The sequence below is a fragment of the Variovorax sp. 01T432 genome, assembly GCF_056398605.1.
Genome location: NZ_JBFTPS010000031.1, coordinates 1 through 54873, shown reverse-complemented (window position 1 = coordinate 54873; position 54873 = coordinate 1). Strand labels below are relative to the sequence as shown.

55 protein-coding genes (1 of these 55 only partly in view) are annotated in these 54873 nt (G+C 69.3%); 20 read left to right on the top strand and 35 right to left on the bottom strand.

From position 1 onward, the window contains the following. The 6 genes from AC1DNF_RS22180 to AC1DNF_RS22155 all read right to left on the bottom strand — a co-directional run. Nucleotides 1–2078, bottom strand: partial view of an ABC transporter permease gene (locus AC1DNF_RS22180; RefSeq protein ID WP_478150786.1) — the 5' portion only. 91 nt of this gene lie to the left of the window's left edge; 2078 of the gene's 2169 nt are visible here — the first part of the coding sequence; its start codon is at nucleotides 2076–2078; its stop codon lies beyond the left edge, outside the window. Further along, nucleotides 2075–3394: an efflux RND transporter periplasmic adaptor subunit gene (locus tag AC1DNF_RS22175; RefSeq protein ID WP_478150785.1), complete on the bottom strand. Its 1320-nt coding sequence runs from the start codon at nucleotides 3392–3394 to the stop codon at nucleotides 2075–2077. Before AC1DNF_RS22175 ends, AC1DNF_RS22180 begins: the two co-directional genes overlap by 4 nt. Before the next feature lie 183 nt (nucleotides 3395–3577). After that, a complete protein-coding gene (locus AC1DNF_RS22170) occupies nucleotides 3578–4186 on the bottom strand; it encodes a PqiC family protein (protein WP_478150784.1) in 609 nt (202 codons plus the stop codon). Then, nucleotides 4183–5169: an MlaD family protein gene (locus AC1DNF_RS22165; protein ID WP_478150783.1), complete on the bottom strand. Its 987-nt coding sequence runs from the start codon at nucleotides 5167–5169 to the stop codon at nucleotides 4183–4185. Before AC1DNF_RS22165 ends, AC1DNF_RS22170 begins: the two co-directional genes overlap by 4 nt. After that, nucleotides 5166–5948 (bottom strand): ABC transporter ATP-binding protein, encoded by a 783-nt coding sequence (locus AC1DNF_RS22160; protein WP_478150782.1) that lies wholly within the window; start codon nucleotides 5946–5948, stop codon nucleotides 5166–5168. The genes AC1DNF_RS22165 and AC1DNF_RS22160 overlap by 4 nt, the downstream gene beginning before the upstream one ends. Next, on the bottom strand, nucleotides 5949–6719 hold the full coding sequence (locus tag AC1DNF_RS22155; RefSeq protein WP_478150781.1) for an MlaE family ABC transporter permease: 771 nt from the start codon (nucleotides 6717–6719) through the stop codon (nucleotides 5949–5951). It lies immediately after the preceding gene. Between the two features lie 198 nt (nucleotides 6720–6917). Between AC1DNF_RS22155 and AC1DNF_RS22150 the strand changes: the two genes are divergently transcribed. Both AC1DNF_RS22150 and AC1DNF_RS22145 read left to right on the top strand, forming a co-directional pair. Further along, nucleotides 6918–8198 carry a DUF4010 domain-containing protein gene (locus AC1DNF_RS22150; protein ID WP_478150780.1) on the top strand — a complete coding sequence of 427 codons (1281 nt, stop codon included), beginning with the start codon at nucleotides 6918–6920 and terminating at the stop codon, nucleotides 8196–8198. A gap of 104 nt (nucleotides 8199–8302) precedes the next feature. After that, entirely contained in the window at nucleotides 8303–8593 is a 291-nt protein-coding gene (locus tag AC1DNF_RS22145; RefSeq protein WP_478150779.1) for a hypothetical protein, read from the top strand. Nucleotides 8594–8625: 32 nt separating this feature from the next. Here the strand turns inward: AC1DNF_RS22145 and AC1DNF_RS22140 are convergent, their stop codons facing one another. Continuing rightward, entirely contained in the window at nucleotides 8626–8751 is a 126-nt protein-coding gene (locus AC1DNF_RS22140) for a hypothetical protein (RefSeq protein ID WP_478150778.1), read from the bottom strand. A 24-nt stretch (nucleotides 8752–8775) separates the two neighbouring features. Then, nucleotides 8776–9513 (bottom strand): SDR family oxidoreductase, encoded by a 738-nt coding sequence (locus AC1DNF_RS22135; protein WP_478150777.1) that lies wholly within the window; start codon nucleotides 9511–9513, stop codon nucleotides 8776–8778. A gap of 127 nt (nucleotides 9514–9640) precedes the next feature. On the opposite strand from AC1DNF_RS22135, the gene AC1DNF_RS22130 reads away from it, so the two are divergent. Beyond that, nucleotides 9641–10546 carry a LysR family transcriptional regulator gene (locus tag AC1DNF_RS22130; protein WP_478150776.1) on the top strand — a complete coding sequence of 302 codons (906 nt, stop codon included), beginning with the start codon at nucleotides 9641–9643 and terminating at the stop codon, nucleotides 10544–10546. A gap of 34 nt (nucleotides 10547–10580) precedes the next feature. Here the strand turns inward: AC1DNF_RS22130 and AC1DNF_RS22125 are convergent, their stop codons facing one another. The 12 genes from AC1DNF_RS22125 to nac (AC1DNF_RS22070) all read right to left on the bottom strand — a co-directional run bounded on the left by AC1DNF_RS22125 (nucleotide 10581) and on the right by nac (AC1DNF_RS22070) (nucleotide 20465). Then, nucleotides 10581–11423 (bottom strand): ABC transporter substrate-binding protein, encoded by an 843-nt coding sequence (locus tag AC1DNF_RS22125; protein ID WP_478150775.1) that lies wholly within the window; start codon nucleotides 11421–11423, stop codon nucleotides 10581–10583. Between the two features lie 136 nt (nucleotides 11424–11559). Continuing rightward, nucleotides 11560–12291: an amino acid ABC transporter ATP-binding protein gene (locus tag AC1DNF_RS22120; RefSeq protein ID WP_478150816.1), complete on the bottom strand. Its 732-nt coding sequence runs from the start codon at nucleotides 12289–12291 to the stop codon at nucleotides 11560–11562. A gap of 68 nt (nucleotides 12292–12359) precedes the next feature. Continuing rightward, nucleotides 12360–13118, bottom strand: coding sequence for an amino acid ABC transporter permease (locus tag AC1DNF_RS22115; RefSeq protein ID WP_478150774.1), 759 nt, complete (start codon nucleotides 13116–13118; stop codon nucleotides 12360–12362). Nucleotides 13119–13121: 3 nt separating this feature from the next. Then, on the bottom strand, nucleotides 13122–13823 hold the full coding sequence (locus AC1DNF_RS22110; RefSeq protein WP_478150773.1) for an amino acid ABC transporter permease: 702 nt from the start codon (nucleotides 13821–13823) through the stop codon (nucleotides 13122–13124). Nucleotides 13824–13852: 29 nt separating this feature from the next. Continuing rightward, nucleotides 13853–14605 carry an SDR family oxidoreductase gene (locus AC1DNF_RS22105; RefSeq protein WP_478150772.1) on the bottom strand — a complete coding sequence of 251 codons (753 nt, stop codon included), beginning with the start codon at nucleotides 14603–14605 and terminating at the stop codon, nucleotides 13853–13855. A 148-nt stretch (nucleotides 14606–14753) separates the two neighbouring features. Then, nucleotides 14754–15518, bottom strand: a complete 765-nt coding sequence (locus AC1DNF_RS22100) for a LamB/YcsF family protein (RefSeq protein WP_478150771.1) — start codon at nucleotides 15516–15518, stop codon at nucleotides 14754–14756. A gap of 14 nt (nucleotides 15519–15532) precedes the next feature. Next, a complete protein-coding gene (locus AC1DNF_RS22095; RefSeq protein WP_478150770.1) occupies nucleotides 15533–15943 on the bottom strand; it encodes an acetyl-CoA carboxylase biotin carboxyl carrier protein in 411 nt (136 codons plus the stop codon). Nucleotide 15944: 1 nt separating this feature from the next. Beyond that, nucleotides 15945–16931 carry a 5-oxoprolinase subunit C family protein gene (locus AC1DNF_RS22090; RefSeq protein WP_478150769.1) on the bottom strand — a complete coding sequence of 329 codons (987 nt, stop codon included), beginning with the start codon at nucleotides 16929–16931 and terminating at the stop codon, nucleotides 15945–15947. Next, a complete protein-coding gene (pxpB, locus tag AC1DNF_RS22085) occupies nucleotides 16928–17587 on the bottom strand; it encodes a 5-oxoprolinase subunit PxpB (protein WP_478150768.1) in 660 nt (219 codons plus the stop codon). The genes AC1DNF_RS22090 and pxpB overlap by 4 nt, the downstream gene beginning before the upstream one ends. Beyond that, a complete protein-coding gene (gene accC / locus AC1DNF_RS22080; RefSeq protein ID WP_478150767.1) occupies nucleotides 17584–18936 on the bottom strand; it encodes an acetyl-CoA carboxylase biotin carboxylase subunit in 1353 nt (450 codons plus the stop codon). The genes pxpB and accC overlap by 4 nt, the downstream gene beginning before the upstream one ends. A 12-nt stretch (nucleotides 18937–18948) precedes the next feature. Then, a complete protein-coding gene (locus AC1DNF_RS22075) occupies nucleotides 18949–19392 on the bottom strand; it encodes an acetyl-CoA carboxylase biotin carboxyl carrier protein (RefSeq protein WP_478150766.1) in 444 nt (147 codons plus the stop codon). Between the two features lie 134 nt (nucleotides 19393–19526). Continuing rightward, nucleotides 19527–20465: a nitrogen assimilation transcriptional regulator NAC gene (gene nac, locus AC1DNF_RS22070; RefSeq protein WP_478150765.1), complete on the bottom strand. Its 939-nt coding sequence runs from the start codon at nucleotides 20463–20465 to the stop codon at nucleotides 19527–19529. A 161-nt stretch (nucleotides 20466–20626) separates the two neighbouring features. On the opposite strand from nac (AC1DNF_RS22070), the gene AC1DNF_RS22065 reads away from it, so the two are divergent. Next, on the top strand, nucleotides 20627–21835 hold the full coding sequence (locus AC1DNF_RS22065) for an aspartate transaminase (RefSeq protein ID WP_478150764.1): 1209 nt from the start codon (nucleotides 20627–20629) through the stop codon (nucleotides 21833–21835). Between the two features lie 31 nt (nucleotides 21836–21866). Beyond that, entirely contained in the window at nucleotides 21867–22538 is a 672-nt protein-coding gene (locus tag AC1DNF_RS22060; RefSeq protein ID WP_478150763.1) for an RraA family protein, read from the top strand. 18 nt (nucleotides 22539–22556) lie between these two features. Here the strand turns inward: AC1DNF_RS22060 and nac (AC1DNF_RS22055) are convergent, their stop codons facing one another. Next, nucleotides 22557–23480 (bottom strand): nitrogen assimilation transcriptional regulator NAC, encoded by a 924-nt coding sequence (nac, locus tag AC1DNF_RS22055; RefSeq protein WP_478150762.1) that lies wholly within the window; start codon nucleotides 23478–23480, stop codon nucleotides 22557–22559. A gap of 89 nt (nucleotides 23481–23569) precedes the next feature. On the opposite strand from nac (AC1DNF_RS22055), the gene AC1DNF_RS22050 reads away from it, so the two are divergent. Continuing rightward, on the top strand, nucleotides 23570–24523 hold the full coding sequence (locus AC1DNF_RS22050) for a LysR substrate-binding domain-containing protein (protein ID WP_478150761.1): 954 nt from the start codon (nucleotides 23570–23572) through the stop codon (nucleotides 24521–24523). A gap of 50 nt (nucleotides 24524–24573) precedes the next feature. Here the strand turns inward: AC1DNF_RS22050 and AC1DNF_RS22045 are convergent, their stop codons facing one another. The 10 genes from AC1DNF_RS22045 to AC1DNF_RS22000 all read right to left on the bottom strand — a co-directional run bounded on the left by AC1DNF_RS22045 (nucleotide 24574) and on the right by AC1DNF_RS22000 (nucleotide 35961). Further along, nucleotides 24574–25302, bottom strand: coding sequence for an HpcH/HpaI aldolase family protein (locus AC1DNF_RS22045; protein WP_478150760.1), 729 nt, complete (start codon nucleotides 25300–25302; stop codon nucleotides 24574–24576). Between the two features lie 14 nt (nucleotides 25303–25316). Next, a complete protein-coding gene (locus tag AC1DNF_RS22040) occupies nucleotides 25317–26123 on the bottom strand; it encodes an SDR family oxidoreductase (RefSeq protein ID WP_478150759.1) in 807 nt (268 codons plus the stop codon). Further along, entirely contained in the window at nucleotides 26120–27808 is a 1689-nt protein-coding gene (locus AC1DNF_RS22035) for a hydantoinase B/oxoprolinase family protein (RefSeq protein WP_478150758.1), read from the bottom strand. The genes AC1DNF_RS22040 and AC1DNF_RS22035 overlap by 4 nt, the downstream gene beginning before the upstream one ends. 9 nt (nucleotides 27809–27817) lie before the next feature. Then, nucleotides 27818–29908: a hydantoinase/oxoprolinase family protein gene (locus AC1DNF_RS22030; protein WP_478150757.1), complete on the bottom strand. Its 2091-nt coding sequence runs from the start codon at nucleotides 29906–29908 to the stop codon at nucleotides 27818–27820. Between the two features lie 41 nt (nucleotides 29909–29949). Continuing rightward, on the bottom strand, nucleotides 29950–30678 hold the full coding sequence (locus tag AC1DNF_RS22025) for a branched-chain amino acid ABC transporter ATP-binding protein (protein ID WP_478150756.1): 729 nt from the start codon (nucleotides 30676–30678) through the stop codon (nucleotides 29950–29952). Nucleotides 30679–30695: 17 nt separating this feature from the next. Then, on the bottom strand, nucleotides 30696–31469 hold the full coding sequence (locus AC1DNF_RS22020; RefSeq protein WP_478150755.1) for an ABC transporter ATP-binding protein: 774 nt from the start codon (nucleotides 31467–31469) through the stop codon (nucleotides 30696–30698). Continuing rightward, on the bottom strand, nucleotides 31459–32511 hold the full coding sequence (locus AC1DNF_RS22015; RefSeq protein ID WP_478150754.1) for a branched-chain amino acid ABC transporter permease: 1053 nt from the start codon (nucleotides 32509–32511) through the stop codon (nucleotides 31459–31461). The genes AC1DNF_RS22020 and AC1DNF_RS22015 overlap by 11 nt, the downstream gene beginning before the upstream one ends. 13 nt (nucleotides 32512–32524) lie before the next feature. Further along, nucleotides 32525–33397 carry a branched-chain amino acid ABC transporter permease gene (locus tag AC1DNF_RS22010; protein ID WP_478150753.1) on the bottom strand — a complete coding sequence of 291 codons (873 nt, stop codon included), beginning with the start codon at nucleotides 33395–33397 and terminating at the stop codon, nucleotides 32525–32527. Between the two features lie 33 nt (nucleotides 33398–33430). After that, on the bottom strand, nucleotides 33431–34639 hold the full coding sequence (locus AC1DNF_RS22005) for an ABC transporter substrate-binding protein (RefSeq protein WP_478150752.1): 1209 nt from the start codon (nucleotides 34637–34639) through the stop codon (nucleotides 33431–33433). 113 nt (nucleotides 34640–34752) lie between these two features. Continuing rightward, entirely contained in the window at nucleotides 34753–35961 is a 1209-nt protein-coding gene (locus AC1DNF_RS22000; RefSeq protein WP_478150751.1) for an aspartate transaminase, read from the bottom strand. Nucleotides 35962–36181: 220 nt separating this feature from the next. On the opposite strand from AC1DNF_RS22000, the gene AC1DNF_RS21995 reads away from it, so the two are divergent. From AC1DNF_RS21995 to AC1DNF_RS21980, 4 genes are all read left to right on the top strand, one after another. After that, nucleotides 36182–37177: a 2-hydroxyacid dehydrogenase gene (locus tag AC1DNF_RS21995; RefSeq protein ID WP_478150750.1), complete on the top strand. Its 996-nt coding sequence runs from the start codon at nucleotides 36182–36184 to the stop codon at nucleotides 37175–37177. Between the two features lie 3 nt (nucleotides 37178–37180). Then, nucleotides 37181–37690: a gluconokinase gene (locus AC1DNF_RS21990; protein WP_478150749.1), complete on the top strand. Its 510-nt coding sequence runs from the start codon at nucleotides 37181–37183 to the stop codon at nucleotides 37688–37690. 10 nt (nucleotides 37691–37700) lie between these two features. Further along, the gene (locus tag AC1DNF_RS21985) at nucleotides 37701–38474 is read left to right on the top strand and encodes a glucose 1-dehydrogenase (RefSeq protein WP_478150748.1); all 774 of its coding nucleotides are present in this window, start codon (nucleotides 37701–37703) and stop codon (nucleotides 38472–38474) included. A 222-nt stretch (nucleotides 38475–38696) separates the two neighbouring features. After that, complete coding sequence (locus AC1DNF_RS21980) at nucleotides 38697–39731, top strand: L-idonate 5-dehydrogenase (RefSeq protein ID WP_478150747.1); 1035 nt, start codon at nucleotides 38697–38699, stop codon at nucleotides 39729–39731. 37 nt (nucleotides 39732–39768) lie between these two features. On the opposite strand, the gene AC1DNF_RS21975 is transcribed toward AC1DNF_RS21980, so the two are convergent. The 3 genes from AC1DNF_RS21975 to AC1DNF_RS21965 all read right to left on the bottom strand — a co-directional run bounded on the left by AC1DNF_RS21975 (nucleotide 39769) and on the right by AC1DNF_RS21965 (nucleotide 42956). Then, nucleotides 39769–40632, bottom strand: coding sequence for a methylglyoxal synthase (locus tag AC1DNF_RS21975; RefSeq protein WP_478150746.1), 864 nt, complete (start codon nucleotides 40630–40632; stop codon nucleotides 39769–39771). Beyond that, on the bottom strand, nucleotides 40629–41657 hold the full coding sequence (locus AC1DNF_RS21970; RefSeq protein ID WP_478150745.1) for an AraC family transcriptional regulator: 1029 nt from the start codon (nucleotides 41655–41657) through the stop codon (nucleotides 40629–40631). The genes AC1DNF_RS21975 and AC1DNF_RS21970 overlap by 4 nt, the downstream gene beginning before the upstream one ends. Nucleotides 41658–41771: 114 nt before the next feature. Then, nucleotides 41772–42956, bottom strand: a complete 1185-nt coding sequence (locus AC1DNF_RS21965) for an ABC transporter substrate-binding protein (protein WP_478150744.1) — start codon at nucleotides 42954–42956, stop codon at nucleotides 41772–41774. A gap of 159 nt (nucleotides 42957–43115) precedes the next feature. Here AC1DNF_RS21965 and AC1DNF_RS21960 point away from each other — a divergent pair, with 159 nt between their 5' ends. From AC1DNF_RS21960 to AC1DNF_RS21945, 4 genes are read left to right on the top strand one after another with little or no spacing between them, the layout of a single operon-like run. Beyond that, on the top strand, nucleotides 43116–44423 hold the full coding sequence (locus AC1DNF_RS21960; protein ID WP_478150743.1) for an aromatic ring-hydroxylating dioxygenase subunit alpha: 1308 nt from the start codon (nucleotides 43116–43118) through the stop codon (nucleotides 44421–44423). Beyond that, nucleotides 44420–44914: an aromatic-ring-hydroxylating dioxygenase subunit beta gene (locus AC1DNF_RS21955; RefSeq protein ID WP_478150742.1), complete on the top strand. Its 495-nt coding sequence runs from the start codon at nucleotides 44420–44422 to the stop codon at nucleotides 44912–44914. Before AC1DNF_RS21960 ends, AC1DNF_RS21955 begins: the two co-directional genes overlap by 4 nt. Nucleotides 44915–44931: 17 nt before the next feature. After that, entirely contained in the window at nucleotides 44932–45504 is a 573-nt protein-coding gene (locus tag AC1DNF_RS21950) for a cysteine hydrolase family protein (RefSeq protein ID WP_478150741.1), read from the top strand. Continuing rightward, a complete protein-coding gene (locus AC1DNF_RS21945) occupies nucleotides 45501–46283 on the top strand; it encodes an SDR family oxidoreductase (RefSeq protein WP_478150740.1) in 783 nt (260 codons plus the stop codon). The genes AC1DNF_RS21950 and AC1DNF_RS21945 overlap by 4 nt, the downstream gene beginning before the upstream one ends. Nucleotides 46284–47002: 719 nt before the next feature. Here the strand turns inward: AC1DNF_RS21945 and AC1DNF_RS21940 are convergent. After that, entirely contained in the window at nucleotides 47003–48235 is a 1233-nt protein-coding gene (locus tag AC1DNF_RS21940) for a dienelactone hydrolase family protein (protein ID WP_478150739.1), read from the bottom strand. 177 nt (nucleotides 48236–48412) lie between these two features. Between AC1DNF_RS21940 and AC1DNF_RS21935 the strand changes: the two genes are divergently transcribed. Genes AC1DNF_RS21935 through AC1DNF_RS21910 form a run of 6 tightly spaced genes read left to right on the top strand, consistent with a single transcriptional unit; the run spans nucleotide 48413 to nucleotide 54308 of the window. Beyond that, on the top strand, nucleotides 48413–49966 hold the full coding sequence (locus AC1DNF_RS21935) for an ABC transporter substrate-binding protein (RefSeq protein ID WP_478150738.1): 1554 nt from the start codon (nucleotides 48413–48415) through the stop codon (nucleotides 49964–49966). 16 nt (nucleotides 49967–49982) lie between these two features. Next, nucleotides 49983–50975, top strand: a complete 993-nt coding sequence (locus AC1DNF_RS21930; RefSeq protein WP_478150737.1) for an ABC transporter permease — start codon at nucleotides 49983–49985, stop codon at nucleotides 50973–50975. After that, complete coding sequence (locus AC1DNF_RS21925) at nucleotides 50972–51808, top strand: ABC transporter permease (protein WP_478150736.1); 837 nt, start codon at nucleotides 50972–50974, stop codon at nucleotides 51806–51808. The genes AC1DNF_RS21930 and AC1DNF_RS21925 overlap by 4 nt, the downstream gene beginning before the upstream one ends. Further along, nucleotides 51805–52719 (top strand): ABC transporter ATP-binding protein, encoded by a 915-nt coding sequence (locus AC1DNF_RS21920; RefSeq protein ID WP_478150735.1) that lies wholly within the window; start codon nucleotides 51805–51807, stop codon nucleotides 52717–52719. Before AC1DNF_RS21925 ends, AC1DNF_RS21920 begins: the two co-directional genes overlap by 4 nt. After that, nucleotides 52712–53566: an ATP-binding cassette domain-containing protein gene (locus tag AC1DNF_RS21915; protein WP_478150734.1), complete on the top strand. Its 855-nt coding sequence runs from the start codon at nucleotides 52712–52714 to the stop codon at nucleotides 53564–53566. Before AC1DNF_RS21920 ends, AC1DNF_RS21915 begins: the two co-directional genes overlap by 8 nt. 10 nt (nucleotides 53567–53576) lie before the next feature. Further along, nucleotides 53577–54308 (top strand): SDR family oxidoreductase, encoded by a 732-nt coding sequence (locus AC1DNF_RS21910; protein ID WP_478150733.1) that lies wholly within the window; start codon nucleotides 53577–53579, stop codon nucleotides 54306–54308. Nucleotides 54309–54873 lie beyond the last annotated feature (565 nt).

Sequence of the window (54873 nt, the reverse complement as noted above, 5' to 3'; positions counted from 1 at the left end):
ACGAAGCCGCCGACGATGGCCGATGGCGCGATGACGGTCGGCCACCTGGCCACCAGCGAGATCACCTCGGTCACGATCGCGCCCGCCGCGATGCCCGCCACGCCGCCGACCACGCTCAGGAACACGGCTTCGGCCAGGAACTGCAGCAGCACATGCAGGCGCTGCGCGCCGATCGCCATGCGCAGGCCGATCTCGCGCGTGCGCTCGGTGACGGAGACGAGCAGGATGTTCATGATCCCGATGCCGCCTACCAGCAGCGAGATCGAGGCCACCACCGCCAGCAGGGCCGCCATCACCTGGCTGCTGCCCTCCGCGGCGTCGGCGATCTGGCTCAGGTTGCGCACGTTGAAGTCCGCCTTGTCGTCCGGCCTGATGCGATGCCGCCGGTTCAGCACGGCGGTGACCTCGTCGATCGCGGCCCGGATCTGCGCCGGCGACTGCGCCTGCACGTAGATCTGGTTGACGTAGCCGGTCAGCCTCGGCTGCACGCCGAAGGGATTGGGCGGCGCCGGATACTGGGAAGTGCCCGCGGCCTGCTGGCTGGGCGCGGCCACGCCGAGCACCTTGCGCTCGGCGGTGCCGAAAGGAATCATCACCAGGTCATCCTGGTCCTGCCCCCAGGCCGTCTGGCCCTTGGCCTCGAAGACGCCCACCACGCGCAGCGGAATGCCGCGCACCATGATGGCGCTTCCCAGGGGACTCTCGTAGTCGCTGAACAGCTGCCTGCGGACCGTCTCGCCGATCACCGCCACCAGCGCCGTGCCGCGGTCGTCCTCCTCGGTCAGTTCGCGCCCCAGGCCGACGCGCCAGTTCGTGATGGGCGGATAGCTGGCCGTCACGCCCTGCACGCTGGTGGTCCAGTTCTGGTCGGCGTACTGCACCTGTCCCGACTGGCGGATGAGATAGCTCACCTGGGCCACCGAGGGGGCCTCGCGCCGGATGGCCTCGGCGTCGGCCTGCGTCAGCGTCGAGGCACTGCCGAAGCCCGAGCGCACGCCGCCCGAGGTGGTGGCGCCGGGCACGACCACGAACAGGTTGGTGCCCAGGCTCTCGATCTGCTTGCGAACCGCCTCGTTCGCGCCCTGGCCGACGGCCACCATGGCGATCAGCGCGGCGACGCCGATGAACACGCCCAGCATCGTGAGGGCGGAGCGCATCTTGTTGCGCAGCAGCGCATGCAGCGCGGCCGAGAGGATCATGGCGCCGAAGGCCCAGGCCGTGCCGCCGCGACGGCCGATCGAGGCGCCGACCGGCGAACGCGGGTGGAACAGCGACATGCCGTCGGGCGCCGCGGCGGACGCGGCGGCGGGCGCCTGGGGCGGCTGCGCGGGGTTGCGCTCGTCGGACAGGATGCGGCCGTCGCGCATCGTCACGACGCGCTGCGTATAGGCGGCGATGTCGCGCTCGTGCGTGACGACGACGATGGTCACGCCCTGCTCGCGGTTGAGCCGCAGCAGCGTCTCCATGATCTCGTGCGAGGTGCGGGTGTCGAGGTTGCCGGTGGGCTCGTCGGCCAGGACGAGGCTGGGTGCGTTGATCAGCGCCCGGGCAATGGCCACCCGCTGCTGCTGGCCGCCCGAGAGCTGGGCCGGCGTGTTGGCTTCGCGCGAGCCGAGCCCGAGCAATGCGAGCGCGGCGCGCGCGCGCTCCAGCCGTTCGGCGCCACGCGCCGACGCGCCTTCGGCGTAGAACAGGGGCAGCGCCACGTTCTCGATCGCGCTGGTGCGCGCGAGCAGGTTGAAGCTCTGGAACACGAAGCCGATGCGCTCGCTGCGGATGCGCGCCAGGGCCGACTCCGACAGTTGCGCCACGTCCGTACCCTCGAAGAAGTAGCTCCCGCCGCTCGGCCGGTCGAGGCAGCCGAGCACGGCCATCAGCGTCGACTTTCCCGAGCCGGAGGAGCCCATGATCGCCACGAACTCGCCGCGCGCGATGGTGAGATCGACGCCATCGAGCGCGTGCACGTCCGTGTCGCCCACGTGGTAGATGCGCGTCAGGCCACGAACCCGCAGGACGATGTCGGCCGCGCCGCCCCTGGCCGGCGCGGATGATCCGACGGAGACGGCAGGCGTGCTCACAGCCGGGGCGCCCGCGCGCTCGCGGGCGCGTTGTTGGCGCGCGCGGTGCCCGCCGCGCGCTCGGACACGATGACCTTGTCGCCGGGATGCAGCTCGCCCTTCGACACTTCGGCGAACGAATCGTCGTCCAGGCCGATCACCACCGGCACGCGGCGGGGCTGCCTGTTGCCCGCATCCGGCAGCACCCAGACCTGCGCCTCACGCTCCCCGCGCGCCCTGGTCGCGCCGCCCGCCTGCGCCGGCCGCGCGGTGTCGGCACGCGCCGGCGCGCCGCTGGGCATGTAGCGCAGGGCCTGGTCGGGCACGCGAAGCACACCGTCGCGGCGCTGGGTCTCGATGCGCACCGAGGCGGTCATGCCGGGCTTGAGCAACAGCCCGGGATTGAGGACGCTCACCACCACGTCATAGGTGATCACGTTCTGCACCGTCTGCGGCGCCTGCCGCACCTGCGTGACCGTGCCGCTGAAGGGGCGATCGGGAAAGGACTCGACCGTGAAGGTGGCCGCGTTGCCTTCGGCCACGCGGCCGATGTCGGATTCGCTGACGTTGGTGTCGACCTGCATCCGCGTCAGGTCGGTGGCGATCAGGAACAGCGTCGGCGTCTGGAAGCTCGCGGCCACCGTCTGCCCCTGCGTCACGTTGCGCGACACCACCGTGCCGTCCACCGGCGACGTGATGTTCGTGAAGCCCAGGTTGATGCGCGCCGCATCGAGCGCGGCCTGGTGCTGCTGCACCGTCGCCACGTCCAGGGCGATCTGGCTTTGCGCCTGCAGGTAGGCATTGCGCGCCGTGTCCACCGTCTCCTGGGAAACGATGCTGCGCTTGAGCAGGTCCGCGTCGCGCTCGAAGATGAGCTTGGCGAAAGCCAGGTTGGCCTGGTCCTTCTGCAGTTGGGCGCGGGCCGTCGCCAGGTTGGCCACGCCCTGGTCCACCGCCGACTGGTAGGCGCGGGGGTCGATCCGGGCGCAGGACTGCCCGGCATGCACGACCGTGTTGAAGTCGCATGACAGCGATTGGATGACCCCGGAGACGTAGCTGCCCACCTGGATGGTGGTGACCGGATTGACCGTGCCGCTGGCGATCACCGTCGGGGCCACGGTGCCGCTGTCCGCGGCGACGGTCACGTACTCCTTGGCGGCGCTCGCGCGGCCCTGCCAGAAGAAGGCCGTCAGCGCGACGGCCAGCACGGCCAGCAGCACGATGCCGGCAAGCCACCATCGGCCCGAACGCGAAGGCCCTCCGGGCGGCGGCTCCGCCGGTCGTGCGGCGCCGGCGGCCGGCGCGCGAAGCCCGGGTGCCTGGTTTTCCATCAGCATGTCGATCGGTCCGGCGTTGGTTGCACCCGCCCCGAAGCGCCGTGGCGAACGGCGAGGCGGCGGGTTTGCCACGAGTGTCCGACGCGTCCGCCGCTTCCACCTTGACGGCGCGCAATGCGCGGCCGCCTTGCGCTTCGGATGCGCTGTAAAGATGCGCGCCGGCGGGCCGCCGCCCTTCCCCGCCTACGGAACGGCCGCCATCGCCAGCGAGACATCGCCCGCCACGCGGGCCAGCAGCTGCGTGATGGTCCGGGCCTGGGACTGCGGCGTGTCGCCGTCGCCCGCGATCTCGTAGCTGCGCTCTTCGCCGCGAATGAGGCGAGGCTGGCGTTCCGTGCTCCACAACTCCACCTGGACGCTGGCCTGAAGCTGTCGCGCGCCGCGCACGTAGTCCATGCGCGTCAGCCGCAGCTGAAGCGCCATGGCGGGCGACTGCTCGCTGCAGTTCCCCTCGCACAGCCGCCAGTCGGGCAAGCGCTCGCGCAGCGCGGCGGCGAATTCGCGCGCGACGCCGACTTCGATGCGCTCCGCCCAGTAGGTGTCGGGCCACTCGGCCAGCGTGCTGTCATCGGCCCGGTAGCGAACGCGCCTCGCGACGAGGTACTCGGGCATCTCCAGCCGCCGCACCGCGAGCACGCGCGTCGCGGCCACCGGTGGCGCCGCCGCCGCCGGGCCCGGCGCGACCGGCGGCAGGATCAGCAGCGTGGCCGGCGGCACCGACCCGCAAGCCGCGAGCGCCACCACCATGGCAGCGCCCAGCGCCAGGCGCGCGCATCGATTCGATATGTTCATTCGCGTTTGTTCCCGAAGATGATGGCATTGGGCTTCTCCTCGAGCAGCTCGCTCCAGGAACGAAGGCCTCGCGCCGCCAGTGAAAGATCCTTGACCGCGGCTTCGAGGTCGCCGCGCATGGGCGCGCCCGGCGCGGCGATGTCTGCGATCCGGTCCATCGCGAGCCTGGCGGATTCGGAGGCCTTGCGCGCCTCCACCAGGGTGCCCTGCAATTCCGGCCGGGCTTCGAGCACCGTCTGGCGCGAAGTGTCGGCCAGGCGCGAGATCGATTGGAGCGTGGCGGTCGAACTGCCCTGCACCTGGCGGATCGCTTCGGTCGCGGCGGCCAGCGTCTTGCGGCTCTCGGCGCCCGTCGCCTGGAGCTCCTTCGAAGCGCCGGTCAGGGCCGACTGCGCGCCATCCAGCGTGTGCTCGACCGACACCAGGGTCGCGCGCAATTCCTGCACGGCGCTTCGCACCTCGGCCACCGTGTCGCGCAGGGGCAGGTCGGCCACCTGGTCGATCAGGGCGCCGAAGCGCTCGGCCACCGCCGGGATTTCGGGAGCGCCGGGTCCGCCCAGCAACTCGCCCGGCGTGCCGGGCAGGAAGTCGAGCTCGATCGCCTTCTGGCCCGTGACCACGCTCTGCGATGCCAGGCGCGCGCGCAGCCCGCGCCGCACCAGTTCCGGCAGGTCGGGCGCCTTGCCGGAGGCCCCGTTGCCGATGCGCAAGGCCGAGGTCTGCAGCCTGAGCGTCACAGGGATCGTCGTCTTCAGGGTCTGCCTGTCCATCTGGATGCCGATGTCCGTCACCTCGCCGATGGCGACGCCGCGGAAGGTCACGGGCGCGCCGACCGACAGGCCGCTCACGTTGCCCTGGTAGAAGACGCGGGCCTGCATCTGCTTGCCGAACAGCTCGTTGCCGCTCAGCCAGAAGATCGAGGCGATGGCGATGAGGAAGGCGACGGCGACGAAGCCGCCGATCAGCAGTGCGTTGCGTTTCATGAATGGGCCTCGTGCGTGACAGGGGGCGCCGCCGGGGGCGGCACCTCGCGATGAAGAAAGGCGTGCACCGTCGGGTGCACGGCCTGCCTGGCGAGTTCGCGCGGACAACCGTGGGCGATGGGCTGCTTGCTGTCGGCGTCTAGAAAGATGCCGTCGTCGGCGATCGCGAACAGGCTCGGCAACTCGTGGCTCACGAAGACAATGGCCGCGCCGGTGCGCTTGCGGATGTCGAGGATCAGGTCGTCGAGCCGCCGCGAGTTGCTCGGATCGAGCCCGGCCGAGGGCTCGTCCAGGAACAGCAGGGGCGGCTCGGCCGCGATCGCGCGCGCCAGGCCGGCGCGCTTCTTCATGCCGCCACTGAGATCGGCCGGATAGAAATCGGCGAATTCCCGCATCTCGACCCATTCGAGAACCTCGAGCGCCTTGGCCTCCCGCGCCGCGGCGTCGAGGCGGGTCTGCTGCGCCAGCGGGAGGCAGACGTTCTCCAGCACGGTCATCGACGACCACAGCGCCGCGCTCTGGAACAGCATCCCGAATCGGGAGCGCAGCTGCTGGCGCTGCGCATCGTCGCCGCGCCAGAAATCGATGCCGTCCTGCATCACCGTTCCGCCCGCGGGCGGCAGCAGCCCCACCAGGTGCTTGAGCAGCGTGCTCTTGCCGCAGCCGCTGCCGCCCATGATGGCGAAGATGCAGCCCTTCTCGACCTTGAACGACACATGTTCCTGGATGAGACGATCGCCGAAGCGCATGTCGAGTTCGTTGACCACGAGCAGCGTCATTCAGATTCCCAGCGCGTTGGCGCAGACCGCGAAAGCCGCGTCCACCACGATGATGCCGACGATGCTCGTCACCACCGCGCCGGTGGTGGCGACCCCGACGCCGGCCGCATTGCGCCTGGCATGCAGGCCGTAGTAGCAGCCGACCATGCCGATCAGCGCGCCGAAGGCCACCGACTTGCTGATGCCCAGGCCCAGGTGGGTCCAGGTCAGGGTCTCGGCGGTGCGCTGCATGTAGGCCATGGCGGAGGTATCGAGCATGCCCGCCGCCACCACCATCCCGCCGACCAGGCCGGCGAGGCACGCGAAGATGAAGAGCAGCGGCATCATCAGGAGCAGCGAAGCCACGCGCGGCAGCACGAGGAAGTCCACCGCGCCCAGGCCCAGCACTTCGAGCGCGTCGATCTCCTCGTTGGTCTGCATGGTCGCGAGTTCCGCCGCGAAGGCGGCGCCCGTGCGCCCGGCGATGACGACGGCGGTGATGATGGCCGCCATCTCGCGCGAGACCGCGATGGCCACCAGGTCGGCAACGAAGACGCCGGCGCCGAACTTGGCGAGCTGCACCGCGCCGACGAAGGCGAGGATGGCGCCGACCAGGACGTTCACCAGCAGCACGATCGGCACCGCCCGCGCGCTGCAGTCGGCCATGACGCGGCCGAGGTCCTTGACGCGGAAGCGCCAGCGGCCGGCCAGGGCCGAAGCCGCCGACAAGAGCACTTCTCCCAGGAACGCGATCGGCTGCGTGAGACTGCGGATGTTCAACGCCAATGACAAGACTTTCTCCGATGGACCGGCTCAGGCGCGCAGTATGCGGCCTGCCGTCGGCCTCCCGCGTCGGCGCAGGGCCCGTGTCGCGAAGGTCGATCGACGATCGCCGGGGCATCGGGCTCGCGCGGGGGCGCCGGGTTGATCCCAGTCAAGGGTGTTGCATGCGGGCCTGCGCATGATGCCTTCCACCCCCTGGAATTCTTCTTGAGCCCTCGCCCCTTCGACCTTGCGTCCCTGCCGTCCCCGGATGCGGCCCTGGGCCTGGCCGTCGCGCTGGGCGTGGGCCTGCTGGTCGGGATCGAACGCGAGCGCCGCAAGGGCGAAGGCGACTGGCGCGCGGCGGCGGGCCTGCGCAGCTTCGCCGTCGCGGCGCTCGCCGGCGGCCTCGCGCAGATCCTGCCCTCGCCGGCCCTGGTGCCGATCGGCGCGGCGCTGGTCGCCGCGCTGGCGGCGGTCTCGCATTGGAAGAGCCGCTCGCGCGACCCCGGCCTGACGACGGAGCTGGCGCTCTTCGCCACCTACCTGATCGGCGTGCAATCGGTCATCGCGCCAGCCCTGGGCGCGGCCTGCGGCGCCGGCCTGGCCCTGCTGCTGGCCGCGCGCCGCCGCCTGCACCGTTTCGCGACCGAGTTGCTGAGCGAACAGGAACTCAACGACGGGGTGCTGCTGGCCGCGCTGGCGCTGATCGTGCTGCCGCTCATCCCCTCGCGGCCGATCGAGGTGTTCGGCGGCATCAATGCCCGTCCGCTGGCCGCGCTGGTCCTGCTGATCATGGCCATCCAGGCCGGCGGCCAGATGGCCAGGCGCTGGCTCGGCGCGCGCGGCGGCACCCTGGCCTCGGGGCTGGTGTCGGGCTTCGTGTCGAGCAGCGCGACGGTGGCATCGTTCGGCAGCCAGGCGCGGGCACGGCCGCAGCAGGCCTCGCTGCTGGCCGCCGGCGCCGCGCTGTCGGGCGTCGCCACCTGGCTCCTGGCATTGACGATGAGCACCGCGCTCTCCCCTCCCGCGGCGGCCGCGCTGCTGCCGGTGGCACTGGCGGGTGCCGCCGGAGCGGCGGTCGTCGGGCTGCTGCCGCTGCTGGTTCGCGAAGCCGGGGTCGTCGCCGAGGCGCCGCGCGCCGCGAGCAGCGCCCTGCGCCCGCGCGAAGCCTTCCTCGTCGCCCTGGCGCTGGCGCTCGTCTCGATCCTGGTGGGCACCGCGCAACGGCATTTCGGCAGTGCCGGCCTCAACATCAGCGTGGCGCTGGCCGCCCTGGTCGATGCCCATGCGCCCGTGGCCTCGCTGGCCTCGCTGCACGCCGCCGGAAGCCTGGCGACGGAGCGCTTCGTGCGCGGCGCGCTGATCGCGGTCAGCGCCAACACGCTGTCGCGCTGCGCGCTGGCCTGGATCTCGGGAGGGCGAAGCTTTGCGTGGCGTGTGGGGGCCGCGCTCCTTGCCAGCCTCGCCTTCGCCTGGGCGGCGGCGCTCTGGCTCCAGACTGCCTGAGGCATCGCGGGCGCCGGCACCACCCTCGCGCGACCGGCAGTTGATCTGGCGCAAAAAGTTCGCCGCCCGCCTGGAGGACAGTGGAAGTCCAAGGAGTCAAGAGCATGACCAGTGAAGCCATCTACTGTTTCGACAGGGCGGTCGTCCGGTTCGCGATCTATCCGGAAGGACCCAAGGGACGGCGCATCCTCGCCGAGATCTCCGAAGATGCCCTGCGCGACATCTTCGGCGCGTGCGAGGGCGGCGAGAGCCTAGTGCAGGCAGCCCAGGACAACTTCGACCTGATCGAGGCGACCGCGCTGCTGCGCCATCGCGACGATCCATCGAAACCCATCGCCCTGGAGATCGCCGATTTCGCCTGCCCCGTGAACGGCCAGGCCGCGGCGCTCTTCTAGCAGCGATTCGCGGTCGGGCGCCCCGGCCGTCCTCAACCAGGGACCCTGGGCTTGAGCAGGTCGGAGAGTCCCACCCGGTGCAGCATTTCGGAGCGCACGCGGTCCAGCACCGCGAAGCCGATCTCGGCGCCATCCTCGGTGGGAATGATCTTCTTCATGATGCGATCCCCCGATGAGCGTCTTCAGACGATTCCGCCGTTCGCGCGCAGCGTCTGGCCGTTGATCCAGGAGCCGTCCGGACCCGCGAGGAACGAGACCGCGGCGGCGATGTCCTCCGGTTGCCCGAGGCGTTCGAGCGGGGCGAGCTTCGCGAGCCGGTCGATGACCTCCTGCGGTTTGCCGTCGAGGAACAGCCGCGTGGCCGTCGGCCCGGGCGCCACCGCGTTGACCGTGATGTTGCGCCCGCGCAGTTCCTTGGCCAGAACGTGCGTCATGGCCTCGACACCGGCCTTGGTCGCGGCATAGACGGCGTAGCCCGGCTGGTACAGGCCGACGACGCTCGACGAGAGATTGACGATCCGCCCGCCGTTGCGCAGGCGGCGTGCCGCCTCGCGCAAGGTATTGAAGCTGCCCTTGAGGTTGATCGCGATCTGGCGGTCGAACAGCGCGTCGTCGCTCTCGGCAAGCGTGGCCAGCTTCATGATGCCGGCGTTGTTGACCAGCACGTCGATGCCGCCGCAGGCCGCCTCGGCGGCATCGAACATGCGCGCGACGGCGCCGGCATCGCTGACGTCGGCCTGGGCCGCGACCGCCTGGCCGCCCGCCTTCTCGATCCCGCCGACCAGGGCCTCGGCCTCGGCGGCGCTGCCGGCGTAGTTGACCACGACCCTGAATCCATCGCGCGCCAGACGCCGGGCGATGGCCGCGCCGATGCCGCGCGACGCGCCCGTGACGATGGCGACCTTGCCTTCATTGCTCATGACTTTCTCCTTCAAAAAGACCGCCGGAAGCAGCGGTTGGACGAACTATGGCCGCCGAGAGGAAAAAGATAATCTGGCTAGACTTGGCCGCACTGTTCCACCGCTACGAACAATGGAGGCGACCCCCATGGACCGACTGGATGCGATGCGGCTCTTCACGCGGATCGTGGAGCGGCGCAGCTTCACGCTGGCGGCGCACGATACCGGCGTGCCGCGCTCCACCGTCACGACGGTGATCAGGGACATGGAGGCGCGCCTGGGCGTGCGGCTGCTGCAGCGCACCACGCGCGTCGTGAAGCCGACGTTGGACGGCGAGGCCTACTACCGGCGCTGCATCGGCATCCTGGACGACATCGAGGATGCCGAAGGCGCCTTCAGCGGGGCGCAGCCCAAGGGCATGCTGCGGGTCGAGGTCCAGGGCACCCTGGCGCGGCACTTTCTCATGCCCGGCCTGCCGGACTTCCTGGCCCGCTACCCGGGCATCGAACTGTCGATCAGCGAGAGCGACCGCTGGGTCGACCTGGTGCAGGAGGGCGTTGACTGCGCCTTGCGCTGGGGCAAGCTGCGCGACAGCGAGCTGGTGGCGCGCACCGTCGCGACCCTGGAGCGCCTGACCTGCGCCACGCCCGAGTACCTGGCGCGCTTCGGCACGCCGACGGATGTGGACTCCCTGGCCGGCCATCGCGTGGTGGGCCTGCGCTCGATCACCACGGGCCATCTCAGGCCGCTCGAGTTCATGTTCGGCTCGGAGATGCGAAGCATCGCCCTGCCCAGCGTCCTGTCGGTCACGGGCACGGAAAGCTACCTCGCCGGCATCCGGCTGGGGCTCGGACTCGCGCAGGTACCGCGCTTCCACGTCGAGCAGGATCTGGCGCGCGGGTCGCTGGTGCCGGTGCTCGCGAATCACCCTCCCCCGTCGATGCCGGTTTCGCTGCTGTATGCGCACAGCAGGCAGCTGTCGCCGCGCGTGCGGGTCTTCCTGGACTGGGCGGCGCGGGAGTTCGCGGCGAGGAACGCCGCGCCGGTGGACTGACGAGCGTCGGCATCGTCCCACTCAAGCGCGAAGATCAGGGCAGCATCTCGAACTTGAGATCGGCCAGGGGCATGACCTTCTCCTCGCGCACCATCTTGTATTCGGTGTTCGGCCCGAGCCACTTGGCCCAGATGCGGTCGAGTTCGCCGGACTTCTCCAGTGCGTAGAGCGCGCCGTTGATCTTGCCGAGCAGCACGGGCTCGTCCTTCTTCATCCCGACGCCGATGGGTTGCAGCACCATCGGCTCCTTGATCATCTTCAGCGGGACGCCTTCGGTCTTCGACTGAATGACCAGCTTGGTGATGGTCATGGTGTTGGCGACCATGCCGAGCGACTTGTTCTGCTGCACCGCCATGAAGGCCGAGCCCGTATCCTGGAAGGTCACCGGCTCGGAGCCGTTGAGCTTGATCGCCAGCTCCGAGGTCGAGCCCTTGGTCGAACTCAGGCGCTTGCCCTTGAAGTCGGCCTTGCTGGTGCCCGGGTCGGAGGCCTTCACGGCGAGCATCTCCTTGGCCACGTAGTACGGATCGCTGAACTGGATCTGCTCGGCGCGGCTCTTGGTGTAGGCCAGGTTCGCGACCGTCACATCGACGCGCCCGAGCTTGACCTCGGGCACGCGCGCCTCGACCGACAGCGGCGTGACCTTGGCCGCCAGCCCCAGCTGCCTGGCGATCGCGTTGCACAGGTCGACATCGTGCCCCACCATCTCGCGGGTCTTGGGGTCGGGCGCCGCGAAGGGCGGCACGTCGGCGAAGGTGCCGCAGCGGAGTTCCTTGCGCTGGCTGATCTCGTCCCATTGGTCGGCATGGGCCAGCACGGACAAGGTGCCGAGGCAGCAGCCGATGGCGGCGAGACGGAAGATGGACAAGTTCGACATTGAAGACTCCTGGTAAAGGACGGACAAACGAAACGAAACGGAACGGAACGAATGCGGCGGCGGCGAGGTTCGCGAAACACCGAGGATCCGGCTACGCCGGTCCTCCGGTGTTGCACCCCTCCCAGGGGGGAAAGTCTTAGTGCTTCAATTCGGAGAGGAAGCGCTGCGCGCGCGAATGCCGCGGGCTCTTGAAGAAGGTCTCCGGGTCGGCCTTCTCCAGGATCCGGCCCGCGTCCATGAACCAGACGCGGTCGGCCACCTCGCGCGCGAAGTTCATCTCGTGCGTCACGCACATCATGGTCATGCCGTCGTTGGCGAGGCCGCGCATCACCGCGAGCACCTCGCCCACCATCTCGGGGTCGAGCGCGCTGGTGGGCTCGTCGAACAGCATGGCGGGCGGCTCCATGGCGAGCGCGCGCGCGATGGCCACCCGCTGCTGCTGTCCGCCCGAGAGCTGCGCCGGATAGGCCCCCGCCTTGTTCGACAGGCCCACGCGCTCCAGCAGTTGCCCCGCCTTGGCCTTGGCGTCGGCGCGCTTCACGCCCAGCACCCGCATCGGCGACATCATGATGTTCTCCAGCACCGACAGGTGCGGAAAGAGGTTGAAGCTCTGGAACACGAAGCCGATGCGGCTGCGCAGCCGGTTGAGCGCCGGGCTGCTCATCGGCGCATGCACGTCGTGGCCGTCGAAGAGCAACTGGCCCGACTTGATTTCCTCCAGCCGGTTGACGGTGCGGATCAGCGTCGACTTGCCCGAGCCCGAGGGCCCGCAGACGACCACGACCTCGCCCTTCTTCACCTCGGCGTTGATGTCGGCCAGGGCCTGGTAGTCGCCATACCACTTGTTGATGTTGGAGAACAGGATCATGGTGTCGGTGGGCACGGGCGGCCCGGCGGTGTTCGGAACGGGGGTCATGGGTCTGTCTCCTTGTTCTGTCACGGGTTCGCCGCCACCGGTGGCGGCAGCGAGACCCCGTCCCCGGCCGGCTTCGCCGACGCGGCGCCCAGGCGCTTGTGCGCGATGCGCCGCTCCACCCACTGCGCCAGCTGCGTCAGGCTGAAGCAGACGACGTAGTAGGTCATCGCCAGGATGAAGAACACCTGGAAGGGCCGGGTCAGCAGCTGGTTGTTGATCTGGTTCGCGGCGAAGGTCAGCTCCTGCACGTTGATCACGTAGCCGAGCGTGGTCTCCTTGATGGTGGAGATGAACTGGCTCAGCATGCTCGGCAGCATGTTGTAGAGCGCCTGCGGCAGGATCACGTACCACATGGTCGCGAGGTGGCTGTGGCCGAGCGCGCGGGCCGCTTCGGTCTGCCCCTTGGGCAGGGCCAGGATGCCGGCGCGCACGACCTCCGACAGGTAGGCGCCCTCGTAGATCACGAGCGTGCACAGCATGGTGGTGAAGCCCGACACCTCGCGCCCGATCAGGATCGGCACCAGGAAGTAGACCCACAGGATCACCATCAGCAGCGGCACGCCGCGCACCACGTAGACCAGCACCGCGGCGGGCCAGCGCAGCAGGCGCCAGGGCGACAGGCGCGTCAGCGCCAGCAGCACCGACAGCGGGAAGGCCAGCACGATGCCCAGCACCGAGAGAATCAAGGTCGCGGCGATGCCGCCGAGCGGGCCGCTCGGATACTGGCCCACCAGCAGGAGCAGCCAGTTGTCGCGCAGGATTTCGAAGACGCTGAACATGGCTTACCTCGCCCCGACGATGCGATAGCGCCGGGCCAGCAAGGCGCCGAGGGCCATGATGAGCAGCGAGAAGAACAGGTAGAGCACGGTGGCCACGCTGTAGGCCTCGAAGGCGCGGAAGCTCTGGCTCTCGATCTCCTTGACCGCGTGCGTGAGTTCGGCCACGCCGATGGCCATGGCCAGGCTGCTGTTCTTGAAGAGCGACACGCTGTGGTTGACCAGCGCCGGCACCGCGTTGCGGATCGCCTGCGGCAGCAGCACATGGCGCATCGAGCCGATGTAGCCGTGGCCCAGGGCCCGGGCCGCCTCGGCCTGCCCGGCGGGAATGGAGCGCAGGCCGGAGCGCATGTCCTCGCTGAAGTAGGCGGCCTGGCACAGCCCGAGCGCGACGATCGACAGGATCGTCTCCGCGTTGTGTTCCGACAGCCAGCCCTGCAGCGCATCGGGCAGCAGGCTGAAGATGCCGAAGTACCAGAGCATGAGCTGCACCAGCGTCGGCACGTTGCGGTGGTAGGACACATAGCCCGCGACGATGCGCTCGGCGACGGGGTTGGCGGTGAGCCGCACCATCAGCAGCACGATCGCCATGGCCATCGCCAGCAGCCAGGAGCCGGCCGCGATCTTCAGCGTCTCCTGCACGCCGTGCAGCAGCATCGCGCCGAACTCCGGCTTCAGCAGCACGGCCATCAGGTCGAAGTCTTTCATGCGCCGCTCCTTGGGTGGGTGTGTGCCGCTCAGGCGCGCGGCGTCTCCGGCCGCGCCGTGGAGAGCCCGCCGGGCACCTGCAGCGTGGGCGTGATCTCCATGTGGCCCACGTTGACCGCGATGGGCGCGGCGATGGCGAAGGCGATCGCGTCCGCGATGTCCCCGGCCTGCGGCAGCTCGAAGCCTTCGACGAAGCGCTTGCGCGTTTCCTCGGAGTCGCCGTGCACGTGCGCGAAGATGTCGGTGGCGACGCGGCCCGGGCAGATCTCGGTGACGCGCACGCGCTTGCCGAAGACGTCGATGCGCAGCTGGCGCGACAGCATGCTCACGGCCGCCTTGGTCGCGTGGTAGGTGCTGTTGCCGCCGAAGTTGTAGGCCCCGGCGATGGAGCTGATGTTGACCACATGCCCGCGGTCGCGCGCCGCCATGCCGGGCACCACGAGCCGGCACAAGTGCAGCACGGCGCGCAGGTTGACGTCGAGCAGCAGGTCGATGCCCTCGGCGTCGGCCTGGAGGATGGAGCCCGGGCGGTCCACGCCGGCGCTGTTGACCAGGACGTCGAAGTCGACCTCCCGCGTCAGGCGGGTGATGCCGGCCAGGTCGCTCACGTCCATGGCGTGCGCGATGCAGCCGGTGCGCCCGGCTAGCTCGGCGAGCTTGTCGGCGCTGCGCGCCAGCGCGTGGACCCGCAGGCCTTCCTTGCAGAGGCGCTCGACCACGGCGGCGCCGATGCCGGAGGAGGCGCCGGTCACCAGCGCGGTCTTGTAATCAGAAAAAGGCATCGTTGCTTCCTTTGTGTGAATTCACTGTATCGAGCGTCCCCGCGCGGCGCCAAGACGGTTTGACTGTGGAGAGATAAGCCACCCTTATGTCGCCCCGTGGGTGTGCGGCCCGCTCAGGGTAAGCACCATGTTCGTGCCCGCGATGCACTCAGGCCGACTGCCTGGAGATCGGCACCACGCGGCCCAGCGCCTCCACCACGCCGCGCACGGCGCGGGCGAGGTCCACCGCGCCGGGGGTGTCGCCGTGCAGCAGGATCGAATGCGCGCGCATCGGAATCTTCCTGCCGCCATGGCTCGTGACCGTGCCCTCCTCGAGCAACTGGCGCACGCGCGCGAGCACCGTCTCGCGGTCGTGGATCACGGCGCCGTGCAGCCTGCGCGGCACCAGCAGGCCGTCGTCGTCGCAGGCCCGGTCCGCCAGGAAGGTGGTGCGCACGCGCAGGCCGCAATCCCGCGCCGCGTCCTCGATGGCGCGGCTGGCCGAGGAGCTGACGATGAGCGTGGGGTCGAAGTCCGCCACCGCGCGCACCAGCGGCGCGGCCAGCGCGGCGTCGGCCGCCGCCATGTTGCCGAGCGCGCCATGGAAGCTCATGTGCGTCATGCGGTGGCCGGCGGTGCGCGCCATGCCCGCCAGCGCGCTCAGCTGGTAGAGCACATAGGCAACGAGTTCGCCGGGCTCGATCTGCATCGGCCGGCGGCCGAAGCCCAGCAGGTCGGGAAAGCCCACATGCGCGCCGACGTCGACGCCGCGCGCGCGCGCCATGCGCACGGTGCGATCCATGATGACGGGGTCGCCCGCGTGGAAGCCGCAGGCCACGTTGGCCGAGGAGACGATGTCGAGCAACGCCTCGTCCTCGCCCATGCGCCAGGGGCCGAAGCCTTCGCCCAGGTCCGCGTTCAGATCGATGTCCATCGTGGGGGTCCTTGTCAGAGAGGCTGCAGATCGACGAGCGGCGTGCCGTAGCCGACGGCGTCGCCATGGGCCGCGCGCATCGACAGCATCACGCCGTCCCGCGGCGCGCCGACGGGCAGCAGCAGGGGCCCGATGCGCAACAGGCCCACCGGCTGCCCCGCCGCCACGCGCTCGCCGATGCGCGCCAGGGGCGCGGCGGCAAGCGGATGGGCGTGCAGGAACACGCCGACGGAGGCGGCCTCGGCCGTCACGGTCTGCGGCTCGGACTCTTCGCCCTCGGCCTGCGCCTCCAGTTGCACGATCCCGCCCGGCCCCGCGCCGTCGCGGCCCAGCCGCACGGTCTCGTCGGGCGTGCGCAGTTCCAGCAGGCCGATGTCGGTGGCGGCCAGCCATTCGGCGAGTTGCCGCAGTCGTTCCGGATGCATGTCAGGTCCTGGCGGGCGAGCCGCGGTGAAGGTCCACCACGCGCGCCACCTTGTCGAGCCAGGCGCGGACCTCGTCGAGCGCCGTGACGGCCTCGTCCCAGGTGGTCTCGATGAAGCGCAGACGGCTGCCGATGGGCGCCTGGCCGAGGCGCCACATGTCGGCCTCGATCACCGTGCCGAACTTGGGGTAGCCGCCCGAGGGCTGGGCGTCGCGCATCTGGATGATCGGCTGCCCGCTGTGCGGCACCTGGATCACGCCCGGGACGATGCCGTGGGAGCGGATCTCCATCGGCGCGAGGGGCCGCAGCGGCTCGCCCTCCAGGCGGTAGCCGTAGCGGTCGCTCTGCGCGGTGATCTTCCATTCGCCGGCCCAGAAGGCGGCGCGCGACGCCGGCTCGAAGCCCCGGTATTCCGCCGCCGGCAGCACGCGCACCGCTGGCCGCTCGTCGCGCTGCAGCGGCAATGTCAGCGCGGGCGGCACCAGGCCGAAGCCCGTGCGGCAGGCGCGGCCGGCGCCGGCGGCGCGCAGGATGTCGCCGCGGCGCAGCGCGCGCCCTTCGTGGCCGCCGAAGGCGCCGCGCAGCTGGGTGCTGCGCGAGCCCAGCACCTGCGGCTCGTCGATGCCGCCGGCCACGCACAGCATGGCCCGGCTGCCGCGCTGCGCGCCGCCCTGCGGCAGGCCCAGCGTCAGCACCTGGCCCGCCCGCGCCTGGTGAACCCACCAGGGCATCAGCGTCTGCTCGTCCAGCCGGGCCGCGCAGGCGGCGCCGGTCAGGGCGAAGGCGCAGTCCTCGTCGAAGCGCAGCTTGAAGGGGAACACCGGGATCTCGATGCCGGCGGCATTGATGTCGTTGCCCAGCAGCAGGTTGCCGGCCGCCAGCGCCAGGTTGTCCATGGCGCCGGAAGTGCCCACGCCCCAGCGCAGGCTGCCGGTGCGGCCCAGGTCCTGCACGGTCGCGAGCGCGGCAGAGGAAAGGATCTCAATCATCGGACGATGCCCTCCACGCGAAAACGGATCAGGTCGCCCGGCTGCAGCGTCGCCGGCGGATCGCGCGCCGGATCGAAGAAGGACATGGAAGTGCTCCCGATGGTGTTCCAGCCGCTGGGCCCGGCCGAGGCCGAGACCCCCGTCTGCGCCCCGCCGATGGACACCGCGCCGCCGGGAATGCTCAGCACCGGCACCTTGCGGCGCGGCGTCGCGATGCGCGGGTCCATGCCGCCCAGGTAGCAGTAGCCGGGATGGCTGCCCAACGCATACACCGGGTACAGCGGCGCGCTGTGCAGCTCGACGATCTCCTCCACGCTGAGCCCGGTGTGCGCCACCACGTCGGCCATGTGCGGGCCGCCTTCGCCGCCGTAGACCACGGGCAGCTCGACCACCCGGCCTTCCAGCGGCAGCGCCGGCGCCGCGTCCCACGCCTCGTGCAGGCGCGCCTGCAGCGCATCCAGGCTGCGCGGCGGGCGCACGAAGGTGAGCATCAGGTTGTTCATGCCCGGCACCGCCTCGCGCACCTCCGGCCAGTCCTGGACGTCGCGCGCCAGCGCCCAGATGCGCTGCTGCGAGACGAGGTCCATTTCGCCGGGCGCCTCGAACAGCATCGCCGTGGTGCCCAGCAGGCTGATGGAAGGGAGATGGGTGATCATGCCGCGCTCCTGCGCTGCAGCCAGCGTTCGAGATGATGGATGTCCACGCCGCCCGCGGCGAAGCCCTCGTCACGCAGCAGTTCGCGGTGCAGGGGCAGGTTGGTCGAGATGCCTTCGACCTGCATCTCGGCGAGCGCCAGGCGCATCCGCTCCAGCGCGTCGGCGCGCGTGCCGCCGTGCGCGATCAGCTTGGCGATCATCGAGTCGTAGTAAGGCGGCACGCGGTAGCCGGCATTGGCATGCGAGTCGACGCGCACGCCGAAGCCGCCGGGCACCCGCCAGCCCGTGATGCGCCCGGGCGCCGGCGCGAAGGTGTCGGGGTCCTCGGCGTTGATTCGGCACTCGATCGCATGGCCTTGGCAGCGCACCTCCGCCTGCGCCAGCGACAGGCGCTCGCCGCGCGCCATGCGCAGCTGCTGCTGCACGATGTCGATGCCGGCGGTCATCTCGGTCACCGGATGCTCGACCTGCAGCCGGGTGTTCATCTCGATGAAATAGAAGGCGCCCTTCTCGTAGAGGAACTCGAAGGTGCCGACGCCGCAGTAGCCGATCTGCCGGCAGGCGGCGGCGCAGCGCTCCCCCACCTCGGCCACGAGCGCATCGTCGATGCCGGGCGCGGGCGCCTCCTCGATCACCTTCTGGTGGCGGCGCTGCAGCGAGCAGTCGCGGCTGCCCAGCCATACCGCGTGGCCATGGCTGTCGGCCAGCACCTGGATCTCCACATGCCTCGGGTGCGGCAGGAACTTCTCGATGTAGACCTCGGGGTTGCCGAAGGCGCGGCGCGCCTCCTCGCGCGTGAGCGCCATCGCATCGAGCAGCGCCGCCTCTTCGCGCACCACGCGCATGCCGCGCCCGCCGCCGCCGCCCGCCGCCTTGACGATCACGGGATAGCCGATCTCGCGCGCCAGGGCCAGGATGGCGGCCGGGTCCTCGGGCAGGCCCTCGTCGGGCCCGGGAACACAGGGCACGCCGGCGCGGCGCATCGCGCGCTTGGCCGCGACCTTGTCGCCCATGATGCGGATGCAGGCGGCGCTCGGCCCGATGAAGACCAGGCCGGCCTCCTCCACGCGCGCCGCGAAGCCCGCGTTCTCCGACAGGAATCCGTAGCCCGGATGGATGGCCTGGGCGCCGCTGACCTCGGCGGCGAACAGGATGGCGCTCTGGTTGAGGTAGCTCTGCCCCGGCGCGGCGGGCCCGATGCACAGGGCCTGGTCGGCCTGGGCGACATAGCTGGCCTCCCGGTCGGCCTGCGAGTGCGCCACCACGGTCTTCAGGCCGAGGCCGCGGCAGGCGCGCTGGATGCGCAGGGCGATCTCCCCACGGTTGGCGATCAGCACGGTGTCGAACATGGCGGGCGCTCCTCAATCGAAGCGGAACAGGGGCTGCCCGGCTTCGACCTCCTGGCCCGAACGCACGAGCACGGCCCGCACGGTGGCCGCGGCCTCGGCCCGGACCTCGTTGAAGACCTTCATGGCCTCGATCACGCACAGCGTCTGGCCGGCGGCGATGGCCTGGCCGGGCTGCACGAAGGGCGGCTCGCCGGGGGTAGGCTGCAAATGAACGACGCCATACAGGGGCGCCAGGCATTCGGCGGCGAGAGCGGCCTCATCCGCGGCTTCCACGGCCTCCACCGACTCGGCGGCCCCACGCGCGAGCGGGCTCGCCGCCGCCGGCGCCTTGCGCCCGGCGGCCAGGGCCGCCTGCTTCACCAGCCGCAGGGTGCTGCCGTTCTCGCTGTATTCCAGCTCCGACAGGTCCGACGCCGCCAGGGCGTCGATGAGCGTCTTGATCTGTTCCTGATTCATGCCGGGCCCGCCTCGAAAGACGGAAGCTCCTTGGTGGCCGACGCGCTCCGCGAACGCGTGACGGCAGGCATGAAAGGTAACGGTCCGCGGCCCCGAAGCCCAAGACGGATTGGCTGTGCCGGGATAAGGGTGGCTTATGACAAGGCGACCAGCGCGGGCTCCGGCGTCGACGCGACCGCGCCGGCAAGGTCGACCACGAGCTCCAGCAGGATGTCCTTGACCGCCTGCGCCGGCTCGGAAAGCGGCAGGTGGTCGGACTGGCACAGCGCCAGCGGCGCCTCGATGACCGGATCGACGATGGGCAGCTGCCAGGCGCCGCAGGCCGCCACCACCTCGCGCGCCATCGAGGCCGGCAGGATGGTGGCGCCGAGTCCGTCGCCGACGGCGGCCGTCAGCGTGAAGGCCGACTCGATCTCGGCCACGATGCGCGGCGCCATGCCCAGCCGCGCGAAGGCGGCGTCGACCAGCTTGCGCACCACGTTGTAGGGGCGCGGCAGGAACAGCTCGACGTCGCGCAGGTCGGCCAGCCTCACCGGCTGCGCCGGCGCCGGCATGGCCGCCGGCCCCACCAGGAAGAGGGGTTCCTTGAGCAGCGGCAGGAAGCTCAGTCCGTGGATGGCCTTGTCGCCGTACAGCACGGCCAGGTCCATGCGGCCGTTCATGATGAGTTCGCTCAGCGTGGTGCCGTAGTTCTCGTTCAGGTAGAGCAGGATGCCCGGGTGGCGCGCGCGCACGGTGCGCAGCAGCGGCAGCGAGAGCGCCGAGGCGGCCGTGCCGGGCGCGAGGCCCACCGACACCTGGCCCAGCAGCCCCTCCCCGGCCGCCTCCATGTCGACGCGGGCCTGCTCGCACTGGCGCAGGATGATCTGCGCATGCCGGTACAGCACCTTGCCGGCCTCGGTCGGCGTGACGCCGCGCTTGGTGCGTACCAGCAACTGCTGGCGCACCTCGCCTTCGAGGGTGGCCAGCTGCTGGCTGAGCGCCGGCTGCGCGATGAAGAGAACCTCGGCGGCCTGCGTCAGGCTGCCGATGTCGACGATCTTCACGAAATACTTGAGGCGACGGAGATTCACGCCGGGTCCCTTGCAAAAGCCGAGCCTAGCATCCGGCCCCGCGGGTGCCTAGCCGGGCTCACCATAAGCTCTACCTATACGACCAGAGCGATCTTGTCTTGGCCTCGCGAGGGCGATGTGCGTACCGTTCGGTCCATGCCATCCCCATCCCAGGAAGCCACGTGACCACTATCCGCATTGCCGCCCGCGTGCGGCGCATCAAGCCCTCGCCCAGCACCTCCGCCGCCGACCGCGCCAACGAACTGCGCCGCCAGGGCAAGTCGATCGTCAATCTCGTGGTCGGCGAACCGGACTTCGACACGCCGCCGCACATCCGGCAGGCCGCCGCCGCCGCCATCGAGGCCGGCGCGACCCGCTACACCCTGATGGCCGGCACGGTGGAACTGCGCCAGGCCATCGTCGCCAAGCTGGAACGCGAGAACGGCCTGCGCTACGCGATGAACGAGATCATCGCCACCAGCGGCGCCAAGAGCGCCATCTACAACGCCTTCGCGATCACCCTGGAGCCCGGCGACGAGGTCATCATCCCCGCGCCCTACTGGGTGTCCTACCCCGACATGGTGCTGGCCTGCGAAGGCACGCCGGTCACCGTGGCCTGCCCCGAGGCCAACGGCTTCAAGCTCACGCCGGCGCAGCTCGAAGCCGCCATCACGCCGCGCACGCGCTGGCTGCTGATCAACTCGCCGAGCAACCCCACGGGCGCGAGCTACACGACCGCCGAGTACCGCGCGCTGGCCGAGGTGCTGAAGCGCCATCCGCAGGTGATGGTGATGACGGACGACATCTACGAGCACATCCGCTTCGACGGCCAGCCGACGCCGCACATCCTGGCCGTCGAGCCGGCGCTGCGCGAGCGCACGCTGGTGGTCAACGGCGTCTCCAAGACCTACGCGATGACGGGCTGGCGCATCGGCTACGCGGCCGGGCCGGTCGAGCTGATCAAGGCGATGGACACGCTGCTGTCGCAGTCCACCGGCAACTGCTGCTCCGTGAGCCAGGCGGCCGCGGCGGCGGCGCTCAACGGCGACCAGGCCTTCGTCGCCGAGAGCGTCGCGGTCTACAAGCAGCGGCGCGACCGCACGCTGGCGCTCATCAACGCCATCCCCGGCCTGAGCTGTGCCACGCCGCCCGGCGCCTTCTACCTCTACATCAACTGCGGCGGGCTGATCGGCAGGACCACGCCCCAGGGCAAGCGCCTGGACGAGGACGGCGACGTCGTCATGTACCTGCTGGAGAGCCAGGGCGTGGCGGTGGTCGCCGGCACGGCCTACGGCCTGTCGCCCTACTTCCGCCTGTCCATCGCGACTTCGATCGAGACACTGGAAGAAGGCTGCGCGCGCATCGCCCGCGCGGTAGCCGAACTGCGCTGAGCGCGAACCCCTCACTCCCCAAGGACACAGCATGCAATTCAAGGGCATCCGCAAGAACCCGTCGGCCCCGCAGGTCGAACCCCGGCTCATCGCCGCGCTGCGGGAGATTCCCGTCGCGGCGCTGAGCGACAACATGCATCGCAACATCGGCAGCGTCGGCCTGCGGCCCTACCACCGCCCCGGGCCGGGCACCATGGCGGGCACGGCCGTGACGCTGAAATCGCGCGGCGGCGACAACCTGACCCTGCTGCGCGCCTTCGAGTTCTGCCGCCCGGGCGACGTCATCGTGATCGACGCCGACGGCGACCTGTCGAACGCGGTGATCGGCGGCATCCTGTCCTTCTACGCCGCGACCATCGGCACCGTCGGCGTGGTGCTCGACGGCGCGATCCGCGACGTGGCCGAGATCCGCGAGCGCGACTTCCCGGTCTATGCGCGCGGCGTCAACCACCGCGGCCCGTACAAGGACGGCCCCGGCGAGATCAACGTGCCCGTCAGCGTCGGCGGCATGGTGGTCCACCCCGGCGACATCGTGGTCGGCGACCAGGACGGGCTCATGGCCTTCGCGCCGGGCGAGGCCGAGGCGCTGATCGAGAAGGCGCGCGCCCACCTGAGGGCGGAAGCCGAAACGATGCGCGCCATGAAGGAAGGCCGCTGGGACCGCTCCTTCATCGACGCGCTCGAGGCGCGCTGCGCCAACTGAGGCGAGGCGCGCCCACCCTCAATGCAGGGTGTGCAGGCCGAGCTCGATCGGGAGCCGGCTCACCAGTTCCAGCAGGATGGCCTTCACCGCCTGCGCGGGCTCCGACAGCGGAAGATGGTCGGACGCGCACAAGGCGAGCGGCACCTCGATCGTGGGCGACACGATGCGGCACAGCCTGCCGGCGGCCGTCGCCGCCACGCCGCGCGCCACCGAGACCGGCAGGATGGTCGCGCCCACGCCCGAGGCCACGGCGGCGGCGAGCGTGTTCGACGACTCCATCTCCGCCACCACCCGCGGCGCGATCTGCGCCGAGGCGAAGGCCTTGTCGACGTGCCTGCGCAACTGGTTGCCCGGGCGCGGCAGCAGCAGATCGACGTCGCGCAGCTCGGCCAGGGCCACCTCGCCGCCGTGGCGCAGAACGCCAGGGGGCGCGACGACGAACAAGTCCTCGGTCAGCAACTGGTCGAAGCACAGTCCCTGCATGACCCGCTCCCCGCCGTAGAGGACGGCCATGTCCATCCGGCCGTCGCGCACGACGTCGCACAGGGTGGTGCCGAAGTTCTCGTTGATGTGCAGCACGATCTGCGGATAGCGACCCTGCACGGTCTGCAGCAGCGGCAGCGCCAGCGCCGACGCCGCCGTGCCCGGCGCCAGCCCGACCGAGACCTGGCCCGCGAGCGAGCGCCCGGCATGGAGGACCTCGGCCTGCGCCTGCTCGAACTGGCGCAGGATGATCTGGGCATGGCGATACAGCGCCTTGCCGGCCTCCGTCGGCACGACGCCTTTCTGGGTGCGCAACAGCAGCTGCTGCTTGAACTCGCCTTCGAGGGTCGCCAGCTGCTGGCTGAGCGCCGGCTGGGCGACATGCAGGACTTCCGACGCTTGCGTCAGGCTGCCGACATCGACGATCTTCACGAAATACTTCAAACGCCTGAGATTCAAATGGGGGCCTCGTGCTTGCTTCTTCTCTGTGTCTCAAGCAAGCATCGAGCCATCGATCCGGGGCGTCAACCGGGGTTACGATCAGCGCAATGACGGTGAATTTCAAGACGCTCAGGAGCTTCGTCACCGCGGTGGACGCCCGGAGCCTCTCCGCGGCGGCCAACCAGCTGCAGGTGGCGCAATCGGCGCTGAGCCAGCACATCGCCTCGCTGGAGGAGCATTTCAAGCACAGGCTGCTGAGCCGGTCGAATGCCGGCGTCACGCCGACGCGCGCGGGCAGCGAACTCTACAGGCACGCGCAGCTGATCCTGAGCCATCTCGAGCAGGCCGAGAGCGAACTGACCGAGCGCAGCGATGCCAGCTTCGTCGCCGGCGCGGTGTCCGTGGGCCTCGCGACCTACAGCACCGCGTCGATCCTCTCGATGCCGCTGCTGCAGTCGGTGCGGCGCGAGTATCCGGAGGTCAACCTCTTCATCAACGACAACTTCGGCCTGGTGCTCAGCGAGATGGTGATGACCGGGCGCATGGACATGGCCATCATCTACGCGGGCAGCCCGATGAAGGGCCTGAGCCTGCAGCCCCTGCTGACCGAGGAGCTGTTTCTCGTCGCGCCGACGGGCCTGCGGCTGCCGGCATCGGACGACCAGACCATCCCCTTGCGGGCGCTGGCCGACATCGACCTGCTGCTGCCGAGCCGCATGCACTTCCTGCGGCGGCTGATCGACGAGGCCTTCGCCCACATCGGCGTGACGCCCCGCATCACCGCGGAGATCGAATCGGCCACGACGCTGCGCCAGGCGATCGATGCCGGGCTCGGGGCCACGATCCTGCCTTCGGCGCTCGCCGAAGCCTCATCGGACACGGGGCGCCCGACCGTGCGCCGCATCGTCGAGCCGGGCCTGCAGGCCACCATCGCCTTGTGCGTGACCGACCACCTGCCGATGTCCGATCAGGCGCGCGCGGTCCTGGGCATTCTCAGGAAGCAGATCGACAGCCTCTTTGTCGACGGGCGCTTTAGCGGCATCCGCGCGCCCTCGCCCTGACGCGCCCCGCGCCCGGCGCCCCGCGAGCGAGGCCTGCGCCGGGTCTGCGTTCAGAGCGCGGCGGCGGCGGCCGCGGCCGATGCCGGCATCGAAAGCTGGCGCATCGCGCTCACGCCCTCGGCCACGAACGGATCCGCGTGGTAGTAGATCAGTTGCGCGCCGGCCGATACGAGGTGCGCCACGTCATGCCGCACCGCCAGCGTCCCGGCCACCTTGCCCGCGGCGCGGATGCGCCCCAGGGTCTGGTCCACGAGGTCGAGCACCGGCTGGGCGCGGCGCTTGCCCGGGGCGACCGCCGGCGAATAGCCCATCGACTGCGACAGGTCCCCTGGCCCGACGAAGAAGACATCGATGCCCTCGACCGCAAGGATCTCGTCGAGATTGCCCACCGCCTCGACCGACTCCACCATGCCGATCAGCAGCTTGCTCGCGTGGTCGTCGGGGCAGGCATAGCGGAAGGTGTGCACCACCTGGCGCGCGATTTCCGCGGTGTGGATCAGCGGCACCATCACGCCGTCGGCGCCCGCGTTGAGGCAGCGCGTGATGGTGGAGCGCTCCTGGTTCTGCGGCCGCACGATGCCGAAGCCGCCCGCATAGCGCGCGGCCTTGGCCATGTGGTGGATGTCCTCGAAGCCGGCCAGCCCGTGCTCGCAGTCGATGAAGACCGAATCGGCGCCCGAGCGCACCAGCTTCTCGCACAGCGTGGCCGACACATGGTTGGGATTGACCATCAGCACGGAATCGCCGCGTGCCAGCCGGTCGTGGAGGGTGTTGCTCATGTCGCGTCTCTCTTTCAAGGCTTGCCGGGCGTGCCGTCCGGGGCGCCCAGCCAGCGGCTGATCTCGATGTCGGGGCCCTGGTCTCGCGCGCGCGTGGGGCTGATGACCAGCTGCTCGATGGTCGTGCCCTGCGGCAGCGTGCAGGCCAGCAGGATGGCGCGCGCCACGTCCTCGGGTGCCACCATGGCGGCGCGCTCCTCGGCGCTCGGCGGCCGCACGCGCGTGTCCATGATCGGCGTGTTGACCTCGCCGGGCAGGATGGTGGTCGAACGGATGTTGTCGTTGCGGAAGGTGCCGTGCACGAAGCCCATGAGGTTGGTCACGGCGGCCTTGGCCGCGCCGTAGGGCGCGCCGCCCAGCAGGTTCGGGCGCACGGCCGCGAGCGAGGACACTGTCACGATGGTGCCCGCACCCGCGGCCCGCATGCCGGGCAGCACCGCCTGGATGAGCACGTAGACGGCGGTCAGGTTGACCGAGATGGCCGACTTCCAGTCGTCCGGCTCGATCCACAGGATGTTGCGCACGCGGCTCGTGAGGCCCGCGTTGTTGACGAGGATGCCCACCGGGCCGAGCTCGGCCTCGATCCAGCGCACCAGGTCCCGCAACTGCTCGCGCACCTGCAGGTCGGCCTGGCGCGCCCAGGCCTCGCCGCCCGCGGCGCGGATCTCGGCCACCACCGCGTCCAGCGGTTCCTTGCGGCGGCCCATCACGACGACGCGTGCGCCTTCGGCCGCCAGCATCATCGCCGTGGAGCGGCCGATGCCCGAGCCGCCGCCGGTGACGAGCGCGACCTGGCCCTTGAGCGCGGCGCCGCTCGTCATGCCGGCACCTTGGCGGATTTCGCCGGCACCGGGGCTTCGTAGCCGTAGTCGGCCAGCGCGCCCGCGGAACTGATCAGGCCCTGGCGCAGGTCGTCCTCCACGAGCTCACGCGCGCGTTCCTCGGCATGTCCCCAGCCGCCGCCGCCCGGCAGCTCGATGGTCAGGCGCTCGCCCGGGGCCAGCACGAGCCGGCCCTTGGCGAACACCGCCTGTCCGTCATGCAGCACCGCGCCGTTGCGCCCGGCCTGCCCGCCCAGCACGCCCAGGCACGGATACTTCACATGCTCGGTGCTCAGGTAGATGTTCATCTCCCGATCCGACAGGTTGCGGATCACGCCGCGCTGGCCCAGGCCACCGCGAAACTTGCCGGGGCCGCCGGAGTCCGGAATGAGTTCCTTGCACTCGGTGAGCACCGGCACCGCGAGCTCGTACATCTCGATCGGCGTCACGCGGCAGTTGGACGGGAAGCTCAGCGTGTCCAGACCGTCCATCGACGATCGGCCACCCTGTCCGCCATGGAAGTTCTGCGCGCTGCCGTAGGCCGTGCCGTCGGAGCGCTGGCCCTGGCAGTTGATGCCCCAGATCGGCGCGCCACCGCTGTCGCCAATGGCGCCTTCGGGCACCACGTTCTGCAGCGCCTTGAAGATCAGGCTCGGAATGCAATGCCCCACCAGGTTGCGCGCGGCGCCGGCCGCGTGCGGGCGCGGATTGAGGATCGAGCCCGCCGGGGCCGAATCGGTCAGCGCGACCATGCAGCCCTCGTTGTTGGGCGTCTCCGGATCGAGCAGGCACTTGAGCGCATAGACACTGTGGGCCACGCGGTAGTGCGGCACCACGTTGATGCCGCGTGCCACCTCGGGCGACGTGCCGGCATAGTCGACGTGGATGGAATCGTCGCGCACCTCGACGCTCACGCAGAGCCTGACGTCGGTCTCGAAGCCGTCGATCGTCATCTCGGCCTTGTAGCTGCCGTTGGGCCAGGCCGCGATGGCCTTGCGCATGTGGCGCTCGGAACGGCTGAAGATCGCCTCGCCGAGCCCGTCGCAGTCGTCGAGGCCGTACTCGTCCATGAAGCGCGTGAGCTCGCGGCTCATCACCTCGTTGGCCGCCACCATGCTCTGGATGTCGCCGCGCACCTCATGCGGCAGGCGCACGCTGGCCTCGATGACCGAGAACACGTCGGTGTTGGGCTTGCCGGCCTTGAACAGCTTGAGCATCGGAATGCGGATGCCTTCCTCGAACATGTCGGTCGAGTCGGGCGACTGCGGCCGCCCGCCGATGTCGGGCAGGTGGGCGATGCTGCCCGCGTAGGCCACGATCTTTCCGCCGCGGAAGATCGGCGTGAGCATCACCATGTCCGGCAGGTGGCCGGTGCCGATCACCGGGTCGTTGGTGGCGAGCACGTCGCCCGGCTCCAGGGTGTCGGCCGGAAAGGCCGGGAGGAAGTAGTTCTGCGCGGCCATCGGCAGCGTCGTGATGAACACGGGAATGGACCAGGTGCACTGCGCCAGCGCCCTGCCCTTGGCATCGAGCAGCACATTCACGTAGTCGTGGTTCTCGCGCACGATGGGCGAGAAGGCGGTGCGCCCCAGCGCGCTGTCGGCCTGGTCGGCGATGAAGACCAGGCGGTCCCACATCACCTGCAGCGTGATCGGGTCATTGAAGTCGGGTTGGAGGATGGACATGGCGGGCCTTCAGGACAAGAGCATGATCAGGTTGTGTTGCGCATCGAGCGACGCGGTGGCGTTGGGGCCCATCACCACGGTCGACTCGCGCTGCTCGATGATGGCCGGCCCCTCGACGGGCACGCCGGGCAGCAGCGCATAGTGGTCGTAGACGGGCGTGTCGACGCAATGCCCGAGTTCGGAGAAGAACACGGGGCGCGTGCCCTTTCGCGGGTCGCGGTCCGCGCCCGCCTCGCCGCGCAGGCCGGCCAGCGACACCGCGGCCTTGGGCCCGCTCGCGCGGATGCGCCAGGTGATGACTTCGGCATCGGTCCCGGTCACGGCACGTCCGTAGAGCGCGACGTAGTTCGCGTGGAAGCGCGCCATGAGCTGTTCCAGAAAGGCCGGGTCCGCCGGATCGAGATCGGGCAGCGCGACGGAGATCTCGTAGCCCTGGCCCACATGGCGCATGTCCACCGTGTACGAGAAGGCGATGCGGTCGGCCGGCACCTTGCTGGCGAGCACCACCTCGCGGCCCTGCGCGGCCAGCGAATCCTTGACCACCTTCACCGCGCTCGGGTTCCATGCCGACAGTCGCATCGGCAGGCTGGTCGAGAGGTCCGCCGCCACCGGCGCGCCGAGCAGGCCGATGGCCGAAGTCACGCCGGCGCCCAGCGGGCAGATCACCTTGCGGATGCCGAGCTTGCGCGCCACGCCGTAGGCATGCACCGGGCCGGCGCCGCCGAAGGCGATCAGGGGCAGCGCGCGCGGGTCCACACCGCTGTCGGTGGCCTGCATCGAGGCCGCCTCGGCCATGCTCTCGTTGACCATGTCGTGAATGCCCCAGGCGCAACGCTCGATCGAAATGCCGAGCTCCTTCGCGAGGCGCGACATCGCGGCCTCGGCCGCCGGCTTGTCCAGCGAGAAGTCGCCACCCAGGAAGGAGTTCTCGTCGAGGTAGCCCAGCAGCAGGTCGGCATCCGTGACGGTCGGCTCCGTGCCGCCGCGGCCGTAGCAGGCGGGGCCGGGCGCGGCCGCCGCGCTGCGCGGGCCGACGCTCAACAGGCCCATCTTGTTGCGCGCCGCGATGCTGCCGCCGCCGGCGCCGATCTCGATCATGTGGATCGACTGGATCTTGAGCGGAAAGCCGCTGCCCTTGCGGAAGCGCTCGTGGCGGGCCACTTCGAGGTCGTTGGCCACCATCGGCTGCCCATTGGGAATCAGGCACAGCTTGGCGGTGGTGCCGCCCATGTCGAAGGACAGCACGCTGTTCTCGCCGGCCTGCCGCGCATAGTCGGCCGCCGCGACGGCGCCCGCCGCCGGACCCGACTCGATCAGCCGCACCGGCGTGCGCGAGGCCGACGAGCTGGGAACCACGCCGCCGCTGGAGGTCATCCAGAGCAATTGCCCCTCGACGCCGCGCCGCGACAGCTCGCGCTCCAGGTGGCTCACGTGGCCGACCATCATCGGCCGGGTGTAGGCATTGACGACGGTGGTGGATGCGCGGTCGTACTCGCGCACCTCGGGGCACACCGACGACGACAGCGAGACCGAGATTCCGGGCGCCACCTCGGCCAGCAGCTCGGCCACGCGGCGCTCGTGCTGCGCGTACTTGTAGGCATGCAGCAGGCACACGGCCACCGACTCGACCTTCCTGTCGAGCAGCGTGCGGCCGATGGCGCGCACGCCCTCTTCGTCCAGCGCCTTGATCACGGTGCCGTCCGCCGCGATGCGCTCGTCCACGCCGAAGCAGAACTCGCGCGACACCAGCGGCTCGGGGTACTGGATGCGCAGGTCGTAGAGGTCGTAGCGACCTTCGGTGCGGATGCGCAGCATGTCCTGGAATCCGTCGGTGGTGATGAAGGCCGTGTGCACGCCCCGGCGCTCCAGCACCGCGTTGGTGACGACCGTGGTCGCCCCGAGGATCTGCAGCGCGCCGCCGGCGGCGGCCTTGCCCTTGTTCCTTGCGCGCACCTTGGCGAGCAGTTCGTCCACGCCCTGCAGCACGGCGCGCGCGGGCGCGTCGGGCGTACTGAGGACCTTGTGCAGCAGGATGGTCCCGTCGTCTTCCGTCATGGCGAAGTCGGTGAACGTGCCGCCCGTGTCAAATGCCAGTTTCATGCCTTTCAGCTCCTTCAGTGTTCGGTTGGATTGGGTGGGTGTCAGGCCGTGGCCGCGTCGGATGCGCGCCGGCCCGTCATGAACAGTTCACCCAGGTTCGCGCTGCTGAGCTCGCCGACCGGGCTGTCCCAGATCACCTTGCCCAGGCGCAGGACCACGGCGCGCTCCGCCGCCTCCATGGCCTTGCGGGTGTTCTGCTCGACGAGCAGGATGGTTCGCCCGCCCCGGTGGAGCCGCTTGAGTTCGTTGAAGACCAGCGTGATGGCCTGCGGGGAGAGTCCGACCGAGGGCTCGTCGACCAGCAGGATCTCGGGACGCCGCAGCACGGCCATCGCCATCTCCAGCAACTGCTGCTCGCCGCCGGAGAGGTTGCCCGCGAATTCGTTGCGCCGCTCGCGCAGGATCGGAAAGAGGTCGTACACGTAGTCGCGCTCTCCCTTGAGGTCGCCGCCCTTCACCGTGTAGGCGGCCATCTCCAGGTTCTCGTCGATGGACATCAACTGGAAGTTGCAGCGGCCCTGCGGCACGTAGGCGATGCCGCGCGCGAGCATCTGCTGCGGCTTGAGCCCGGCGATCTCGTCGCCCTTCCAGCGGATCGAGCCGCCCTTGTGCGTGGTCATGCCGAACAGCGACTTCAGCAGCGTCGACTTGCCCGCGCCGTTCGGGCCGAGCAGCGTGACGAATTCGCCGTGGCGGATCTTCAGGTCCACGCCGTGCAGGATGTCGAGGTGGCCGTAGCCGGCGCGGAGGTTTTCGATTTCGAGTTCCATGACTTGTTTCTCCGGTCTCAGCCGCCGAGGTAGGCCTCGATGACCTCCTGGTTGCGCACCACCGCCTCGGGCGTGTCGTCCGCGAGCTTGGTGCCCTGGTGCAGCACGACCACGCGGTGGCTCAGGTTCATCAGCACGTCGGTGTTGTGCTCGATCACCACGAAGGTGACGCCGAGGGCGCGGTTGGCATGCTCGATGCACTGGATCACCTTCTCGATCAGCACCGGGTTGATGCCCGCCAGGGGCTCGTCCAGCAGGATCAGTTCGGGCTCGGGCATCAGCATCGAAGCGAACTGCAGCAGCTTCTGCTGGCCGCCCGACATGTTCCCCGCGGGCAGGTGCGCCACGCGCGAGAGGCCGGTCACCTCGATCAGTTCGGCCGCGCGCTCGCGCAGCGCCTTCACGCGCCGCTGCGCCGAGGGGCCGACCCAGAAGGTCGACAGCACGTTCGGAAAGCGCGACATCTGCCCGGCGAGAACCAGGTTCTCCTCCGAGGTCTGCGTCGGGAAGACCACCGTCTTCTGGAAGCTGCGCAGGAAGCGGCCTTCGCGCGCGATGCGATGCATCGGCCAGCCCGTGATGTCCACCCCCTTGAGCAGCACGCGGCCGGCGTCGCTCTTCTGCAGCCCGGTGCAGCAGTCGAACAGGGTCGACTTGCCGGACCCGTTGGGGCCGATCAGCCCCATCACCTCGCCGCGGCGCACTTCGATGTCCACGCCCTGCAGGGCGGCGACGGCGCCGTAGTTCTTGCGCAGGCCCTCGATGCGCAGCATGGCCGGTTCAGCGGACATCGCCATGCTCCTTGCCATGCCGGACGCCCAGGCCGAGCCGGGCGATGCGTTCGGCCGCGCCCTGGAACAGCGGCGCGAGACCCTGCGGGAACAGGAACACCAGGCCCAGCAGCACGAAGCCGTAGATCACCATGCGCAGCTCGGGCGTGATGCGCAGCGCCTCCGAGACCGCCACGAAGACAAAGCTGCCGATGATCGCGCCCGGCACCTTCCCGACGCCGCCGCCCAGCACGATGATGAGGATGGTGTTGGAGTAGTAGGCCTGGAACACCAGCGGGCTCACCACCGTGGAGAAGTGCGCATAGAGGCTGCCGCCGAAGCCCGCGAAGACCGCGCTCAGCATGAAGACGATGAGCTTGTAGGTCCAGGTCGGCACGCCCAGCGACTCCGCCAGCCTCTTGTTGTCGCGGATCGCCACCATGCAGCGGCCGGCCGGCGAGCGGATGAGCAGCACGAAGGCCGCCACCGCCAGCACCGCGACCGCGAGCGCCAGGTAGAAGTAGTCCGGCGCGCGGATGACCGTGTAGGCCCAGTCGCCGAAGCCCAGCCGCGGCCGCTCGACGCCCGACAGGCCCATGTCGCCGCGCGTGAGGTCGATCCAGTTCTTCGACACCATCTGCGCGATCACGACCATTCCCAGCGTGCACATCACGAAGGAGGTGTCGCGCAGCCGCAGGGCGGGAATGCCCAGCGGCAGCGCGACCAGCCCGGCGAACAGGCCGGCGACCAGGAAGTTGACGAGGAAGGGGGTGCCGAAGTGGATCGACATCAGCGCCGACGCATAGGCCCCGAGGCCGAAGAAGACGCCCTGCGCCAGCGACAGCATGCCCGTATAGCCGAGGATCAGGTTGAGCCCGAGCGCCGGGAGCAGGAAGATCATCGCCAGCACCATCGCGTGCAGGTAGTAGTCGCCGAGGAAGAGCGGCGCGGCGAGCAGCGCGGCCGCGCCGAGGCCGCATGCGCTCCAGTTCACGGCGGCGATCCTGCCGGTCGGCAGCCGCGGGGTGTCCAGCGTGATCGTCGAGAGAGTTGCCTGTTCCATGGAATGAGCGCTTTCAGAATCGGGCCTTGCTGCTGAACAGGCCGTGCGGCCTGAACATCAGCATCAGGAGGAGCACGATGAAGCCGACCGAGTCGCGGTACTGGATGCCGATGAAGCCGGCCACCAGGCTCTCGATCACGCCGAGCAGGCAGCCGGCGATCAGCGTGCCGCGCACGTTGCCCATGCCGCCCATCACGATCACGGCGAAGGTCTTGAGCGTGATCGATTCGCCCATGCCGCCGTAGATGCTCACGTTGATCGGGCCGGTCAGGATGCCCGACAGCGCCGCGATGGCGACGCCGATCAGGAAGGTGCGCCGCACCACCTGCTCGACGTCGATGCCGTTGACCTGGCAGCACTCGATGTTCTGCGACACCGCGCGGATCGAGCGGCCGAGCCGCGTGCCGCGCACCATCCATTCGAGCCCGGCGAAGACCGCGAGCGTGACCACGACCAGGATCACGCGCTGCTGCGACATGCCGAAGTCGCCGAGCTCGATGGGCTCGATCCAGCCGCCGTTGAACACCTTGTAGCCGCCGCCGAAGGCCAGGATCACCACGTTCTGCAGGATCAGCGAGAGCCCCAGCGTGGCCAGCACGCCGGCCTGGAAGGGCTGGCCGACGAGCCGCTGCATGACGAAGCGGCCGATCAGCACCGCGATCACGCAGACGATCGCCACGCCGCAGATGATCGACAGGCTGTAGTCGGCCGACAGCCGGGTCATGACCCACCAGGCCGCGAAGGTGCCCAGCATGTAGTACTCGCCGTGCGCGAAGTTGATCGCACGCAGCACGCCGAAAATCATGGTCATGCCGGCGGCCACCAGGGCGTACATCGACCCGGTGATGATGCCGTTGACGATCTGCTCGAAGATGAAGGAACTCACTTGGGATGTCCTTGGTGGCTGAGGGCGGGCACCCTACTTCGCGGCGGCCCCGTAGTCGACCCGGGTGGTGATCATTCCCTTGATCGCCGGCTTGCCGTCGACGATCTCCAGCAGCACCATCGGCAGCACCGCCTGGTTGTGATCGTCGAAGGTCACGACACCCATCGGGCTGTCGTACTTGATGGCGGCCAAGGCGTTGCGCACGTCCTCGCCCTTGATGCTCTTGGCGTTGCGCACGGCCTGCGCGACCAGCTGCAGCGTGTCGTAGTGGGTGTAGGCGTGGTTGTTGGGCATCTCGCCGTCGTAGGCCTTCTTGTAGTCCTCGACGAACTTCAGGCTGCGCGGCGCCGGCACCTCGGGCAGCCAGGCCGCCGCCTCGACCGCGCCGTTCATGACCTTGGGCGCGGCGGCGATGGTTTCCCTGGTGTTGAACTCGCCGTTGCCGACCAGCGCCACCTTGCCGGCCAGGCCGAGCTCGAGCATCTGCCGGGCGATGATGGGCGTGGTGTCGGCCTGCCCGTAGAGGATGATGGCCTGCGCGCCGGAGCGGCGGATCTTGCTGAGCACCGAGCGGAAGTCGGTCTCCGAGTCCTTGTAGTAGTCCTCGCTCAGGATCTCGGCGCCCTCGTACTTCGGCAGGTAGCGCTTGGTGAACTTGATGGCGCCGCGGCCGTAGTCGCTGTCGACCGACAGCACGGCGAACTTCTTGAAGCCCTTGGTCTTCGACGCATATTCCAGCACCGTGGCCGCGCGCACTTCGTCGGTCGGATAGTTGCGGAAGGTCCACTTGAAGCCGCCGACGCCCGCCTTGTAGGTGATGTCGGGGTTGGACGAGGCCGCGTTGACCAGCAGCACCTTCGACTCCTCGACCAGCGGTTCCATCGCCAGGGTGACGGAGCTGCACACGTCGCCGATGATGACCGGCACCTTGTCGAGGCTGATCATGCGCTGCGTCGCGGCCACGCCCTCGGCGGGCACGCACTGGCTGTCGCCGCTCACCAGCTCGATCCTGCGCCCGAGCAGGCCGCCGGCCGCATTGATCTCCTTGGCCGCCAGCGCCGCGCCCTTGTTGGCGAAGGCGCCGTAGCGCGCATTCGGCCCGCTCATCGGGCTGATGATGCCGATCTTGATGGGCTCGCCGGACTGGGCCGCCGCCAGCGTGAACGCACAGCCGCCGATGACCGCGACGAGGACGCTTCGCGCCGCCGCACGGAGGGACAGGGTCCCGGAATAACAGCTCATCGCATCTCTCCAATGATGTAAGGGTGAAGGGAATGGTAGGCAGGAGGCGCCTGGCCGGCCAATATGGAATCCGCCTTCGGGCATCGCCGTTCCAGATGGGCCCCCCGCCGGGTTCATGCGAGCTGCGCGACCGCCCGGGCGATGCGCGCGCAGCCCTCCTCGACCTGCTCGATGCTGGTCGCGGTCGACATCCGGAAGTACGGCGACACGCCGTAAGGGGTGCCGGCCAGCACCATCACGCCCGCGGCCTCCAGGAAATGGAGCGCCACGTCGTTGTCGGTCTCCAGGGTCTTGCCCTCGGGCGTGCGCTTGCCGATCAATCCGCCGCAATGGGGATAGAGATAGAAGGCCCCGCCCGGCGCGCGCGCGCGGATGCCCGGTATGGCGTTGAGCAGCCGCAGCGCGGTGTCGCGCCGCTGCCGATAGGTCGCGACCCACTGCGGCAGGAAGCTCGCCGGCGCGTTGAGCGCGGCCACGGCCGCGGCCTGGCTCACCGAACAGGCGCCGCTGGTCGACTGGGACTGCAGCATGTCCAGCGCGGCGATGATGTCGGAGGGCCCGGCCGCATAGCCGATGCGCCATCCCGTCATGGCATAGGTCTTCGACACGCCATTGACCACCAGCGTGCGCTCCCGCAGCGCCGGCTCGACGGCCAGCAGGTGCTCCGCCGGGGCGTCGTCGAAGCGGATGTGTTCGTAGATGTCGTCGGTCAGCACCATCACCCCCGGATGGCGCATCAGCACGTCGGCCAGGGCGCGAAGCTGCGCGCGCGTGTAGGTGGTGCCGGTGGGATTGGTGGGCGAGTTGAAGACCAGCCAGCGCGTGGCCTGTGTGATCGCGGCCTCCAGTGCCTGCGGCGTCAGGCGGAAGTCGTCTTCCTCGCGGCAGGTGACGATCACCGGCGTGCCGTCGCAGGCCAGCACCATGTCTGGGTAGGAGACCCAGTACGGCGCCGGGATGATGACCTCGTGGCCCTCTTCCACCGTCACCGAGAGCGCATTGAACAGCGCATGCTTGGCGCCGCAGGTCACGATGATGTCCCGGGGCGCGTAGTCGAGCCTGTTCTCGCGCTGGAGCTTGGCGGCGATGGCTTCGCGCAATGCGAGCGTGCCGGCCACGGGCGTGTAGCGCGTCTGCCCGCGCTCGATCGCCTCGCAGCCGGCCTGCCGGATGTGCGGCGGCGTGTCGAAGTCGGGCTCGCCGATGGCGAGGTTGACGATGTCCTTGCCCTGCCTGCGCAGCTCGGCGAAGCGCTCGGCGGCGGCGCTGCTGGCTGACGGCTTGATGCGGCGGATGCGGGCCGAGATCCGGGAATTGCTCACTGAATGTGCTCCTGCGATGGCGATGCGCCCAACGGTAGGCGCTTCGGGCCACGCAGGCCAAGACGGCTTTGTTCTACGGCGATCGCATACCCAGATGGCGCGCGCCGGCCGGCATAAGCGTTCCGGATGGGACCAGAGCGAACTTGTCTTGGCGGCGCGCCGCCGCTTTGCGTAAGGTGGCGGCCTCGCACCGCGAGCACCGAACAATCCCGGAGACATCTTGCGCCCATCCGTCCTGGCGACCCGCGCCACCTTTCCCGACATCGCCGACCGCCTGCGCCCGTACTTCGATGTCGAAGACAACCCCTCTGACACGCTCTGGAGCCCGGACGAGCTGCGGCGCCGCCTGCAGGGCAAGCAGGGCGTGATGAGCACCGGCAGCGAGCGCATCGACGCCGCCCTGCTCGACGCCTGCCCGCAGCTCAAGGCCGTGTGCAACGTGGGCGTGGGCTACAACAACGTCGACGTGGCGGCCTGCACGCAGCGCGGCGTGCTCGTCACCAACACGCCGGACGTGCTGACCGAGACGACCGCCGACTACGGCTTCGCGCTCATGATGGCCACCGCGCGCCGCATCGCCGAATCCGAGCACTTCCTGCGGCGCGGCGAATGGACCAAGACCGGCATTTACGACATGTTCGTCGGCGGCGATGTGCACGGCGCGACGCTCGGCATCCTGGGCATGGGCCGCATCGGCCGGGCCATCGCGCGGCGCGGCGCGCTGGGCTTCGGCATGCGCGTGATCTATCACAACCGCTCCCAGCTGCCGGCGGCGGTCGAGGCGGAGACCGGCGCGCGCTACGTCGACAAAGGCACGCTGCTGAAGGAAGCCGACCACCTTGTCCTGGTTCTCCCCTACTCCGCGGCATCGCACCATGCCATCGGTGCGGCAGAATTGGCACAAATGAAGCCGACCGCCACCTTGACCAACATCGCGCGCGGCGGCATCGTCGACGACGGCGCGCTCGCCCAGGCGCTGCGCGCCGGAACGATCGCCGCCGCCGGCCTCGACGTCTTCGAGGGCGAGCCCCGCGTCCACCCCGACCTGCTGACGGTGCCGAACATCGTGCTGACGCCGCACATCGGCAGCGCCTCGGTGCAGACCCGCCGCGCGATGGCCGCCCTGACCATCGACAACCTGATCGCCGCGCTCGGCTACGGCCCACGGGCGGGCAAGCCGCCCACGCCGGTCAATCCCGAAGTGCTGGGCGCCTGAGCGATGTCCCACAAGCTGCTGGTCATGGGTGTCTCGGGTTGCGGCAAATCCACCGTCGCGGCCCGGCTGGCGCAGGCGCTGGACGCCTCGCTGATCGAGGGCGACGACTACCACCTGCCGCAAAGTCAGCAGAAGATGGAGCAAGGCATCCCGCTGACCGACGACGACCGCGACCCCTGGCTCGACCGCCTGGGCGCGCTGCTGGCGGCATCGGACGACAGCGTGGTGCTCACCTGCTCGGCGCTCAAGCGCCGCTACCGCGACCGCCTGCGCGCGGCCGAACCCGCGCTGAAGATCGTCTTTCTCGATATCGACATCGAGGAGGCCCGGCGGCGCGTGGGCGCGCGGCGCTCGCACTTCTTCCCCGCCAGCCTGGTGGACGACCAGTTCCAGACGCTGGAATCGCCGGTGGACGAAGCCGGCGTGCTGCGCGTGGAAACGACGCTGCCCCTCGAAGCACAGTGCGAGGCCGTGCTGCGCTGGCTCGATAACGCGCCCTCCCCGAACCCCTAGGACCCTTCTCATGCACCCTGTTCTGAAAAGCTTCGACCTCAGCGGACGCACCGCGCTCATCACCGGCTCCAGCGCCGGCATCGGCCTCGCGCTGGCGCGCGGGCTGGCCGGCGCCGGCGCGCGCATCGTGCTCAACGCGCGCAATGCCGACAAGCTCGAACAGGCCGCCGCGCTCCTGCGCGAGGGCGGCGCCACGGTCGTCACCGCCGCCTTCGACGTGACCTCGGGCGAGGCGGTGAACGCGGCCATCGAGCGCATCGAGGCCGACGTCGGCGCCATCGACATCCTGGTCAACAACGCCGGCATGCAGCGCCGCGCGCCGCTCGACCAGTTCGAGGAGGCGGACTGGCACGAGCTCATGAAGACCAACCTCGACAGCGTGTTCCTGGTCGGCAAGGCGGTGGCGCGCCACATGATCGGCCGCCGGCGCGGCAAGATCATCAACATCTGCTCGGTGCAGAGCGAGCTCGGGCGCCCCGGCATCGCGCCCTACACCGCGAGCAAGGGCGCGGTGAAGATGCTGACCAAGGGCATGGCGATCGACTGGGGCCAGCACGGGCTGCAGGTCAACGGCCTGGGGCCGGGCTACTTCAAGACCGAGCTCACGCAGGCGCTGGTCGACAACGCGGAGTTCACGCAGTGGCTGGTCGGGCGCACGCCCTCGCGCCGCTGGGGCGACGTGGAAGACCTGGTCGGCGCGGCGGTGTTCCTGGCGAGCGACGCGTCCAACTTTGTCAATGGCCACATCCTCTACGTCGATGGCGGAGTCACCGCAGCGCTCTAGAGCTGACCCCCAGGCTTCGCGCACTTCGTGTCGCTACGCCTACCCCCTTGCAGGGGGCAACACCGGCGGCCCGGTGGAGCCGGTTCCGCGGTGTTCACGAACTCGCCCCCAGGCTTGCCCCCGCGGTTCCGCGGTGTTTCTGCCCCCGCGGTTCCGCGGTGTTTCTGGCATCGCGGTGGGCCGCTTCGCTACTGAATCTGGAACAAGGAAAGAGACAACACCATGGAAGCACTCGTCATTCACGCTCCCGGCGATCTGCGCGTCGAGGAAGTCCCCACGGCCGATCTCGGGCCCGGCCAGTTGCGCGTGCGCGTGCGCTGCGGCGGCATCTGCGGCTCCGATCTCCACTACTACCAGCACGGCGGCTTCGGCACGGTGCGCATCCAGGAACCGATGGTGCTGGGCCATGAAGTGGCCGGCATTGTCGAGGCCGTGGGCCCCGGCGCGGAAGCCTTCGCGCCCGGCGTGCGCGTGGCCATCAGCCCCAGCCGACCCTGCGGGCTCTGCCGCTACTGCCAGGAAGGCCTGCAGAACCACTGCCTGGACATGCGCTACTACGGCAGCGCCATGCGCACGCCGCACGTGCAAGGCGCCTTCCGCCAGGAGATCGTGGTCGAGCAGTGGCAAGCCCACCGGCTGGCCGACACGGTGAGCGACGGCGAAGGATCGATGGCCGAGCCGCTCTCGGTGGCACTGCACGCGGTGCGCCGCGCCGGCTCGCTGCTGGGCAAGCGCGTGCTGGTCACCGGCTGCGGCCCGATCGGAGCGCTGGCCATCATCGCGGCACGGCGCGCGGGCGCCTCCCACATCGTGGCCACCGACGTCGGCGCGCACACGCTGGGCAAGGCGCTCAAGGTGGGCGCCGACGAGGTCGTCAACGTGGCGGAAGATCCCCAGGGCCTGGCCCGCTTCACGGCCGACAAAGGCAGCTTCGACGTGCTCTTCGAAGCCAGCGGCAACGAGCGCGCGCTGCGCGGCGCCTTCGACGCCCTGCGCCCGCGCGGCATCATCGTGCAGCTGGGACTGGGCGGCGAGATGACGCTGCCGATCAACACCATCGTGGCCAAGGAGTTCGACTGGCGCGGCGCCTTCCGCTTCCACGAAGAGTTCGCGGTCGCGGTGGAACTGCTCAACAAGGGCCTGGTCGACGTCAAGCCGCTGATCTCCGCGACGCTCTCCTACCGCGACTCGGCCCGGGCCTTCGCGCTGGCCGCCGACCGCTCGCAATCCATGAAGGTGCTGCTGAACTTCGATTGAACGGCACCGGCGGCCGGCCCGATCGCCGCACGGGCGCTCAGCGCAGCGCCAGCGCCCAGCGGTCCGCCATCTCGGGAGAGTTGAAGCAGATGGTGTCCTCGCTCATGCTGCACACGGCGCGTTCGAGCAACTGGATGTCGGCCTCGTGCTGGCGCGCGACATGCGGGTCCTCGAAGAAGATCACGCGGTCGCACTGGCGATCCAGCACCAGCTCGGCGATCTGCGCGTCGCCGCCCAGCGGACCGCTCAGGTAGGGCCGCACCCAGGGGTCGTGCGCGGGCCAGCCGCGCGCCCATGCCATGGCGTTGAGCCGGCCGCCGGTGGTGCCGGTCGCCACCCGGCGGGCGAAGCGCGACAGGAGATCGAAGTGCCGCGACGCGAAGTCGACCATGCGATCCTTGAAGGCATCGTGGGCGATCAGCGCGACCGTCTGGGTCTCGACCGCGAGGAAGCGCCGGGCCCGCTCCGGCATCAGGGCATCCTGGCCCGCGTGCGCCAGTTCGACCGCGATCCACTCGATCGCCCCGGCCACCGTCGGCACGAAGGGCTTGCCGTGCGTGACGCATTGACGCTTGAGCGCCTGCGCCTCCGGATAGATCGACGAGGGATCGACCGGGTCGATCAGGTAGATCACGCCGTCGAGCGCATCCTTCGGGTCGGCGGCGCCCGCCACATGGGACACCAGGCGCATCACGCCGCCCTGGTAGCCGAAGGGATAGCGAACCAGCGGCGCATAGGCCGCGTGCCGGCCCTGGCGAGCCAGCGCGTCGTAGGTGCCGCCGACGGCATGCAGGCCCATCCCCAGCGCGCGAATGGCGGGCTCGCAGGCTTCGAACCAGCGAATGAGGTTGCCATCGGGCTGGCGATGGCGACGGTGCGCGACCAGGCCGAACCGGATCATGCGGTGCCGCAGAAGCGCTTCTCCGCCTCGCGCCAGGTTGCATGGGGAAGCTGCCCGAAGCGGGCGCGATAGGAAGCCGCGAAGCGGCTCAGGTGCGCGAAGCCGCAGTTGAGCGCCACGTCGGTCACGGTCTCGGCGGCACGGCGCTGGAGCTGCTCATGGGCGGCATCCAGCCGCATGTTGCGCAGCGCCTCCATCGGCGACTGCTCGCGGTGGCGCCTGAACATCAGGCTCAGCGTGCGCCGGCTCACGCCCGCCGCGCGCGCGATGTCGTCCAGCGACTGGCCTTCGCCGAGCCGGCTGCGCATGAACTCCTCGGCCCGCCGCAGCGGCGCGGCCGCGACAGCCGGGGTCTCCACGGACGGCGCATCGTCATGGCCGCGACGCGCCGAATTGGGCTGGTGGCGCAGCAGGTAGTGAACGAGGCTGTCCTGGTAGTCCTCCACCCACTGCGGATCGAAGCTTGCCCCATGCTCCGAAGGCAGGAGCGCGATGAGCCCGGCCACCAGATGCCGCCATTGCGCGCCGAAGCCGTCGTCCAGCCGCAAGCCCGTCGCGAATTCGATCTCGCCGCCGTGCCTGCCGCCGCGCGGCGCGAAGGCGCGGCGCGCCACCTCGTCGAGGTGGCTGCGCCGGATCTTCAGCATCAGCTGCTCGCAGCCGGCGTGCCAGCGCAGCTTGACGGGCTTGTGGGCCGAGATCACGGCCCCCTGACCCGGATGGATCTGCACCGTGTCGCGCCCGGTGCGGATCTCGGCATGGCCGCGCAAGGGCATCTGCACCAGCACGAAGCTGCCGAGCGCGTCGGGCTCGATGTCGACCGCGCAGCCGTAGCGCAGGATGCACAGGGACAAGGGCCCGAGCTCGGCCCGGCAGAAGGCCGCATCCACCGGCTCGCGGCCCCAGAGGCTGCGGTGCTCCTTGAGCTCGGCGGTGACCAGCGCGTGGGTCTCGTCCGCATGGCGGGAGCGGAACACCTCGCGCCGGTACAACGGGGACAGCTGCTCGCTCGACAAGGCGTTCATGGGCACAAAGCGCGCGGGGGCGCGTCACTACTGGATCGACACCAGCTTAAAGCAACAAATGTGCCCCTCCCCACCCTGCTTTCCCGGAGACGCCGCCTCCGGGCGCGGCCCGCGCTACATCTTCAGCGGGCACTGCGCCGCGCTGGTGTCCTGGTAGTTCTGCAGCACGGTGCCGATCAGCTTGTTGGTGATGCGCCCGCCGGCGTCCTTGCCGATCACGCGCAGGTAGTAGTTCTGAATCGGGAAGTTGTTGGGCCCGTACTTGAAGTCGCCGCGGATGGACTTGTATTTCGCCGCCTTGATGGCCTTCTGCAGCGCCGCCCGGTCGGCCACCTTGCCGCCGACATCGCGCACCGCCGCGTCCATCGCCATCAGCACGTCGTAGGCCTGGGCCGCGTAGAGCGAAGGGTTGCGCCCCCCGTTCTGCTGGCGGAAGTCGGCGACGAAGCGCTGGTTGGCCGCGTTGTCCAGGTCGTGCGCCCAGTGCGCGGTGTTGAACATGCCCAGCATCGGCTCGCCGACGGCCAGGATCATGTCCTCGTCGGCGGAGAAGGCGGTCGACACCAGCGTGATGTCCTTGGACAGGCCGGCGCCCACGAACTGCTTGATGAAGGCGACGCCCATCGCGCCGGGCAGGAAGAAGTACAGCGCGTCGGGCTTGGAGGCGCGGATGCGCCCGAGTTCGGCCGAGTAGTCGAGCTGGCCCAGCCTGGTGTAGATCTCCTCGCCGACGTTGCCCTTGAAGCTGTGCTTGAAGCCGGTGATGGCGTCCTTGCCGCCCGGGTAGTTGGGCGCGACCAGCACGATCTTCTTGAAGCCCTTGTCCGAGGCGAACTTGCCGGCCGACTCGTGGTAGGCGTCGTTCTGGTAGGAGGTGCCGAAGAAGTAGGCATTGCACTGCGGGCCGGAGTAGAGGCTCGGGCCGGTGTTGTTCGACAGATAGGGCACCTTGGCCGCGAACAGCACCGGGCCGACGGCCAGCGCGACCGGCGAGCCGATCGGGCCGGTGAAGAGATCGATCTTGTCGCGCTGCACCATGCGCTCGACCGTCTGGCGGGCCTGGTCGGGGTTGCCGGCCGTGTCGGCCTCGACGAACTCGACGGGCACGCCGCCCAGCTTGCCGCCGAGCTGCTTGATCGCCACGGCGAAGCCGGCCTTGGATTCGGCGCCGATGGCCGCGAAGGGCCCGGACACGTCGAGCGCCATGCCGACCTTGACCGACTGGGCGATGGCGGGCGCGGCGAGCGCGGCGCCGAATGCGAAGACAAGGCAGGCGAGGCTGCGGGAGAACTGCGGCATGAAGAACCTCGGAGTACTGGGATCGGCACAGTGTGGTGGCCACCGGTCGCGCGATCTATCCGAATTGGGCAAGATGTGCGGTGCTGGAAGTGGATAGTCGCCCGCCCCCTTGCGAACCAGAATGACCGCCATTGACGAGACCTACCTGAAAGCAAGCCCATGGACATCGATCTGACGCAACTCGTTCAGCCCGAGCGCGTGCACAAGCGCGTCTACACCGACCCCGCCATCTTCGAGCTGGAGATGGACCGGGTCTTCGGCCGGGCCTGGCTCTATGTCGGCCACGAGAGCCAGGTTCCCAACCCTGGCGACTACTTCACCACCCGCCTGGGCCGCGAGCCGATGGTGATGCTGCGCCACACCGACGGCACGGTGCAGGTGCTCTACAACCGCTGCGCGCACAAGGGCGCGCGCATCGTGCCCGAGGGCAGCGGCAGCGCGGGCAAGTTCCTGCGCTGCCTCTATCACGGCTGGACCTTCAAGTGCGACGGCAGCCTGCTCTCGGTGCCCCTGCGCAGCGGCTACGAGGACACGACGCTGGACCTGAAGGACCCGCGGCTGTCGGTGCGCAAGGCCGCGCGCGTGGCGAGCTACCGCGGCTTCGTGTTCGCCAGCCTGGCCGCGGAAGGGCCGGACCTCCAGACCTTCCTGGGCGGCGTCGCTACTTCGCTCGACAACTTCTGCGACCGCGCGCCCGATGGCGAGGTGGAGGTGGCGGGCGGCGTGCAGCGCGTGATCCAGCGCAACAACTGGAAGATCTTCTTCGAGAACCTGCACGACACCATGCATGCAGTGGCCACGCATGAGTCGTCGTGGCGCGCGGCGAAGGAAGAGTACGAATCGATGCCGGCGGGCACGCCCAAGCCCTTCGAGATCGTGATCGTCGACGGCAACGGCGAGCCGCTAGAATTCTGGGAGAAGCTGGAGCTCAAGGGCTACGACAGGGGCCACGGCTACATGGAAGGGATCTTCACGCCGCCGACCGACCCGGTGAGCCTGGCCTATGTCGCAGCGCTGGAAGCGAAGCAAGGCGCAGCGCGGGCCGACCAGATCCTGCGCGTGAACCGCCACAACACCATCGTCTACCCGAGCTGCTCGCCGCACACTTCCTTCCAGCAGATCCGCGTGATCCGGCCGCTGGCGGTGGACCGCACGCTGGTGGAGATTTTCAGCTTCCGCCTGAAGGGCGCGCCGGAGGCGACCTTCCAGCGCGCGCTCAAGTACACGAACGTGGTGAACTCGCCGTCTTCCAACGTGATGCCGGACGACCTGGAGGCCTACAACCGGGTGCAGGAGGGGCTGGCCTCGGACGGCGGCGACTGGGTGAGCCTGCATCGCGGCGCCGGGCGCGACCAGCCGATGCCGGGCGGGCGATCCTCCAACGGCAACAGCGAGATGCCGATGCGCAACATGTTCCAGGCCTGGGCCGACTACATGCGGGCCGGGGAAGCGGGAGAACAGCCATGAACGCCACGCGCTGGAAGAGCTGGGAAGAGCAGCAGGAGATCACGCACTTTCTTTTTCATGAGGCGCGGCTGCTGGACGAGCACCGCTGGGCCGAGTGGCAGGAGCTGTTCACGCCCGACGGGCTCTACTGGGTGCCGCTGGTCAAGGGCCAGACGGACTACGTCAATCATGCGTCGCTGTTTCTCGACGACAAGCTGCAGCGCTCGGTGCGCGCGCGCCGGCTCGAACAGGCGCGCGCGTATTCGCAGCAGCCGGTGACGCGCACGGCGCACGTGATCGGCAATGTGTCGCTCGAATTCCGGGACGAGGCGAGCCTGGTGGTCTACTCGACCTTCCATCTTCTCGAATGGCGCCGCTTCGAGCAGCGCATGTTCGGCGGCACGGTGCTGCACACGCTGCAGCGCGAGGGGGAGGCCTGGCGCATCCGGATGAAGCGGGTCGACATCATCAACTGCGAAGCGCCGCACGAAGCCTTGCAGGTGTTCATGTGAAGGCTGCTCTGCTCGCGATGCACTTTCAGAATGATGTGCTGCATCCGGACGGCAAGGTGCGGGTGGGCGTGGCGGCCGAGGACCCGAAGCGGATGGTGCTGATCGATGCGGCGCTTCGGCTGGTGCGGGGCGCGCGGGCGCAGGGGGTGCCGGTGATTTCGGTGCGGATTGCGTTTGCGCAAGACTATTCGGACTGTCTGACCAACTGCGAGCTGTTCCGCCGCACGGCGCAAAGCGGCGCGGTGCGGGAGGGCCAGTGGGGCTCGGCTTTCTTCGAGGCGCTGGCGCCGCTGCCGGGCGAGGCGGTGGTGACGCACAAGCGCGACAACCCGTTCTGGGCGACGGAGCTGGAGGAAGTGGTGAAGCGCACGGGCGCGACGCGGCTCTACATCGCGGGCATCGCGACAAACTATGTGGTGGAGCACGGCACGCGCCACGCGAGCGATCTGGGCTACGAGGTGGCGGTGGTGGCGGATGCGTGCAGCACGGCGAAGGCACACTTGCATGCGGCGAGTCTGGAAACAATGTCCATGCTGGCGGACATCGTGACAGTCGATGAAGCGGTGGCGCAGATGAAGGGGATGGCATGAGGCTGGACGGCAAGCTCGCGATCGTGACGGGCGCGGCGGCGATGCTGGGCAGCGCGATCGCGCGGACGCTGGTGGAGGCCGGGGCGCGGGTGCTGGCGGCGGACATCGATGTCGATCGCGGGCGCGCGCTGCACGCTTCGCTGGGGCCGCGCTGCCGTTTCTTCGCCTGTGACATTTCGTCGGACGACGCGTTGGACGCGCTGGTGCTGGAGGCGCTGGACTTCGGTGGGCGGATCGACTTCGTGGTGAACAACGCGGTGGTGTACGGGGACCGCGGGATGGAAGCGACGCGCGCGGAGTGGCTGCGCTCGCTGGACGTGAACCTTGTGTCCGGCGCGCTGCTGGTGCAGAAGACGGCGGACGAGCTCGCGCGGCATGCGGGGGCGGTGGTGAATCTGGGCAGTGTCGGGGGCAAGTTCGGCGCGGTGGGGCGCAGTCTCTATCCGGCGGCCAAGGCGGCGATCCTGCAGCTCACGCGCAATCAGGCAACGATCCTCGCGCCGCGACGTGTGCGGGTGAATTCGGTGTCGCCCGGATGGACTTGGTCGGATGCGTTGTCGCGCATGGCGGGGGGTGACCGCGCGCATGCGGATGCCGTCGCGGCGCGCTTTCATCCGCTCGGGCGCGCGGGCGATGGGGACGATGTGGCGCAGGTCGTGCTGTTCCTTTGTTCTGACTCGGCTCGCTTCGTGACGGGGGCCGACATACCGGTGGATGGCGGGTTCTCCATACTGGGGCCGGATCAAGGGCGGCCCGCGGGGGATTGGTTCGCGGCTTGAGGCCTGCTTGGTTTTGGGACGACGGCGGGGGGGGGGGTGTGCGCTAATAGGTTTCGGGGGCGCGGCGGGGGGCGCTGTGCCAATCGGTTCGGGGGCGCGGCGGGGTATATCCCTCCGCCCGACACCTCGTTGAAGTGCTTGGGCCTGTCCGTTGGATAGACCCTCAGTGCTTCGCACTCCCCTGCCTCATTGACCAGAGTCAACAACGCACACAGCTCGCCACGGGTGGCTGTGACCTCCTCGCGCTCCTCCAGGCTGAGCGGCGCAAGCACTCTTCAAGGCACGCGTAGGCTAGATGTACATCGCGCAGGTTGCACGCCTCATCGACAGCACTCAAGGCCAGGGACGCGGTACTGCGCAAATGCGAAGCGAGTGATTCGAGCGTGATCGCGGTTGGCGTCGAGCCGACTGCGTCGTCGACTGAATCGTCTGATGCCAAAGGGGTGGAGGATTGCGCGACGGGATCGACCCCAACGTGTCCACGGTGGCGGGGGGTGTGCCCTTGGCTGGCCGTTGAGGCACCGCCGAGCAGCGCAGCGGCAGGCGGATAAGGGCACGTGCTGTTTGAGCGAAGCAAGTTTGCACGTGACCCCGCCTGACGCGAGCAGCGCAGGGGACCCCGAAGGGGCGGTGACGTCGGCCGGCCAAGGGCACACCCCCCGCCACCGCGCCCCCTTAGCCAAAAGGGCACACCGCCCGCCACCGCGCCCCGAAACCCTTCAGGCCGAAGCCTTCCACTCCGGCATCAGCGTGTTCGAAGGCAGCGTCTCGTCCAGCAGCTTGCGCGCCGTCTCCACACCGGCCACCGGCAGCAGCTTGGCATCGAGCAGCCCCACCTGCACCAGCACGCTCGCCTGGTCCCAGTAGATGTGCTCGTGATAGAGCTTGTCGCCACGGAACTTCACGACGGCCAGCAAGGGCACTTCCACCTTCTTGCCGGTCGGCTTCACGCCCGGCAGCATCCATGGAATCTCGGTCGTGTGCGTGAAGCTGAACAGCAGCTCGTCGACCACCTGCGTCGCGCCCACCGTGCGCGAGATCGGAGTCAGCGCCGTGTCAGGCGGATTGCTGTTGACGAAATGGTTGCTGTAGAAGCGATGCAGCTCCTTGTAGCCCACCCCGCCCGTCATCGTCGGAATGTGGTTCACGTAAGGCTCGGCCACCATCGTGCTCATCGTGTCGTCGACATTGCGCGTGGCGAACTCGTACTCGCAATGCTTGTCCCACAGCGCCGACAGGTCATAGTGCGGCCCCATCGCGGCCTTGAGCGCGCCGATGGTGCGCTCGTGCGCCATCAGCGCCGAAGGCTTGTCGTAATGTTCACCGCCCAGGCGCGCGAAGGCATGGTCCATGCCCGGGTACACATACAGCGCGATCCCGGGGCGGCCCTGCAGCGACTGCACGATCTTCGTGCGCGCCTCCGGCGGGCAGAACTTGTCGAGCTCGGCGATGTGCAGCACCAGCGTGTTCCTGATCTTGTCGGCCTCGCCCAGCGCCGCGTCGATGCCCACGCCGTAGTAGCCGACCGACACATCCGCGTCCGTCCGGCAGGCAGCGAGGTAAGCCAGCTTGCCGCCCAGGCAGAAGCCGAGCACGCCGACCTTGCCGGTGGCGACTTCGGGGCGCCCGCGCAGCGTCGTGATGGCCGTCTGGATGTCCTCCATCCCCTTTGCCTCGTCGAAGCCCTGGTAGTAGCCGAAGGCGCGCTGCCAGTCCGCCTCCGTGTAGCCCAGCTCCACATTCGGCTCCTGGCGCCAGAAGATGTCGGGCACCAGCACCACATAGCCCTCCTCGGCGTAGTAGTCGGCCACCTCGCGCATGGTGCTGTTGACGCCGAAGATCTCCTGCGCGAGCACCAGCCCGGGCCCGCTGCCGCCGCGGGGCAATGCGAGATAGCCGCGGAAGCTGCCGCTGCCGTCCGCAGCCTTCATGTCGATGTACTGACCTGCCATTTTTTAACTCCGAGGGTAGGGATTGGATTGTTGACCTGTTGCGAGTCTGACGCTAATACTTTGCACCCAGATAGTTCAAGCGTAAAGTACTTTGCGCTGGCGCGAAAGGTGCTTCCGTATCTTTCCGCCGGCGCGGCCCTCCAAGACCAGCCCCTCACCAACCAGAGAAGAACCCGTATGTCCGACTTCGATCGCCGCCGTTTTCTGCAAATCGGAGCGGGCGCCACGCTCGGCGCCAGTCCGCTCACCGGACTGCTGATGACACCGGCCTTTGCGCAACAGGGAGAGACCCTGACCATCGCCTACAACGTCGGCCTCCCGAGCTGGGACCCCACCACCGGCCCCTCGGCCGTCAACCCGGCGATCCAGGGCATCTGGAAAGCCGTGTTCGACCAGTACATCGACCAGGCGGCCGACCTGACCTTCAAGCCGGGCCTGCTCAGCAAATGGGGCTGGAACGCCGACAAGACCAGAATCGAGATCGAACTGCGCCCGGGCGCGCTGTGGCACGACGGCACGCCCGTCACCGCCGCCGACGTGGTGTGGAACCTCAAGCGCGCCGGCGATCCGAAGTCCGGCAACCCCGTGGCCGGCATCATCTGGTCGAGCGTGGACAACTTCCAGATCCAGGGCAACAAGATCACCGCCGACGTCAAGCAGTACGTGGCCGACTACTTCAAGTGGATGGCCTTCCTCACCGGCTTCATGATCCCGCAGGCCCACTACGAGAAAGTCGGCGCCGCCGGCTTCGAGAAGCAGCCCATCGGCTCGGGCCCCTACATGGTCGACGAGTTCGTGCAGGGCTCCTACGTCAGGCTCAAGGCCTTCGACAAGTACTGGGGCCCCAAGCCCGCCTTCAAGACCGTCACCATCAAGTTCGTCACCGATCCGAGCGCCCGCGTGGCCGAGATCGAGAGCGGCAAGTCCGACGTCACGCTGGGCGTTCCCTTCGAGGAATTCGACCGCCTGAAGAAACTGCCCCACCTCGCGGGCGTCAGCTCGCCGGTCACCGACATCGCGATGCTCTTCATCACCGACGTGGCACCGATGCTCGACGACAACGTGCGCCAGGCCGCCGTGCACGCGGTCGACAAGCAGGCGATCGTCAAGCGCCTGCTGCGCGGCTACGGCGTGGTGGTCGACACCCTGCAGGTGCCGCAGTACGCGGCCTTCGACCCGGGCATCAAGGTCAAGTACGACCCCGAACTCGCCAGGTCGCTGCTCGCCAAGTCGGGCTACAGCGTCGACAAGCCGGTCAAGTTCAAGGTCCAGACCACCCGGGGCTACCTGCCCAAGGACTACGAGACCGTGCAGGCCATCGTCGGCATGTGGCGCAAGGTCGGCATCGAGGCCGAGATCGAGGTCTACGAGATCGCCAAGCACTTCGAGCTGCGCCTGGGCCACAAGCTCGCCCCCATGGCTTTCTACAACTGGGGCGACGCCATCGGCGACCCCAACGACTCGACCGGCTTCGCGATGTTCGGCCCCAGCCCGCACTCGGGCTGGAAGTCCAAGGAACTCGACGCCATGATCGGCCCGCTGTGGGGCGAGAAGGACGAGGCCAAGCGCCTGGCCGGCTGGAAGAAGGTCGACGCCTACATCGCCCAGAACGCGCTGGTGCTGCCGCTCTACCAGCAGGTCCAGACCCTGGTTTTCAAGAAGAGCCTGGCCGTGAAGCCGCACATGGCGGGCTACCTGCTGGCCCAGTCGGTCGGCAAGGCCAAGGGCTGAGCCCGGTGATGACGCCATGCCGTTGAGGCGCCTCCTGTGGGCACTGCCCACGCTCTTCGGTGTGCTGGTGGTGGTCTTCGTGCTGCTGCGGGTGGCGCCGGGCGACCCGATCGCGATGATGATCGGCCCCGGCGCGACGCCCGAGGACATCCGCACGCTGCGCCAGCTCTACGGCTTCGACCGCAGCCTGCCGGCGCAGTTCATGGTCTATCTCGGCCAGGCTTCGCTCGGCCATTTCGGCCAGTCGATCACGCTCAAGCAGGACGTGCTGGCGCTGGTGGGCGCGCACCTGCCGCTCACGCTCGAGCTGTCGATGCTCGCGCTCTTCATCGCGGTGCTGATCGGCGGCGGCGCGGCGCTCGCGGCCATCGCCTGGCGCGGCAGCTTCGTCGAGCGCGGCATCGATGTCGCGACCGGCTTCGTCACCGCGATCCCGGACTTCCTGTGGGGGCTGGCGGGCATCCTGATACTGGGCGTGCTGCTGCCCGTGCTGCCGGTGTTCGGGCTGCTCGATTCCGACCTGCGCTTCGACAGCGCATCGGGCTTCGTGCTTCTTGAAAGCCTGCTGCGCGGACGCTTCGACGTCTTCGGCTCCGCGCTCTATCACCTGCTGTGGCCGGCGCTGTCGCTGGCCTTGCCGCTGGCCGCCATGATCTCGCGGGTGCTGAAGGCCTCGCTGCTCGAAGTGCTGGCACAGGACTACATCCTGATCGCGCGCGTCAAGGGCTTCAGCCCCTGGCAGGTGCTGTGGCGCGAGGCCCTGCGCAACGCGCTCGGGCCGGCGCTCACGCTCACCGGCGTGCAGTTCACCTTCCTCATCGGCGGCACGGTGCTGATCGAGCGCCTGTTCGGCCTGCCGGGGCTGGGCAACATGGCCATCGACGCGGTGATCAACCGCGACCTGCCGCTGATCCAGGGCATCGTGCTGACCTTTGCCGTGCTGTTCATCGTCGTGAACCTGGCGGTGGACCTGCTCAACATCCGACTGAATCCCAAGCTGCGCAAATGACCCTCCATTTTCAGAAACGCGTGTGGTTCGGCTTCGGCGTGCTGGCCCTCGTGATCGTCTGCGCCCTCTTCGCGCGCTGGCTCGCGCCGCACGATCCGCTGGAACAGGACCTCATGGCCTCCAGCCTGCCCCCGGCCTGGAGCGCCGATGGCGAGGCCGGCCACCTGTTCGGCACCGACAGCCTGGGCCGCGACATCCTCTCGCGCCTGATCTACGGCGCGCGGCCGGCGATGATCGTCGCCTTTGCCGGCGCCACGCTGGCGGCGCTGGCCGGCACGGCGCTGGGCCTGTGGGCGGGCTTTCACGGCGGCATGATCGACACCGGCATCTCGCGCCTGGTCGACATCTGGATGTCCTTCCCCGCCGTGCTGCTCTCGATCGTGCTGGTGGCGGTGATCGGCACAGGCCTTGGCTCGGTGGTCCTGGCGATCGCGATCATCGACTGGACGCGCTTCTGCCGGGTCGTGCGCGCGGAGACGCAGGCGCAGGCCAGCCTCGACTACGTGACCTCGGCGCGCACCATCGGCCAGTCGCGCCGCTCGATCCTCTGGCGCGAGGTGCTGCCCAACGTCGCGCCGCTGCTTCTGACGCTTTTCACGCTGGAGATGGGCGTGGCGGTGGTGGTCGAGGCCATCCTTTCCTTCGTCGGCCTGTCGGTGTCGAGCGACATGCCGACCTGGGGCGGGCTGGTGCAGGAGGGGCGCCTCTACGTGAACCAGACGCCCTGGCTGCTCGGCCTCCCAATCGCGGCCATCGCCCTCACGGTGCTGGCCTGCAATGCGCTCGGCGATGGCCTGCGCGAGTCGCTCGATCCCCTGGTCGCGAAGCAATGAAGCCCGTCCTCCAGATCGAGCACCTGCACCTGGCGCTGCGCGCCGCCCGGGGCCGCCCCGCACGGCTGATCCTGCGCGGCATCGACCTGCGCATCGGCGCGGGCGAAGTGCATGCGCTGGTCGGCGAATCCGGCGCGGGCAAGAGCATGGTCGGGCGGACCGTGCTCGGCATCGCGCCGCCCGAGATGCAGGTGCTGGACGGCGGCGTGCGCTTCCAGGGGCTGGACTGGCTGGCCATGAAGGCCGGCGAGCGCCGCGTGCACCTCGGGCGCGACATCGCGCTGATTCCGCAAGACCCGCTGACCGCGCTCAACCCGGGCCACACCATCGGCGACCAGGTGGGCGACGTGCTGCGCCTGCACCTCGGCCACGATCGCGACCGGGCCCGGGCACGCACGCTCGAACTGCTGGACGCGGTGCGGATCCGCTCGCCGGCGACGGTGGTGCGGCAGTACCCGCACGAGCTCTCCGGCGGCATGCGCCAGCGGGTGCTGATCGCCATGGCCTTCGCCTGCAAGCCCAAGCTCATCATCGCGGACGAGCCGACCACGGCGCTCGACGTCACCGTGCAGCGCCAGGTGCTGCGGCTGCTGCGCGACCTGCAGCGCGACGAGGGCGCGGCGGTGCTCTTCATCACGCACAACCTGGGGCTGGTGGCCAAGCTGAGCGACACGGTGAGCGTGATCCACTCCGGCCGCATCGTGGAACACGGCGACGTGCGCAACATCATCGAGGCGCCGCGCACCGCGTACACGCGCGCGCTCTTCGCCGCCACGCCGCGCTACGACCGGCCGGCGGACACGCTGCGCCCCATCGACACGCACGTGACGGACACACTCTGGGCGGAGGCCAAGGCCTACGACCTGGTGTGGTGGCCCACGCGCAAGGCGGAGGCAGCGGCCCGTGGCTGACGCACTGCTCGAGATCGCGGGGCTGAGCCTGGCGCTGCCCGACATGGGCGCGCGGCCGCTGATCGGCAAGCCGCCGCTGCGGGGCATCCTGCACGAGATCGATCTTCGCGTGGCGCCCGGGGAATGCGTGGCGCTGGTGGGGGAATCGGGGTCGGGCAAGACCACGCTGGCGCGCACGGTGCTGCGGCTGTACGAGCCGCAGCAGGGCAGCATCGTGTTTGGGGGCCGCGACATCACGCACATGGGCGAGTCCGAACTGCGGCCGCTGCGTGCGCGCATGCAGATGATCTTCCAGGACCCGCTGTCGGCGCTGAACCCGCGCCGGCGCGTGGGCGACATCGTGGTGCAGCCTTTGCTGAGCTACGGCTTGCTGGGGCCGTCGCCGGCGAGCGCGGTGCTGGCCGAGCGGGCGAAACGCCTGTTGGAGCAGGTCAGCCTGCCGGCGGAGTTCGCGCGGCGCTATCCGCACGAGCTCTCGGGCGGGCAGCGGCAGCGCGTGGGCATTGCGCGCGCGATCGCGCTGGAGCCGGACCTGATCATGGCCGACGAGATCGTGTCGGGGCTCGATGTCTCGACGCAGGCGCGCATCCTGATGCTGCTGCGCGAATTGCGCACCCGCCTGGGCATGGGCATGATCTTCGTGACCCATGATCTCTCGGTGGTGCGGGTGCTGTGCGACCACGTGGTCGTGATGCGCGAGGGGCGCATCGTGGAGCAAGGCGCCACTCGGACCGTGTTCGAACATCCGCGGCATCCGTACACCCGGGCGCTGCTCGAAGCCATTCCACTGCCGGAGATCGACGACCACTGGTTGTCGAGCGAGGGCGACAAGACCGAAACCATTTGAAGGAGAGAAGATGAAGATCCAGAACGCGATTGCCCTCGTGACGGGCGCCAACCGTGGCCTCGGGCGCGAGTTCGTCGAGCAGCTGCTGGCGGGGGGCGCGGCGAAGGTGTATGCGGCGGCACGCGACACGGCACCGCTCGCGGCGCTCGCCATGCTCCACCCCGGGCGGCTCGAAGTGCTGTCGCTCGACATCACGCGCCCGGAGCAGGTGGAGGCGGCGAAGGCGCGCTGCACCGACGTCAACCTGCTGATCAACAACGCCGGCATCAACCGCGGGCAAGGGCTGCTGGCTGCCGATTCGCTGGAACATGCGCAGGCGGAGATCGCGACAAACTACCTGGGGACGCTGGCGATGTGCCGCGCGTTCGCGCCGCAGCTCAAGGCGGACGGGGCGATCGTGAACATCCTCTCGATCCTGGCCAAGGTCACGCTGCCGGCGATGGGCTCGCTGTGCGCCTCGAAGGCAGCAGGGCTGCGCATGACGGAAGGTGTGCGCGCGGAGCTGGCGTCGCGCGGGGTGCTGGTGATGGGTGTGATGACAGGGGCGGTGGACACCGACATGAGCCGCGACTTCCAAGGGCCGAAGTCTTCGCCCGCCGAGGTTGCAAGCGCCGCGCTCGCGGGGCTGGAACGCGGCGACGAAGAGGTCTATGTGGGCGAGATGGCTACGTGGATCAACGCGGCCATGGCGCAGGACCCGAAAGGTATCGAGCGGGAATTGGCGAAGTATCTGCCGAGCTGAGTTTGCGCTTTCCTGTGTCGGGCGTTGACTGACGGCGGTGCGGCGGGGGGCGCCGTGCCAATCGGTTCGGGGGCGCGGCGGGGGGCGCTGTGTCCTTGGCCGGCCGACGTCACCGCCCCTTCGGGGTCCCCTGCGCTGCTCACGTCAGGCGGGGTCACGTGCAAACTCGCTTCGCTCAAACAGCACGTGCCCTTATCCGCCTGCCGCTGCGCTGCTCGGCGGTGCCTCAACGGCCAGCCAAGGACACAGCGCCCCCCGCCGTGGACACGTTGGGGCATATCCCTCCGCCCGACACCTCGTTGAAGCGCATGAGCTTATCCGTTGGATAGACCCTCAGTGCTTCGCACTCCCCTGGCCCGCATTGCTTGTCGAGCCAAGGGGTTTGCTCCTAGTCGACCTCTCCCCGGCCTCCCGATGCGGTGCTGCGCAAATGCGAAGCGAGTGATTCGAGCGTGATCGCGGCTGGCGTCGAGTCGACGGCGATGTCAGCAGGATCGATGGATTCGGAAGGGGTGGAAGATTGCGCGGACGCGCAGGGACAACTGGCCATGATTGGGCTCCAAGC

Excerpts from the sequence above, each read along its gene's own strand:
- AC1DNF_RS22035 (WP_478150758.1), bottom strand. The coding sequence starts at position 27,808 with ATGTCCATCCTCCAACCCGACTTCAATGACCCGATCACGCTGCAGGTG.
- AC1DNF_RS22135 (WP_478150777.1), bottom strand. The coding sequence starts at position 9,513 with ATGAGCAATGAAGGCAAGGTCGCCATCGTCACGGGCGCGTCGCGCGGC.
- AC1DNF_RS22020 (WP_478150755.1), bottom strand. The coding sequence starts at position 31,469 with ATGTCCGCTGAACCGGCCATGCTGCGCATCGAGGGCCTGCGCAAGAAC.
- AC1DNF_RS22025 (WP_478150756.1), bottom strand. The coding sequence starts at position 30,678 with ATGGAACTCGAAATCGAAAACCTCCGCGCCGGCTACGGCCACCTCGAC.
- AC1DNF_RS21935 (WP_478150738.1), top strand. The coding sequence starts at position 48,413 with ATGTCCGACTTCGATCGCCGCCGTTTTCTGCAAATCGGAGCGGGCGCC.
- AC1DNF_RS21980 (WP_478150747.1), top strand. The coding sequence starts at position 38,697 with ATGGAAGCACTCGTCATTCACGCTCCCGGCGATCTGCGCGTCGAGGAA.
- AC1DNF_RS22100 (WP_478150771.1), bottom strand. The coding sequence starts at position 15,518 with ATGGACATCGATCTGAACGCGGACCTGGGCGAAGGCTTCGGCCCCTGG.
- AC1DNF_RS22005 (WP_478150752.1), bottom strand. The coding sequence starts at position 34,639 with ATGAGCTGTTATTCCGGGACCCTGTCCCTCCGTGCGGCGGCGCGAAGC.
- AC1DNF_RS21925 (WP_478150736.1), top strand. The coding sequence starts at position 50,972 with ATGACCCTCCATTTTCAGAAACGCGTGTGGTTCGGCTTCGGCGTGCTG.
- AC1DNF_RS22045 (WP_478150760.1), bottom strand. The coding sequence starts at position 25,302 with ATGAGCAACACCCTCCACGACCGGCTGGCACGCGGCGATTCCGTGCTG.
- AC1DNF_RS21920 (WP_478150735.1), top strand. The coding sequence starts at position 51,805 with ATGAAGCCCGTCCTCCAGATCGAGCACCTGCACCTGGCGCTGCGCGCC.
- AC1DNF_RS22120 (WP_478150816.1), bottom strand. The coding sequence starts at position 12,291 with ATGATCCTGTTCTCCAACATCAACAAGTGGTATGGCGACTACCAGGCC.
- accC (WP_478150767.1), bottom strand. The coding sequence starts at position 18,936 with ATGTTCGACACCGTGCTGATCGCCAACCGTGGGGAGATCGCCCTGCGC.
- AC1DNF_RS21970 (WP_478150745.1), bottom strand. The coding sequence starts at position 41,657 with ATGAACGCCTTGTCGAGCGAGCAGCTGTCCCCGTTGTACCGGCGCGAG.
- AC1DNF_RS22125 (WP_478150775.1), bottom strand. The coding sequence starts at position 11,423 with ATGTCGAACTTGTCCATCTTCCGTCTCGCCGCCATCGGCTGCTGCCTC.
- AC1DNF_RS22140 (WP_478150778.1), bottom strand. The coding sequence starts at position 8,751 with ATGAAGAAGATCATTCCCACCGAGGATGGCGCCGAGATCGGCTTCGCG.
- AC1DNF_RS22015 (WP_478150754.1), bottom strand. The coding sequence starts at position 32,511 with ATGGAACAGGCAACTCTCTCGACGATCACGCTGGACACCCCGCGGCTG.
- AC1DNF_RS21930 (WP_478150737.1), top strand. The coding sequence starts at position 49,983 with ATGCCGTTGAGGCGCCTCCTGTGGGCACTGCCCACGCTCTTCGGTGTG.
- AC1DNF_RS22175 (WP_478150785.1), bottom strand. The coding sequence starts at position 3,394 with ATGCTGATGGAAAACCAGGCACCCGGGCTTCGCGCGCCGGCCGCCGGC.
- AC1DNF_RS22075 (WP_478150766.1), bottom strand. The coding sequence starts at position 19,392 with ATGAATCAGGAACAGATCAAGACGCTCATCGACGCCCTGGCGGCGTCG.
- AC1DNF_RS22095 (WP_478150770.1), bottom strand. The coding sequence starts at position 15,943 with ATGCATCCGGAACGACTGCGGCAACTCGCCGAATGGCTGGCCGCCACC.
- AC1DNF_RS22115 (WP_478150774.1), bottom strand. The coding sequence starts at position 13,118 with ATGTTCAGCGTCTTCGAAATCCTGCGCGACAACTGGCTGCTCCTGCTG.
- AC1DNF_RS22060 (WP_478150763.1), top strand. The coding sequence starts at position 21,867 with ATGCAATTCAAGGGCATCCGCAAGAACCCGTCGGCCCCGCAGGTCGAA.
- AC1DNF_RS22165 (WP_478150783.1), bottom strand. The coding sequence starts at position 5,169 with ATGAAACGCAACGCACTGCTGATCGGCGGCTTCGTCGCCGTCGCCTTC.
- pxpB (WP_478150768.1), bottom strand. The coding sequence starts at position 17,587 with ATGATCACCCATCTCCCTTCCATCAGCCTGCTGGGCACCACGGCGATG.
- AC1DNF_RS21955 (WP_478150742.1), top strand. The coding sequence starts at position 44,420 with ATGAACGCCACGCGCTGGAAGAGCTGGGAAGAGCAGCAGGAGATCACG.
- AC1DNF_RS21940 (WP_478150739.1), bottom strand. The coding sequence starts at position 48,235 with ATGGCAGGTCAGTACATCGACATGAAGGCTGCGGACGGCAGCGGCAGC.
- AC1DNF_RS22170 (WP_478150784.1), bottom strand. The coding sequence starts at position 4,186 with ATGAACATATCGAATCGATGCGCGCGCCTGGCGCTGGGCGCTGCCATG.
- AC1DNF_RS22105 (WP_478150772.1), bottom strand. The coding sequence starts at position 14,605 with ATGCCTTTTTCTGATTACAAGACCGCGCTGGTGACCGGCGCCTCCTCC.
- AC1DNF_RS22040 (WP_478150759.1), bottom strand. The coding sequence starts at position 26,123 with ATGACGAGCGGCGCCGCGCTCAAGGGCCAGGTCGCGCTCGTCACCGGC.
- AC1DNF_RS22110 (WP_478150773.1), bottom strand. The coding sequence starts at position 13,823 with ATGAAAGACTTCGACCTGATGGCCGTGCTGCTGAAGCCGGAGTTCGGC.
- AC1DNF_RS22030 (WP_478150757.1), bottom strand. The coding sequence starts at position 29,908 with ATGAAACTGGCATTTGACACGGGCGGCACGTTCACCGACTTCGCCATG.
- AC1DNF_RS21950 (WP_478150741.1), top strand. The coding sequence starts at position 44,932 with ATGCACTTTCAGAATGATGTGCTGCATCCGGACGGCAAGGTGCGGGTG.
- AC1DNF_RS21945 (WP_478150740.1), top strand. The coding sequence starts at position 45,501 with ATGAGGCTGGACGGCAAGCTCGCGATCGTGACGGGCGCGGCGGCGATG.
- AC1DNF_RS22050 (WP_478150761.1), top strand. The coding sequence starts at position 23,570 with ATGACGGTGAATTTCAAGACGCTCAGGAGCTTCGTCACCGCGGTGGAC.
- AC1DNF_RS22145 (WP_478150779.1), top strand. The coding sequence starts at position 8,303 with ATGACCAGTGAAGCCATCTACTGTTTCGACAGGGCGGTCGTCCGGTTC.
- AC1DNF_RS21960 (WP_478150743.1), top strand. The coding sequence starts at position 43,116 with ATGGACATCGATCTGACGCAACTCGTTCAGCCCGAGCGCGTGCACAAG.
- AC1DNF_RS21965 (WP_478150744.1), bottom strand. The coding sequence starts at position 42,956 with ATGCCGCAGTTCTCCCGCAGCCTCGCCTGCCTTGTCTTCGCATTCGGC.
- AC1DNF_RS21985 (WP_478150748.1), top strand. The coding sequence starts at position 37,701 with ATGCACCCTGTTCTGAAAAGCTTCGACCTCAGCGGACGCACCGCGCTC.
- AC1DNF_RS22130 (WP_478150776.1), top strand. The coding sequence starts at position 9,641 with ATGGACCGACTGGATGCGATGCGGCTCTTCACGCGGATCGTGGAGCGG.
- AC1DNF_RS21975 (WP_478150746.1), bottom strand. The coding sequence starts at position 40,632 with ATGATCCGGTTCGGCCTGGTCGCGCACCGTCGCCATCGCCAGCCCGAT.
- AC1DNF_RS21910 (WP_478150733.1), top strand. The coding sequence starts at position 53,577 with ATGAAGATCCAGAACGCGATTGCCCTCGTGACGGGCGCCAACCGTGGC.
- AC1DNF_RS21990 (WP_478150749.1), top strand. The coding sequence starts at position 37,181 with ATGTCCCACAAGCTGCTGGTCATGGGTGTCTCGGGTTGCGGCAAATCC.
- AC1DNF_RS22090 (WP_478150769.1), bottom strand. The coding sequence starts at position 16,931 with ATGATTGAGATCCTTTCCTCTGCCGCGCTCGCGACCGTGCAGGACCTG.
- AC1DNF_RS22160 (WP_478150782.1), bottom strand. The coding sequence starts at position 5,948 with ATGACGCTGCTCGTGGTCAACGAACTCGACATGCGCTTCGGCGATCGT.